This window comes from Streptomyces sp. NPDC052682, assembly GCF_040678435.1.
Classification (GTDB): domain Bacteria; phylum Actinomycetota; class Actinomycetes; order Streptomycetales; family Streptomycetaceae; genus Streptomyces.
This window is the reverse complement of sequence record NZ_JBFATS010000015.1, coordinates 132,780-189,733: the sequence shown is the minus strand read 5'-3', so window position 1 is coordinate 189,733 and position 56,954 is coordinate 132,780. Positions and strand designations below refer to the sequence as shown.

47 protein-coding genes and 3 pseudogenes (1 of these 50 only partly in view) are annotated in these 56,954 nt (G+C 72.6%); 32 read left to right on the top strand and 18 right to left on the bottom strand.

From position 1 onward, the window contains the following. Positions 1 to 39: 39 nt before the first annotated feature. The 8 genes and pseudogenes from rimO to AB0K80_RS24020 all read left to right on the top strand — a co-directional run bounded on the left by rimO (position 40) and on the right by AB0K80_RS24020 (position 6,361). Positions 40 to 1,512: a 30S ribosomal protein S12 methylthiotransferase RimO gene (gene rimO, locus AB0K80_RS24055; protein WP_365672870.1), complete on the top strand. Its 1,473-nt coding sequence runs from the start codon at positions 40 to 42 to the stop codon at positions 1,510 to 1,512. Positions 1,513 to 2,060: 548 nt separating this feature from the next. Further along, a complete protein-coding gene (gene pgsA / locus AB0K80_RS24050; RefSeq protein WP_365672868.1) occupies positions 2,061 to 2,879 on the top strand; it encodes a CDP-diacylglycerol--glycerol-3-phosphate 3-phosphatidyltransferase in 819 nt (272 codons plus the stop codon). After that, positions 2,876 to 3,421 carry a CinA family protein gene (locus AB0K80_RS24045; RefSeq protein ID WP_365672866.1) on the top strand — a complete coding sequence of 182 codons (546 nt, stop codon included), beginning with the start codon at positions 2,876 to 2,878 and terminating at the stop codon, positions 3,419 to 3,421. Before pgsA ends, AB0K80_RS24045 begins: the two co-directional genes overlap by 4 nt. A 109-nt stretch (positions 3,422 to 3,530) precedes the next feature. Next, entirely contained in the window at positions 3,531 to 3,911 is a 381-nt protein-coding gene (locus AB0K80_RS24040) for a helix-turn-helix transcriptional regulator (protein WP_167997591.1), read from the top strand. Between the two features lie 211 nt (positions 3,912 to 4,122). Then, a complete protein-coding gene (locus AB0K80_RS24035; RefSeq protein ID WP_365672864.1) occupies positions 4,123 to 4,593 on the top strand; it encodes a DNA starvation/stationary phase protection protein in 471 nt (156 codons plus the stop codon). A gap of 184 nt (positions 4,594 to 4,777) precedes the next feature. Beyond that, a pseudogene (locus AB0K80_RS24030) lies at positions 4,778 to 4,993 on the top strand (hypothetical protein); the annotation flags it as partial. Between the two features lie 511 nt (positions 4,994 to 5,504). Beyond that, positions 5,505 to 5,879, top strand: coding sequence for a metalloregulator ArsR/SmtB family transcription factor (locus AB0K80_RS24025; RefSeq protein WP_365672862.1), 375 nt, complete (start codon positions 5,505 to 5,507; stop codon positions 5,877 to 5,879). Beyond that, on the top strand, positions 5,876 to 6,361 hold the full coding sequence (locus tag AB0K80_RS24020; protein WP_365672860.1) for an SRPBCC domain-containing protein: 486 nt from the start codon (positions 5,876 to 5,878) through the stop codon (positions 6,359 to 6,361). Before AB0K80_RS24025 ends, AB0K80_RS24020 begins: the two co-directional genes overlap by 4 nt. Positions 6,362 to 6,378: 17 nt before the next feature. Here the strand turns inward: AB0K80_RS24020 and AB0K80_RS24015 are convergent, their stop codons facing one another. Both AB0K80_RS24015 and AB0K80_RS24010 read right to left on the bottom strand, forming a co-directional pair. Beyond that, entirely contained in the window at positions 6,379 to 7,200 is an 822-nt protein-coding gene (locus tag AB0K80_RS24015; protein WP_365672858.1) for a DNA-formamidopyrimidine glycosylase family protein, read from the bottom strand. Between the two features lie 70 nt (positions 7,201 to 7,270). After that, positions 7,271 to 12,235 carry an ATP-dependent helicase gene (locus AB0K80_RS24010; protein ID WP_365672856.1) on the bottom strand — a complete coding sequence of 1,655 codons (4,965 nt, stop codon included), beginning with the start codon at positions 12,233 to 12,235 and terminating at the stop codon, positions 7,271 to 7,273. 106 nt (positions 12,236 to 12,341) lie between these two features. Between AB0K80_RS24010 and AB0K80_RS24005 the strand changes: the two genes are divergently transcribed. The 3 genes and pseudogenes from AB0K80_RS24005 (at position 12,342) to AB0K80_RS23995 (ending at position 14,478) form a co-directional block, all read left to right on the top strand. Next, positions 12,342 to 13,196 carry an AraC family transcriptional regulator gene (locus AB0K80_RS24005; protein WP_365672854.1) on the top strand — a complete coding sequence of 285 codons (855 nt, stop codon included), beginning with the start codon at positions 12,342 to 12,344 and terminating at the stop codon, positions 13,194 to 13,196. 11 nt (positions 13,197 to 13,207) lie between these two features. Next, positions 13,208 to 13,906: pseudogene (locus AB0K80_RS24000) on the top strand (AzlC family ABC transporter permease); the annotation flags it as partial. A gap of 263 nt (positions 13,907 to 14,169) precedes the next feature. Beyond that, positions 14,170 to 14,478 (top strand): AzlD domain-containing protein, encoded by a 309-nt coding sequence (locus AB0K80_RS23995; RefSeq protein ID WP_365672852.1) that lies wholly within the window; start codon positions 14,170 to 14,172, stop codon positions 14,476 to 14,478. Positions 14,479 to 14,481: 3 nt separating this feature from the next. Here the strand turns inward: AB0K80_RS23995 and AB0K80_RS23990 are convergent, their stop codons facing one another. After that, entirely contained in the window at positions 14,482 to 15,426 is a 945-nt protein-coding gene (locus AB0K80_RS23990; protein WP_365672849.1) for a hypothetical protein, read from the bottom strand. 78 nt (positions 15,427 to 15,504) lie between these two features. On the opposite strand from AB0K80_RS23990, the gene AB0K80_RS23985 reads away from it, so the two are divergent. After that, positions 15,505 to 15,699, top strand: a complete 195-nt coding sequence (locus AB0K80_RS23985; RefSeq protein ID WP_365672847.1) for a DUF3046 domain-containing protein — start codon at positions 15,505 to 15,507, stop codon at positions 15,697 to 15,699. Positions 15,700 to 15,759: 60 nt separating this feature from the next. After that, positions 15,760 to 17,067 (top strand): AI-2E family transporter, encoded by a 1,308-nt coding sequence (locus tag AB0K80_RS23980; RefSeq protein WP_365672845.1) that lies wholly within the window; start codon positions 15,760 to 15,762, stop codon positions 17,065 to 17,067. Between the two features lie 237 nt (positions 17,068 to 17,304). Here the strand turns inward: AB0K80_RS23980 and AB0K80_RS23975 are convergent, their stop codons facing one another. Beyond that, positions 17,305 to 18,219 (bottom strand): aminoglycoside phosphotransferase family protein, encoded by a 915-nt coding sequence (locus AB0K80_RS23975; protein WP_365672844.1) that lies wholly within the window; start codon positions 18,217 to 18,219, stop codon positions 17,305 to 17,307. Positions 18,220 to 18,500: 281 nt separating this feature from the next. On the opposite strand from AB0K80_RS23975, the gene recA reads away from it, so the two are divergent. Continuing rightward, on the top strand, positions 18,501 to 19,628 hold the full coding sequence (gene recA, locus AB0K80_RS23970) for a recombinase RecA (RefSeq protein WP_365672842.1): 1,128 nt from the start codon (positions 18,501 to 18,503) through the stop codon (positions 19,626 to 19,628). Positions 19,629 to 19,631: 3 nt separating this feature from the next. Next, the gene (recX, locus tag AB0K80_RS23965; protein WP_365672840.1) at positions 19,632 to 20,492 is read left to right on the top strand and encodes a recombination regulator RecX; all 861 of its coding nucleotides are present in this window, start codon (positions 19,632 to 19,634) and stop codon (positions 20,490 to 20,492) included. A gap of 122 nt (positions 20,493 to 20,614) precedes the next feature. Here recX and AB0K80_RS23960 read toward each other — a convergent pair whose 3' ends face one another. The 8 genes from AB0K80_RS23960 to AB0K80_RS23925 all read right to left on the bottom strand — a co-directional run bounded on the left by AB0K80_RS23960 (position 20,615) and on the right by AB0K80_RS23925 (position 27,319). Then, complete coding sequence (locus AB0K80_RS23960; protein WP_365672896.1) at positions 20,615 to 21,019, bottom strand: rhodanese-like domain-containing protein; 405 nt, start codon at positions 21,017 to 21,019, stop codon at positions 20,615 to 20,617. Next, positions 21,010 to 21,612 carry a cysteine dioxygenase gene (locus AB0K80_RS23955; RefSeq protein WP_365672894.1) on the bottom strand — a complete coding sequence of 201 codons (603 nt, stop codon included), beginning with the start codon at positions 21,610 to 21,612 and terminating at the stop codon, positions 21,010 to 21,012. The genes AB0K80_RS23960 and AB0K80_RS23955 overlap by 10 nt, the downstream gene beginning before the upstream one ends. A gap of 143 nt (positions 21,613 to 21,755) precedes the next feature. Beyond that, positions 21,756 to 21,827, bottom strand: coding sequence for a putative leader peptide (locus AB0K80_RS23950; RefSeq protein WP_309544753.1), 72 nt, complete (start codon positions 21,825 to 21,827; stop codon positions 21,756 to 21,758). A gap of 120 nt (positions 21,828 to 21,947) precedes the next feature. Next, a complete protein-coding gene (locus tag AB0K80_RS23945) occupies positions 21,948 to 23,588 on the bottom strand; it encodes an FAD-dependent monooxygenase (protein ID WP_365672892.1) in 1,641 nt (546 codons plus the stop codon). A gap of 278 nt (positions 23,589 to 23,866) precedes the next feature. After that, positions 23,867 to 24,781, bottom strand: coding sequence for an amino acid ABC transporter permease (locus AB0K80_RS23940; RefSeq protein WP_365672838.1), 915 nt, complete (start codon positions 24,779 to 24,781; stop codon positions 23,867 to 23,869). After that, entirely contained in the window at positions 24,778 to 25,443 is a 666-nt protein-coding gene (locus tag AB0K80_RS23935; protein WP_365672835.1) for an amino acid ABC transporter permease, read from the bottom strand. Before AB0K80_RS23935 ends, AB0K80_RS23940 begins: the two co-directional genes overlap by 4 nt. A 74-nt stretch (positions 25,444 to 25,517) precedes the next feature. Then, positions 25,518 to 26,357, bottom strand: coding sequence for a glutamate ABC transporter substrate-binding protein (locus AB0K80_RS23930; RefSeq protein WP_365672834.1), 840 nt, complete (start codon positions 26,355 to 26,357; stop codon positions 25,518 to 25,520). A gap of 185 nt (positions 26,358 to 26,542) precedes the next feature. Next, a complete protein-coding gene (locus AB0K80_RS23925) occupies positions 26,543 to 27,319 on the bottom strand; it encodes an amino acid ABC transporter ATP-binding protein (RefSeq protein ID WP_365672831.1) in 777 nt (258 codons plus the stop codon). A 289-nt stretch (positions 27,320 to 27,608) separates the two neighbouring features. On the opposite strand from AB0K80_RS23925, the gene AB0K80_RS23920 reads away from it, so the two are divergent. Both AB0K80_RS23920 and AB0K80_RS23915 read left to right on the top strand, forming a co-directional pair. Continuing rightward, positions 27,609 to 28,295 carry a response regulator transcription factor gene (locus tag AB0K80_RS23920; protein ID WP_365672829.1) on the top strand — a complete coding sequence of 229 codons (687 nt, stop codon included), beginning with the start codon at positions 27,609 to 27,611 and terminating at the stop codon, positions 28,293 to 28,295. 9 nt (positions 28,296 to 28,304) lie between these two features. Then, a complete protein-coding gene (locus tag AB0K80_RS23915) occupies positions 28,305 to 29,711 on the top strand; it encodes a HAMP domain-containing sensor histidine kinase (protein ID WP_365672827.1) in 1,407 nt (468 codons plus the stop codon). Positions 29,712 to 29,787: 76 nt separating this feature from the next. Here AB0K80_RS23915 and AB0K80_RS23910 read toward each other — a convergent pair whose 3' ends face one another. Continuing rightward, positions 29,788 to 30,783: a TAXI family TRAP transporter solute-binding subunit gene (locus AB0K80_RS23910; protein WP_365672825.1), complete on the bottom strand. Its 996-nt coding sequence runs from the start codon at positions 30,781 to 30,783 to the stop codon at positions 29,788 to 29,790. A gap of 110 nt (positions 30,784 to 30,893) precedes the next feature. Here AB0K80_RS23910 and AB0K80_RS23905 point away from each other — a divergent pair, with 110 nt between their 5' ends. From AB0K80_RS23905 to AB0K80_RS23890, 4 genes are all read left to right on the top strand, one after another. Beyond that, the gene (locus AB0K80_RS23905) at positions 30,894 to 31,301 is read left to right on the top strand and encodes a MazG nucleotide pyrophosphohydrolase domain-containing protein (RefSeq protein ID WP_365672823.1); all 408 of its coding nucleotides are present in this window, start codon (positions 30,894 to 30,896) and stop codon (positions 31,299 to 31,301) included. 215 nt (positions 31,302 to 31,516) lie between these two features. Continuing rightward, positions 31,517 to 33,592 carry a hypothetical protein gene (locus AB0K80_RS23900; protein WP_365672821.1) on the top strand — a complete coding sequence of 692 codons (2,076 nt, stop codon included), beginning with the start codon at positions 31,517 to 31,519 and terminating at the stop codon, positions 33,590 to 33,592. A gap of 49 nt (positions 33,593 to 33,641) precedes the next feature. After that, the gene (miaB, locus tag AB0K80_RS23895; protein ID WP_365672819.1) at positions 33,642 to 35,159 is read left to right on the top strand and encodes a tRNA (N6-isopentenyl adenosine(37)-C2)-methylthiotransferase MiaB; all 1,518 of its coding nucleotides are present in this window, start codon (positions 33,642 to 33,644) and stop codon (positions 35,157 to 35,159) included. Between the two features lie 82 nt (positions 35,160 to 35,241). Then, positions 35,242 to 35,955: a class III extradiol dioxygenase subunit B-like domain-containing protein gene (locus tag AB0K80_RS23890; protein WP_365672817.1), complete on the top strand. Its 714-nt coding sequence runs from the start codon at positions 35,242 to 35,244 to the stop codon at positions 35,953 to 35,955. Positions 35,956 to 36,037: 82 nt separating this feature from the next. On the opposite strand, the gene AB0K80_RS23885 is transcribed toward AB0K80_RS23890, so the two are convergent. Together AB0K80_RS23885 and AB0K80_RS23880 are read right to left on the bottom strand one after the other, a co-directional pair. Continuing rightward, the gene (locus AB0K80_RS23885) at positions 36,038 to 36,445 is read right to left on the bottom strand and encodes an antitoxin (RefSeq protein ID WP_365672815.1); all 408 of its coding nucleotides are present in this window, start codon (positions 36,443 to 36,445) and stop codon (positions 36,038 to 36,040) included. Between the two features lie 25 nt (positions 36,446 to 36,470). After that, positions 36,471 to 36,743 carry a hypothetical protein gene (locus tag AB0K80_RS23880; protein ID WP_365672814.1) on the bottom strand — a complete coding sequence of 91 codons (273 nt, stop codon included), beginning with the start codon at positions 36,741 to 36,743 and terminating at the stop codon, positions 36,471 to 36,473. A 215-nt stretch (positions 36,744 to 36,958) separates the two neighbouring features. Here AB0K80_RS23880 and miaA point away from each other — a divergent pair, with 215 nt between their 5' ends. The 6 genes from miaA to hflX all read left to right on the top strand — a co-directional run bounded on the left by miaA (position 36,959) and on the right by hflX (position 45,228). Next, positions 36,959 to 37,897: a tRNA (adenosine(37)-N6)-dimethylallyltransferase MiaA gene (gene miaA, locus AB0K80_RS23875; protein ID WP_365672812.1), complete on the top strand. Its 939-nt coding sequence runs from the start codon at positions 36,959 to 36,961 to the stop codon at positions 37,895 to 37,897. A 108-nt stretch (positions 37,898 to 38,005) separates the two neighbouring features. Then, entirely contained in the window at positions 38,006 to 38,506 is a 501-nt protein-coding gene (locus AB0K80_RS23870) for a hypothetical protein (protein ID WP_365672810.1), read from the top strand. Positions 38,507 to 38,549: 43 nt separating this feature from the next. Next, the gene (gene dapF / locus AB0K80_RS23865) at positions 38,550 to 39,428 is read left to right on the top strand and encodes a diaminopimelate epimerase (protein ID WP_365672808.1); all 879 of its coding nucleotides are present in this window, start codon (positions 38,550 to 38,552) and stop codon (positions 39,426 to 39,428) included. Between the two features lie 245 nt (positions 39,429 to 39,673). Next, positions 39,674 to 41,830: an HD domain-containing protein gene (locus tag AB0K80_RS23860; protein ID WP_365672806.1), complete on the top strand. Its 2,157-nt coding sequence runs from the start codon at positions 39,674 to 39,676 to the stop codon at positions 41,828 to 41,830. A 118-nt stretch (positions 41,831 to 41,948) separates the two neighbouring features. Continuing rightward, on the top strand, positions 41,949 to 43,463 hold the full coding sequence (locus AB0K80_RS23855; protein ID WP_365672804.1) for a M1 family metallopeptidase: 1,515 nt from the start codon (positions 41,949 to 41,951) through the stop codon (positions 43,461 to 43,463). A gap of 271 nt (positions 43,464 to 43,734) precedes the next feature. Then, positions 43,735 to 45,228, top strand: coding sequence for a GTPase HflX (hflX, locus tag AB0K80_RS23850; protein WP_365672802.1), 1,494 nt, complete (start codon positions 43,735 to 43,737; stop codon positions 45,226 to 45,228). Between the two features lie 71 nt (positions 45,229 to 45,299). On the opposite strand, the pseudogene AB0K80_RS23845 reads toward hflX, so the two are convergent. Beyond that, positions 45,300 to 46,504, bottom strand: a pseudogene (locus AB0K80_RS23845) (hypothetical protein). 212 nt (positions 46,505 to 46,716) lie between these two features. Further along, positions 46,717 to 47,946, bottom strand: a complete 1,230-nt coding sequence (locus tag AB0K80_RS23840; protein ID WP_365672800.1) for a hypothetical protein — start codon at positions 47,944 to 47,946, stop codon at positions 46,717 to 46,719. Between the two features lie 529 nt (positions 47,947 to 48,475). Here AB0K80_RS23840 and AB0K80_RS23835 point away from each other — a divergent pair. The 4 genes from AB0K80_RS23835 to AB0K80_RS23820 all read left to right on the top strand — a co-directional run bounded on the left by AB0K80_RS23835 (position 48,476) and on the right by AB0K80_RS23820 (position 55,053). After that, positions 48,476 to 49,966 carry a diaminobutyrate--2-oxoglutarate transaminase family protein gene (locus tag AB0K80_RS23835; protein ID WP_365672890.1) on the top strand — a complete coding sequence of 497 codons (1,491 nt, stop codon included), beginning with the start codon at positions 48,476 to 48,478 and terminating at the stop codon, positions 49,964 to 49,966. A gap of 289 nt (positions 49,967 to 50,255) precedes the next feature. Next, entirely contained in the window at positions 50,256 to 52,163 is a 1,908-nt protein-coding gene (locus AB0K80_RS23830) for an IucA/IucC family protein (protein ID WP_365672799.1), read from the top strand. A 30-nt stretch (positions 52,164 to 52,193) separates the two neighbouring features. Beyond that, entirely contained in the window at positions 52,194 to 52,940 is a 747-nt protein-coding gene (locus AB0K80_RS23825; protein WP_365672797.1) for a GNAT family N-acetyltransferase, read from the top strand. 136 nt (positions 52,941 to 53,076) lie between these two features. After that, positions 53,077 to 55,053 carry an ATP-dependent DNA helicase gene (locus AB0K80_RS23820; RefSeq protein WP_365672795.1) on the top strand — a complete coding sequence of 659 codons (1,977 nt, stop codon included), beginning with the start codon at positions 53,077 to 53,079 and terminating at the stop codon, positions 55,051 to 55,053. Positions 55,054 to 55,206: 153 nt separating this feature from the next. Here the strand turns inward: AB0K80_RS23820 and lexA are convergent, their stop codons facing one another. After that, complete coding sequence (lexA, locus tag AB0K80_RS23815; RefSeq protein ID WP_365672793.1) at positions 55,207 to 55,986, bottom strand: transcriptional repressor LexA; 780 nt, start codon at positions 55,984 to 55,986, stop codon at positions 55,207 to 55,209. A 565-nt stretch (positions 55,987 to 56,551) separates the two neighbouring features. Between lexA and nrdR the strand changes: the two genes are divergently transcribed. After that, a protein-coding gene (nrdR, locus tag AB0K80_RS23810; protein ID WP_365672791.1) for a transcriptional regulator NrdR crosses the window boundary here: on the top strand, positions 56,552 to 56,954 show its 5' portion. Its footprint extends 158 nt past the window's final position; the window shows 403 of its 561 coding nt (coding positions 1-403); it begins with the start codon at positions 56,552 to 56,554; its stop codon lies beyond the right edge, outside the window.

Below are 56,954 nucleotides of genomic sequence, written 5' to 3'. Positions count from 1 at the left end.
CGGCATGGGCTGTCAGCGGGACGAAGTAGTCTTGAGCCCATGCCTGAACGCCGTACCGTCGCACTGGTCACCCTTGGCTGCGCCCGTAACGAGGTGGACTCGGAGGAGCTCGCAGGCCGTTTGGAGGCGGACGGCTGGCAGCTCGTGGAGGACGCCGCGGACGCGGACGTCGCCGTCGTCAACACCTGTGGCTTCGTCGAGGCCGCCAAGAAGGACTCCGTCGACGCCCTCCTTGAGGCCAACGATCTCAAGGGCCACGGGAGAACCCAGGCCGTCGTGGCGGTGGGCTGCATGGCCGAGCGGTACGGCAAGGAACTCGCCGAGGCCCTTCCCGAGGCCGACGGCGTGCTCGGCTTCGACGACTACGCCGACATCTCCGACCGGCTCCAGACCATCCTCAGCGGGGGTGTGCACGCCGCGCACACCCCGCGCGACCGGCGCAAGCTGCTGCCGATCAGCCCCGTCGAACGGCAGTCGGCCTCGGACGTGGCCCTGCCCGGGCACGGCGCCCCGGCCGACCTGCCGGAGGGTGTCGCTCCGGCCTCGGGCCCCCGTGCGCCCCTGCGGCGCCGGCTGGACGGCTCGCCGGTCGCCTCGGTGAAGCTCGCCTCCGGCTGCGACCGGCGGTGCTCCTTCTGCGCCATCCCGTCCTTCCGCGGCTCCTTCATCTCCCGCCGCCCGAGCGACGTGCTGAACGAGACGCGCTGGCTGGCCGAGCAGGGCGTCAAGGAGATCATGCTGGTCTCCGAGAACAACACCTCCTACGGCAAGGACCTCGGCGACATCCGCCTGCTCGAGGCGCTGCTGCCCGAGCTCGCCGGCATCGACGGCATCGAGCGCGTGCGGGTCAGCTACCTTCAGCCCGCCGAGATGCGTCCGGGCCTGATCGACGTGCTGACCTCGACCCCGAAGGTCGCCCCGTACTTCGACCTGTCCTTCCAGCACTCCGCGCCGGACGTGCTGCGCGCCATGCGGCGCTTCGGTGACACCGACCGCTTCCTTGAGCTGCTCGACACCATCCGGAGCAAGGCGCCCGAGGCGGGTGTGCGCTCCAACTTCATCGTCGGCTTCCCCGGCGAGTCCGAGGCCGACCTCGCCGAGCTGGAGCGGTTCCTGAACCACGCGCGGCTCGATGCGATCGGCGTCTTCGGCTACTCCGACGAGGAGGGCACCGAGGCCGCCACCTACGACAACAAGCTGGACGAGGACGTCGTCGCCGAGCGGCTGGCCCGGGTCTCCCGGCTGGCCGAGGAACTGGTCTCGCAGCGCGCCGAGGAGCGTGTCGGGGAGACCGTGCACGTGCTCGTGGAGTCCGTGGACGAGGAGGAGGGCGTCCACGGCCGTGCCGCGCACCAGGCGCCCGAGACGGACGGCCAGGTGCTGCTCACGAGCGGCGAGGGCCTGAGCGTCGGCCGTATGGTCGAGGCGAAGGTGGTCGGTACGGAAGGTGTCGACCTGGTGGCCGAGCCGCTCACGGGCTCGCTCGCGTGTAGTGAGGAGGCGGGCAGATGACCGGTGTACCGGCATCGGCGGCGGGAGGCTCCTCCGGCGCGCGCAGGGCCGTGGCGAGCTCGGCGGGGTTCGGCCCGGGCATTGCGGGGTCCGCCTCGGGCGGCGGCACGGGGGATCGTGCGGCGGCGGGCGGGGTGGCCCTGCCCGGGGCCGTGACGGCAGGCGGGTCCGGGACGTTCGGGGTGAGTGACCGTGCGGTGTCGGGTGCTGCCGTGCCGGGTGAGGGTGCTGCGTCGGGTGGAGGTTCCTTCCACGGGGCGGGGGCTCTGCCGGACGGGGGCGCTGCGGCTGGTGGTGCCGCGGTGGGCGGCGGGGCCGGGACCTTCGGGGTGAGTGACCGTGCCGGGTCGGGTGCTGCGTCGGGTGGAGGTGCCTCCCTTGGTGCCGGGGCTCTGGCGGACGGGGGTGGTGGTGCCGCGGTGGGCGGCGAGGCTGCCTCGGGCGCTGGTCCTGCGGCTGGCGGGGCCCTGCCGGGCGGGGATGCTCCCGCGGGCGATGGTGTGCCGTCGGGCGGTGGTGGTGCTGCTGCGTCTGGTGTCACGGGGGCTTTGCCGGGTGACGGGGCCGGGTCCGCTGGTGCTCCTGCGGGTGGGGGTGCTGCTTCGGCTGAGGAGGGGATCTCTTCGGCCGGGCGGGCTTCCGCGACGGGCGGTGACGGCGTGCCGGGCGGCGAGGGGGACGCGGCTTCCGGCGCGGAGGAGGCCTCCGGGGGTGGCGCCGGGGCGGGCAGCGGTGTGAAGCCCGCCCGGGGCGGAAAGCTGGCGGCCGCCGCCGTGAACCAGGCCAGCGTGTGGAATGTCGCCAATCTGCTGACCGTTCTCCGGCTGATCCTCGTGCCGGGTTTCGTGGCACTGATGCTGGCCGACGGCGGGCACGACCCCGCGTGGCGGTCGCTCGCCTGGGCGGCCTTCGCCATCGCCATGATCACCGACCTGTTCGACGGTCATCTGGCGCGCGCCTACAACCTCGTCACCGACTTCGGGAAAATCGCCGATCCCATCGCCGACAAGGCCATCATGGGAGCGGCACTGATCTGTCTGTCGGCCCTGGGCGACCTGCCGTGGTGGGTCACCGGCGTGATCCTCGGACGGGAACTCGGCATCACCCTGCTGCGTTTTCTCGTCATTCGCTACGGCGTCATCCCCGCCAGCCGGGGAGGCAAGCTCAAGACCCTCACCCAGGGCGTGGCCGTCGGCATGTACGTGCTGGCGCTGACGGGATGGCTGGCGACCCTGAGGTTCTGGGTGATGGCGGTGGCGGTCGTTTTGACCGTCGTGACCGGACTCGACTATGTGAGACAAGCCATTGTGCTGCGCAGGCGGGGAATCGCCGAGCGCAAGGCGGCGTTGGAGGAGAAGGAAGCGTGAGTTCCACGGCCACCGACGTGGTGCGACTACTGACGGTGAAGGGCGAGACGCTCGCCGTCGCCGAGTCGTTGACCGGTGGCCTCGTTGCGGCGGAGATCACATCGGTCCCCGGGGCCTCGAAGGCCTTCCGGGGCTCGGTGACCGCCTACGCCACCGAACTGAAAGCCGGACTGCTCGGTGTGGACGCCACCCTGCTGGCGGCACAGGGCGCGGTGGATCCGCAGGTCGCGGCCCAGATGGCGGTGGGTGTCCGCAAGGCGCTCGGTGCCGACTGGGGCATCGCGACCACCGGCGTGGCCGGCCCCGACCCCCAGGACGGGCAGCCCGTCGGGACGGTTTTCGTCGCCGTGGACGGGCCCTTCGGGCCGGGGTCCGGTTCCGCCGCCGGCGGAAAAGTGGCGTCCCTGCGGTTGAACGGCGACCGCGCGGAAATTCGTAGAGAGAGTGTACGGAGCGTACTCGCACTCCTGCTGAAGGAGCTTGCGGGCGAACAGACCGGGAATGAGCGGGCACAGGATACGGAACGGAACGGGGGGTTTTGATGTTTGCAGCCCTGAGTGAACACGACATCGCTCCCCGCACGGCCGCGGCGCAAGGCGGTACGGTGGGGCGAGAAGGATGCGGCTACGCGGTCCGAGGAGGGAGCCACCGATGATTCTGCTCCGTCGCCTGCTGGGTGACGTGCTGCGTCGGCAGCGCCAGCGCCAGGGCCGTACTCTGCGCGAAGTCTCCTCGTCCGCCCGAGTCTCACTCGGCTATCTCTCCGAGGTGGAGCGGGGGCAGAAGGAGGCTTCCTCCGAGCTGCTCGCCGCCATCTGCGACGCGCTGGACGTACGGATGTCCGAGCTCATGCGGGAAGTGAGCGACGAGCTCGCCCTCGCCGAGCTGGCCCAGTCTGCTGCGGCCACCCCCAGCGAGCCTGTTCCCACGCCGGTTCGTCCGATGCTGGGCTCCGTGTCGGTGACCGGTGTGCCGCCGGAGCGGGTGACCATCAAGGCGCCTGCCGAAGCGGTGGACGTCGTCGCCGCGTAGGCCCTCCGCGCGCTGGTGCGGGTGCTCCGTACGAGGCGCCGAGCCGCCGACCGAGTGTGATGAGGCCCCGGCCGGGCCTCTCCGGGGAAGATCCGGGGAGGCGTCGCCGGGGTTTTCGCATGCTCCATCCGTCCCTTTTGTGAGCGTTTGCCGGTGTGGCGTGGTGCGGTCATGGTGGAGAGACGTGGTGGGGGCAGCCGACGGAGGTGCGATGTACGTCGTGAAGAGCCCGTTGTCCGATGCCAGCCTGAAGACGGTGTCCGAGGCGCTGCAGGGCGCGCTCGTCGACCTCGTGGACCTCGCCCTGGTGGCCAAGCAGATCCACTGGAACGTGGTCGGGCCGCGTTTCCGCTCCGTGCACCTCCAGCTCGACGAGGTCGTGGCCTCCGCCCGGACGCACTCCGACACCGTGGCGGAGCGGGCCGCGGCGCTGGGCGTGCCACCCGACGGGCGCGCCGCGACGGTCGCCGTCGGCAGCGGTATCGGTGTGACACCCGAGGGCTGGGTCGACGACACGGCCGCGGTGTCGGCGCTCGTGGACGCCCTGGGTGCGGTGATCGTACGGATGCGCGAGCGGATCGGAGCGACCGCGGAGGCCGATCCCGTGACCCAGGACATCCTCATCGCCGTCACCGGTGATCTGGAGAAGCATCACTGGATGTTCCAGGCCGAGAACGGGTGACGTGCCCGCGGGGCCTCGGGGGGTTTCAAGGGGTTCCGCCGGGTTGCGCCGGGTGGTGTCCGGTCTGCGGCGGCCGGCCCCCGATGCGCGGCGGACGGTGGGGGGCGATGCGCCCGTGTGCCGTCGGTGCGCCCTGTGCCAGGGGGTCAGCGGCCGAATAGCGTCCGCCTGGAGGTGGACGGCCATGGTGGGGCGAACGGTGCGTCGGGGGGCCGTTCTCGGGGTCGTGGTGCTGTGGTGGTGGGCCGCGTGGCGGCTCGCACTGGCGCCGGACGCCGGAGCCTTGGAGGGGGCGGTCGTCGCCGGGGGGTGGGGGCTGAGCCTCCTGCCGGTGCACTGCATGCCGAAGCGGCGGGCGGCGGGGGCCGTGGCCACCGGACGGTGGCGGCAGGCCTGGCGGGCGGGCTCGGCCCCCGTGGGGGTGGTGGGTGACGACGGTTCGGGTGGGTTGGTTTCCGCCGGTGCCGGTGCCGGTGCCGGTTTTGGTGGCGGTGGCGTCGGGTCGGTCGGGGCCGACAGGGCGGCGCCTGGGGAGCGGGGTGGAGGGGCGGCGGCCGGTTCGGGCGGGGTCGGCTGCGGCGGTTCTGGTTCGGGGGGAGCGGCGGTGCGCGGTTCGGGTGGGTCGGCGGAGGCCGACTCGGGTGGGAGCGTGGGGGCCGGTCCTCTGGGAGGCGGCCGGTCGTGGTTCCGGCGGGGCGGTCTCGGAGGGCGGGGGCGCGGCCGCCGGGGGAGGCCGCGGCTCCGGCCGTGAGGCCGGGCGTGCGGCGGGTTCGATGGGTGCCGGTGTCGCCTCCAGGAGAGCGGTGGAGTGCCGCTCCGGTGGTGGGCGCCCGGAGGTTTCCGGTGCGACGCCGGCCGGAGGCGGCAGCTGCTCTTTACAGCGGGCCGGCGCGGAGCTAACGTACAACCAAATGGTTGTAGATGGAGGGGCCGACGAGGCCGCGGACCGGTTGTTCCACGCCCTGGCCGATGCCACACGGCGCGACATACTCCGCCGCTGCGTGCGGGACGAGCTGTCGGTGTCACGGCTGGCGGAGGCCTATCCGATGAGTTTCGCCGCGGTGCAGAAGCACGTCACGGTGCTGGAACGGGCCGGTCTGGTCACCAAGCAGCGACGCGGGCGGGAGCAGCTCGTGCGAACAGACCCGGGGGCCGTGGACCGGGCCCGGCAGGTTCTCGACGAGCTCGAGACGGCCTGGCGTGGAAGGGTGGAGCGGATGTCCCGCCTGCTCGCGCAGGACAGCGGCCCCGAGCGGGACGACTCGACGGAAGGACAGGACCGATGACCGTCACCAGCGTGGACAAGGACCTCGACCATCTCACGCTCACGCTCGTCGCCGACTTCACCGCACCGGTGGAGCGGGTGTGGCAGCTGTGGGCCGACCCGCGTCAGCTGGAGCGCTGGTGGGGCCCGCCGGCGTACCCGGCGACCGTGGAGGAGCACGACCTGACGCCGGGAGGGGCGGTCAGCTACTACATGACCGGCCCCGAGGGCGACAAGTACCGCGGCTGGTGGCGGGTCACGGCCGTCGACCCGCCGACCTCCCTGGAGTTCGTCGACGGGTTCGCCGACCAGGACGGCAAACCGAACGACACCATGCCCACCACCACGGCACGCGTGCGGCTCACCGCACACGACGGCGGTACGCGGATGGAGCTGCGCTCGGTCTTCGAGTCGCGGGAGGACATGGAGCGGCTGATGAAGATGGGCATGGCCGAGGGCCTGCAGCAGGCGGTCGGCCAGATCGACGCCCTGCTCGCCGCCTGAGCTGTACTCCCGCCCTGTCAGCGGGACCTGGCCCGGTGCCGGGGTACCGGTGCCGGGCCCGGCTGGCAGGTGGGACACCAGTACGTGGGGCGCTCGCGGGAGCCGTCGCCCTGGTCGGCCACCCGGATCGAGGTGCCGCACCGCGGGCACGGGCGGGGTGCCCGGCCGTACACGAACAGGTCCGGTCCCCGGCGGCCCGTCGTACTGCGGATGGCACGGTCGCGGTTGGCCTCCAGGAGCCTCTTCGCGAGTCCGGGCAGCTGGGCCGCCCGGTCGGGGGGCAGCTCACCGACGGGGAGCCACGGGGTGACGCCGAGCAGGAAGCAGAGCTCGCACTTGTAGACGTTGCCGATGCCGGCGAGATTGCGCTGGTCGAGCAGGGCCTCACCCAGGGGGCGGGCGGGATCCTTGAGGAGGTTGGCCAAAGCCTGCTCCGGGTCCCAGTCGGGGCCCAGGAGGTCGGGGCCGAGGTGGCCGACGACCCGCGGCTCGTCGGCGGTGCGCAGGAGTTCGAGGACGGGGAGGCGGTAGCCGACGGCGGTCCGGTCGGCGTTGCCGAGGATCGCGCGGATCTGGTGGCCCGGGCCGCCGGTCCAGCGCTGCCCCGGCGCGTACACCTTCCACGAGCCGTCCATCTTCAGGTGCGAGTGCAGGGTCAGGCCGCCCTCGAGGCGGGTGAGGAGGTGCTTGCCGCGCGGGGTGACGTCCAGGACGGTGCGGCCGGTGAGGTCGGCGGTGGCGTACCGGGGGACGCGGAGGTCGCTGCGGGTCAGCACCCGGCCGGCGAGGGCGCTGTGCAGCCGTCTCGCCGTCTGCCAGACCGTGTCTCCTTCGGGCATGGGTCAAGGGTGACATGAGGTGGGCGGGACGTGCGGCTGCCGTGGTCACGGCGTCCCGCCGTCGCCCGGCTCACGCGCGCAGCCTCAGTCCGCGCGGGGTCGCGACGAATCCCGCGGCTTCCAGGAGGGTGCCCAGAGGCGAGGTCAGGGCCGGGGTGCCGTTGACGCGTTCCACCGTGACCGTGCCCAGCGAGCCCGCCCGGGCGGCCGCCGCCAGCGCCTCGGCGGCCGTGCGCAGGCGGGGGTCGTCGGTGGGGCCGGCGTCGGGGTCGGCGGACCAGGCCAGCAGGGTCTTGCCGCCGCGCTCCACGTAGAGCGTCAGCTCGCCGTCGACCAGCACCACCAGGGAGCCCGCCTTGCGGCCCGGCTTGTGGCCGGCGCCGGCCGGTGGCTCGGGCCAGGGCAGGGCCGCGCCGTACGCGTTCGCCGGGTCGGCCGCGGCCAGGACCACCGCCCGGGAGGCCGGGTCGGGCAGGCCGCGACGGCCGGGGAGGCCGGTGTCGTACGAAGTGCGGCCGCCGTTTCGCCAGGGCGGGGGTGTCTGCGGGGCCAGGTCACGGGGCGAGACGTAGTCGCCGGGTGCGGGGCGGGAGGCCGGGGCGGGATCGTACGTGTCGCCGTCCAGGTCTCCGAAGCCGTGCTGCCACGGGTCGTCGGTGCCGTGAGCGGAGAACGGGTCGGAGGCGCGGAAGGCGTCGGAGGGCCGGGGGTCGTCGAGCGAGCCGAAGCCGTCGGGCGTGCTGGTGCCGGTCGCGGTGCCGTTGCCGGTGCCCGGGCCGGGCAGGGGCTCGCCGCGGTCGCGGGCGTTGGCCACCGCGCGCAGGCGGTCCACGGCGCCGTCCATCGCGAACTGCGCGGCACCGAGGCCCTCCACCACATAGCCGCGCCGGGCCTGACCACTGTCCTCGAAGGCGGACAGGACGCGGTACGTCGCCGAGAAGCCGCCTTCGACGCCCTCCGCGGCGACGGCGCCCCGGGTGACCACGCCGTGCCGGTCGAGGAGTGTGCGGGCCAGGGCATGGGCGCGCACGGTGAGGTCGGCCTCCCGGTCCGGCAGCAGCGCCCAGCGGCCGGCGACGGTCGGCGGGCCGCTGCGGGAGGCGGCGCGGGCGGCAGCCGTCAGGGAGCCGTAGCGGCCGCGCGGGACCGTGCGTTTGGCACGGTGGGCCGTGGAGCCCGCCGTACGGCCGGAGCCGAGCAACGACCGCATGGGGGCGAGGGTGTCGTTCGTCAGGTGCCCGGCCCAGGCCAGGTCCCACAGGGCGTCGGCCAGCTGCGGGTCGGTGGCGTCGGGGTGGGTGGTGGCCCGGACGTGGTCGGCGATCTGGCGGAAGAACAGGCCGTAACCGCCGGCGAGGGCCTCCAGGACGGACCGGTGCAGGGCGGTCAGCTCCAGGGGGTGCGCGGGCGGCAGGAGCAGCGGGGCCGCGTCGGCCAGGTAGAGGGAGACCCAGCCGTCCTTGCCGGGCAGGGAGCCCGCCCCGGCCCACACCACCTCTCCGGCGGAGGTCAACTCGTCCAGCATGGCGGGGGCGTAGTCGGCCACCCGGGACGGCAGGACCAGCTTCTCCAGGGCGGAGGCGGGCACGGACGCCCCCTGCAACTGCTCGATCGCGCGCACCAGCCCGTCGATGCCGCGCAGGGCATGCCCCTTGCCGATGTGCTGCCACTGGGGGAGGAACTGCGCGAGCGCGGGCGGCGGCACCGGCTCCAGTTCGTGCCGCAGGGCGGCCAGCGACCGGCGGCGCAGGCGGCGCAGGACCGCGGCGTCGCACCACTCCTGGCCGATCCCGGCCGGGTGGAACTCACCCTGGACGACCCGCCCGCTCGCGGCGAGCCGCTGGAGGGCGCCCTCGGTGACCGCCACGCCCAGGCCGAAGCGCGCCGCGGCCGTGGCCGATGTGAAGGGGCCGTGGGTGCGGGCGTAGCGCGCCAGGAGGTCGCCGAGCGGGTCCTTCACGGGCTCCGTGAAGGCCTCGGGGACGCCGACCGGCAGTGCCGTGCCGAGCGCGTCGCGCAGCCGGCCCGCGTCCTCGATCGCCGCCCAGTGGTCGGCGCCCCCGATCCGGACCTTGATCGCGCGCCGGGCGCGGGCCAGCTCCGGTGCCCACTGCGGCTCGGCGCCCCGCTCCGCCAGCTCGGCGTCCGTGAGCGGGCCGAGCACCCGGAGCACGTCGGCGACGCCCTCGACGTCCTTGACACGGCGGTCCTCGGTAAGCCACTGCAGCTCCCGCTCCAGCTCGGTCAGCACGTCGGCGTCGAGCAGTTCGCGCAGCTCCGCCTGGCCCAGCAGTTCGGCCAGCAGCCGGGAGTCCAGGGAGAGGGCGGCGGCGCGCCGCTCGGCGAGTGGGGAGTCCCCCTCGTACAGGAACTGGGCGACGTAGCCGAAGAGCAGGGAACGCGCGAAGGGGGACGGCTCCGGCGTGGTGACCTCGACCAGACGCACCTTGCGGGCCTCCAGGTCGCCCATCAGCTCCACGAGCCCGGGGACGTCGAAGACGTCCTGGAGGCATTCGCGGACCGCCTCCAGGACGATCGGGAACGAGCCGAACTCGCTCGCCACCTGGAGCAGCTGGGAGGCGCGCTGGCGCTGTTGCCACAGCGGGGTGCGTTTGCCCGGGTTGCGGCGCGGCAGCAGCAGCGCGCGTGCGGCGCACTCCCGGAACCGGGACGCGAACAGCGCCGAGCTGCCCACCTGGTCGGTGACGATCTGGTCGACCTCGCCCTTGTCGAAGACGACGTCGGCCGCGCCCACGGGGGCCTGGTCCGCGTCGTACTCCGCGCCGGCCTTCACCGGCTCCTGGTCGAGCAGGTCCAGGCCCATCAGGTCGGCGTCCGGCAGGCGCAGCACGATGCCGTCGTCGGCGTGCATGACCTGCGCGTCCATGCCGTACCGCTCGGAGAGGCGGGCGCCGAGGGCGAGGGCCCACGGGGCGTGCACCTGGGCGCCGAACGGGGAGTGCACCACCACCCGCCAGTCGCCGAGCTCGTCGCGGAAGCGCTCCACGACGATCGTGCGGTCGTCCGGGACGTGGCCGCAGGCCTGACGCTGCTCGTCCAGGTACGACAGGACGTTGTCGGCGGCCCAGGCGTCCAGGCCCGCCGTCAGCAGGCGCAGGCGGGCGTCCTCCTCGGGCAGGGAGCCCAGCTCGCGCAGGAACGCGCCCACGGCCCGGCCCAGTTCCAGCGGGCGGCCCAGCTGGTCGCCCTTCCAGAACGGCAGCCGTCCGGGTACGCCCGGCGCCGGGGAGACCAGGACGCGGTCGCGTGTGATGTCCTCGATGCGCCAGGAGCTGGTGCCGAGCGTGAAGACGTCCCCCACGCGCGACTCGTACACCATCTCCTCGTCGAGCTCGCCGACCCGGCCGCCGCCCTTCTTCGGGTCGGCGCCCGCCAGGAAGACCCCGAAGAGCCCGCGGTCGGGGATCGTGCCCCCGGAGGTGACCGCGAGGCGCTGGGCACCCGGGCGGCCGGTGATCGTGCCGGTGACGCGGTCCCACACCACGCGCGGGCGCAGCTCGGCGAACGCGTCGGACGGGTAGCGGCCGGCGAGCATGTCCAGCACCGCCGTGAACGCGGACTCGGGCAGCGAGGCGAAGGGCGCGGCCCGGCGGACGGCGGCGAGCAGGTCGTCGAACTGCCAGGTGTCCATCGCGGTCATCGCGACGAGCTGCTGGGCGAGGACGTCCAGGGGATTGGCGGGGATCCGCAGGGACTCGATGGCGCCGGTGCGCATGCGTTCGGTGACGACCGCGGCCTGGACGAGGTCGCCGCGGTACTTGGGGAAGACGACGCCGGTGGACACCGCGCCGACCTGGTGGCCCGCGCGGCCCACGCGCTGCAGCCCGGAGGCGACGGAAGGCGGGGACTCGACCTGGACGACCAGGTCGACCGCGCCCATGTCGATGCCGAGTTCGAGGCTGGAGGTGGCGACCACGGCCGGCAGGCGTCCCGCCTTGAGGTCCTCCTCGACGAGGGCGCGCTGCTCCTTGGAGACCGAGCCGTGGTGGGCGCGGGCGATCACCGGCGGGGCGCCCTGGGCCGCGCCCGAGCCGCCCATGAGCTCGGCCGGGGCGTGGTGCTCCTCCAGGGGCTCCCCGGTGGCTCGCTCGTAGGCGATCTCGTTGAGGCGGTTGCACAGGCGCTCGGCGAGGCGGCGGGAGTTCGCGAAGACGATCGTGGAGCGGTGCGACTGGACGAGGTCGGCGATCCGCTCCTCCACGTGCGGCCAGATCGACGGGCGCTCCGCCCCCTCGGAGCCGTCGCTGACCGGGGAGCCGCCCAGTTCGCCCATGTCCTCGACGGGGACCACGACCGACAGGTCGAACTCCTTGCCCGACTCCGGCTGGACGATCTCCACCTTGCGGCGGGGGGAGAGGAAACGGGCGACCTCGTCCACCGGGCGGACCGTCGCCGAGAGGCCGATGCGGCGGGCCGGCCGGGGCAGCAGTTCGTCGAGCCGCTCCAGGGAGAGCGCCAGATGCGCGCCGCGCTTGGTGCCGGCGACGGCGTGCACCTCGTCGAGGATCACCGTCTCGACGCCGGTGAGCGCGTCGCGCGTGGCCGACGTGAGCATCAGGAACAGGGACTCGGGTGTCGTGATCAGGATGTCCGGCGGGCGGGTGGACAGCGCCCGGCGCTCGGCGGCGGGGGTGTCGCCCGAGCGGATGCCGACCTTCACCTCGGGCTCGGGCAGGCCCAGACGGACGGATTCCTGCCGGATGCCGGTCAGCGGGCTGCGCAGGTTGCGCTCCACGTCCACGGCCAGCGCCTTCAGGGGCGAGACGTACAGCACGCGGCAGCGCTTCTTCGGATCGGCGGGCGGCGGTGTGGACGCCAGCTGGTCCAGCGCGGCGAGGAAGGCCGCCAGGGTCTTGCCGGAGCCGGTGGGGGCCACGACGAGCACGTCCGATCCCTCGCGGATGGCCTGCCACGCACCGGCCTGAGCGGCGGTGGGCGCGGAGAACGCCCCCGTGAACCAGCCGCGGGTCGCGGGGGAGAAGCCGTCCAGGGCTCGGTGCGCGTTGCTGACCATGCGTCCATCGTGCACCCCGGCACTGACAACGGGTGCCCCCGGCGGCGGTGCGGGGAGAAGCCGGTGCCGGGCTCCGCGCCGGCCGGCGCGGCATGACAATGGGCGTATGGCGGATGCGGGCAAGGAACGCGCTCGGCACTGGCAGTACACCGAGCTGCCCGGCGTCGATCTGCTGCGGGCCCGGTACATCCACAAGACGTTCGTGCGCCACACGCACGAGAACTTCGTGATCGCCGCCATCGCCGACGGGGTGGAGGTGTTCCACCACGGCGGAGGTGACCAGTACGCGGGGGCCGGTGCCCTCGCACTGGTCAACCCGGACACGCCGCACACCGGACGGGCGGGTGTTCCCGAGGGGTGGCGGTACGGGGCCGTGTATCCGTCGCCCGAGGTGGTGGCGCAGATCGCGGCGGAGACGACGGCTCTGCGAGGGACGCCGGGGTTCGTGAGCCCCGTGCTGGACGATCCGTACGCCGCGGGGCTGGTGCACCAGGTGCTGCGGGCCGCCGACGAGGGGAACGCGCTGGCCGCCGACACGCTGCTGCGGGTCGCCGTGACCCGGTTGCTGCGCCTGAACGGAGGGCCGCTGCCGCGGCGGGAGGTGCGCAGCGCGGGAGCGCGGATCGCGGCACGCGCGCGTGCGGTGCTTCAGGAGCGGATGGCCGGCCCGCCGACCCTTGAGGAGCTGGCGGTGGAGCTGGGGACCGGTCCGTTCGCCCTGCTGCGGGCGTTCCGCGACGTGTACGGGATGCCCCCGCACACCTGGCTCACCGACGCGCGCGTACGGCGGGCGCGGCAGCTCCTGGACACGGGCGTGACGCCCGCCGAGGCCGCCCTCGCCGTGGGCTTCGCCGACCAGCCCCATCTCAACCGGCACTTCAGCCGCATCGTCGGAGTGCCTCCCGGGGCGTACCAGCGGGAGCGCAAGAACGTACAAGACGCGCGGGGGCGGCCCTCGTAACGTCCGGAGACGTGGCAGAACAGACAGCTATCGCAGAGGTACGGGGGAAACCGGACGGTGCCGTCGTCCGGGACGCCCTCGGGGTCGGAGTCGCCGTAGGAGTGTCCGGGTTCGCCTTCGGGGTGACGTCGGCCGGCAGCGGGCTCTCCGTGACGCAGACGTGCGCGCTCAGCCTTCTGGTGTTCACCGGGGCGTCCCAGTTCGCCCTGGTGGGGGCACTCGCGGCCGGTGGCGCTCCGCTCACCGCGGCCGCGGGCGCCTTCTTCCTGGGGGTGCGCAACGCGTTCTACGGGCTGCGTCTGTCGCAGCTGCTGTCCCTCCCGCGCGCGCTGCGGCCGTTCGCGGCGCACTGGGTCATCGACGAGACGGCCGCCGTGGCGCTGGCGCAGCCCGGCCGGCGCGCCGCGCGGCTCGGGTTCGTGGTGACGGGGCTCAGCCTGTACGTGCTGTGGAACCTCACCACGCTGCTCGGCGCGCTGGGCGCCGAGGCGCTCGGGGACACCGACGCGTGGGGGCTGGACGCGGCGGGGCCCGCGGTCTTCCTGGCGCTGCTCGCGCCCATGCTGCGGACCGGGCGCGAGCGGGCGGTCGCCGCGCTCGCCGTCCTGCTGGGCCTCGGGCTGCTGCCCGTTCTCCCGGCCGGGGTGCCCGTCCTCGCGGCCGCGCTCGCGGCACCGGTCGTGCTCTGGGCGGAGGGGCGTCGCAGGGCTGGGGGAGACGGCGGGGGTGGGGGAGATCGCCGGGCCGAGATGGACCGTGGGGCCGGGGGAGATCGCCGGGCCGAGATGGACCGCGGGGCCAGCGGAGATCGCCGGGCCGAGATGGACCGCGGGGCCGGGGGAGACCACGGGGCTGAGGCGGGCCGCAGGGCGAGGCGCGACCACGGGACTGAGGCGCACCACAACGCCCGGCAAGACCACCGACCAGGGCATCACCGCAAGTCTGGGAAGAACCACAAGACGGGAGAAGACCGTTGAGCGTGTGGATCGCGGTCGGGGTGACCGCCCTGGGGTGCTACGCCGTCAAGCTGGCCGGCCTGCTGGTGCCCGCGGGCGCGCTCGAGCGGCCTCTCGTCAGGCGTCTGGCCGCCCTGCTGCCCGTCGCGCTGCTGGCCGCCCTCACGGCCCAGCAGACCTTCGCCGACGGGCAGGCGCTGGTGCTGGACGCGCGGGCGGCCGGGCTGGGCGCCGCCGCTGTGGCGCTGCTGCTGCGGGCGCCGTTCCTGCTGGTCGTGGCCGTGGCCGTGGCGGTGACCGCCGGGGTGCGGGCCCTGGGCGGATGACGGTCAGGAGAGGGAGCGGCCGTACGCGCTGAGGGTGCGCAGGGCCTCGATGGTCACCAGGGGGCGTGCCTCCAGGGCGGGGGCCTCGGCCCACTGCCGCCATCGGATCGGCCAGCCGCCGTCCTCCCGCTGTTCCGCCGCGAGGAAGTCCAGGGAGCGGGCCATCTCGTCGTCGGTGAACCACGCGCGCGCGAGAGAGTGCGGGCTTCGCGCGTAGTCGTGGGGGAAGTGGTGCTCTCCGGGGGCGTAACCGGGGGCCACCGGGTACGCGGCCAGGTCGTCCGGGTCCAGGGCCGCGAGGCGGTGCTCGCGCACCAGGCGGCCCAGCCGGTCGGCGGCCGCCTCGGCGCGTGAGCGGTCGGGGGCGGAGTCCAGGAAGGCGACGGCGGCCTCGATCTCGTACGGGTGGGACTTCTCCAGGGACTCCACCGCCTGCCAGCAGAAGTCCGTGGCCCTGAACAGCCAGGCGTGCCACACCTCGTTGCGGTGCAGCAGGCCCACCACGGGACCGGTGCTCAGCAGAGCGCCGGGCGGGTCGTCCACGACCGGGACGAAGGGCGCCGCCGGGTAGGCGCGCTGGCTGGGGTGGATCGCGGGGAGCGCGCCGTCCGCAGTGGAGACGGACGTCAGGTAGCGGCACAGGCGCTCCACCCGCTGGCCGCCGCAGCGCCCGATGGCGTCCAGGACGCGCAGGGCGTGCGCGGCGTGCAGGGGCTGGCTGACCGGACCGCGCAGATCGGGCTCGAGCGCGTGGCCGTACCCGCCGTCGTCGTTGCGGTAGGCGTCCAGCGCCGTCTCCACTGGGTCGGCGCCGCCGCCCCGGAAGTGGTGCGCGAAGAGGCGCTGCTCCAGCACGCGCGCGGTGAGCCACACGAACCGCTCCGCGCGCGCGAGCGGGGTGTGCGCCGGGGACGTCGAGGGGAGTGCGGAAGCTCCTGTATCGGCCATGCGACAGACCGTAGGGCGGAAAGCGGTCTCGAACGGGGCGCGGACCGGGGCCGCACCCGCGAGCGGGATACTGAGGTCATGCGGTTGACGGTCTTCTGGGAGCGGATGGCGGACCACTTCGGTCCCGGCTACGCCGACACCTTCGCGCGCGACCATGTGATGTCGGAGCTCGGCGGGCGCACGGTCCACCAGGCCCTGGAGGCCGGCTGGGAGGCCAAGGACGTGTGGCGCGTGGTGTGCTCGGTCATGAACGTGCCACCGGAGAAGCGCTGATGCCGCACGAAGATCGTCCCCCAACGGTTCGTTGTCGGTGGTGTGGGCGAGACTTGACCCGTGGCACCCACTGACGAGTCCGGGCAGCCTGCCCCGCACACACCCCCGTCCGGCGCGACGCCGCCCGCCGGGCCACCGCCCCCCGGGCCACCGCCCGCCGGCACCGCCGGGCCGAGTGCCCGCATGCCGCGCTGGCTGCCGCGTGCCATGGTGCTGGCCCTCGCGCTCGTTGCCGTGTTCCAGCTGGGCAGCTGGGCGTTCCACCAGCTCACCGGTCTGCTGATCAACATCCTGATCGCCTTCTTCCTGGCGCTCGCCATCGAGCCGGCGGTCAGCTGGATGGCCTCACGGGGGATGCGCCGGGGGCTGGCCACCTTCATCGTCTTCATCGGTGTGACGATCGTGGCGGCGGGGTTCGTCACGCTGCTCGGGTCCATGCTGGCGGGCCAGATCATCAAGATGGTCGAGGGTTTCCCGAACTACCTCGACTCCGTCATCAGCTGGATCAACACCCACTTCCACACCGACCTGCGGCGCGTGGACATCCAGGAGGGGCTGCTGCGCTCCGACTGGCTGCGCAACTACGTGCAGAACAGCGCCACCGGTGTCCTGGACGTGTCCGCGCAGGTCATCGGGGGTCTGTTCCAGCTGCTGACGATCGGGCTGTTCTCGTTCTACTTCGCCGCGGACGGCCCACGGCTGCGCCGCGCGCTGTGCTCCGTCCTGCCGCCCGCCCGGCAGGCCGAGGTGCTGCGCGCGTGGGAGATCGCCGTCAACAAGACCGGCGGCTACCTCTACTCGCGCGGCCTGATGGCGCTGGTCTCCGGCATCGCGCACTACATCCTGCTGGAGGTCCTGGACGTGCCGTACGCGCCCGTGCTCGCCGTGTGGGTGGGCCTGGTGTCGCAGTTCATCCCCACCATCGGCACGTATCTCGCGGGTGCCCTGCCCATGCTGATCGCGTTCACGGTCAACCCGTGGTACGCGCTGTGGGTGCTGATCTTCGTCGTGGTCTACCAGCAGTTCGAGAACTACGTCCTGCAGCCCAAGCTGACCTCGAAGACCGTCGACATCCATCCCGCGGTCGCCTTCGGGTCGGTCGTCGCGGGCACCGCTTTGCTCGGCGCCGTCGGCGCGCTGATCGCCATCCCGGCGATCGCCACGCTCCAGGCCTTCCTGGGGGCATACGTGAAGAGGTACGCCGTCACCGACGACCCCCGGGTCCACGGGCACCGCAGATCGGGCGACGGCCCGGGTCTGTTCAGGTACGTGCGGCGCCTGTGGACCCGGCGAGCGGGCGCGGCCCGGCCCGGCAGCGGGCAGGCCGGGGAGGGCTCGGCTTCCCCGGAGCCGCGGCCGCGTGACTGACGGGCTCGGACGGCTCGGGCCCGTCAGCCACCCGGGGCGAGGGGTGCCCCACCGGGCTGTCGGAGGGCTCGGTCAGCGGATCGTGGCGGTGAGGCGTCGCAGCGCGGCGTGGGCGGGCAGGCCGGGGAAGGCTCGGCTTCCCCGGAGCCGCGGCCGCGTGACTGACGGGCTCGGACGGCTCGGGCCCGTCAGCCACCCGGGGCGAGGGGTGCCCCACCGCGCTGTCGTTGGGCTCGGTCAGCGGATCGTGGCGGTGAGGCGTCGCAGCGCGGCGTGGGCGGGCGGGCCCCAGGTGGGCTTGCCGCCCGGGAGCCCGCGCAGGCCCGCATCCGCGATGAGGAGGCAGGCGAGGGCTTTCAGCACCGCCCAGCCACGGGCCCGGCGTCGGGTCGCGGTGTCCGGGGACGGCTGGTAGGCGTCATGGAAGCGGTCGGCGGCGCCGTCCGGCAGCAGCGTCCACGCGGCGGCGAGGTCGCAGGCGGGATCGCCCGCGAAGAGGTCACCGAAGTCGATCACTCCGCAGAAGGTGCCGTCCGCGGTGAGGACGTTGGCCGGATGCAGGTCGCCGTGGAGCCACAGCGCCGGGCCCGGCCACTCGGGCGCGGTCACGGCGTCCTCCCAGACCGCGCGGACGGCGTCCGGGTCGGGGACCAGCCCGCGCCCGGTGGCCGAGGCCAGCTGCCAGGCGAACCCCTCCGCGTGGTCGGCCAGCGGGCCGCCACGGTCGCGGCCGGCCGGCGCCCCCTGGGGAGCGGGCCGGTGAAGGGCCGTCAGGAAGGCGGCCAAGGCGTCGGCCGCTTCCGCGGCGCGCGTGGCGGGGGCGCGGTCGGCGGGCGTTCCCGGCACCCAGGTGGTGACGATCCAGGGGCGCGGGAACCGCTCGGTGGGCTCACCGAGGCGCTGCGGCACGGGAACCGGGAGGGGGAGCCGCGGGGCGAGAACGGGAAGCCACTCGTGCTCCTCGCGCAGCAGCGCGTCCGCGGACGGCGTCGCCCAGGGCAGCCGCACGGCCAGGTCGTCGCCGAGCCGCCACAGCTGGTTGTCCCAGCCGCGCGCGCCGAGCCTCAGTGGATGACCGGCCAGGTCGGGGTGCTGGTCGCGCAGCAGGTCCCGGACCAGTTCTGCGGTGATCTCGATCTCAGTGTGGGTCACGCGGCACCACGGTAGCCGGGCGGTGATCCCCCGGTGGGTGAGCGGTCTTCCCGCGGCCTGGGCGGCGTCGCTGTGTGCCGCGTGGTGCGCTTGACACGAAAATCGAACATCCGTTCATATAGAGGCTCCGGCGAGCCGCTCGGGTAGGTGATTCACCCTGGTTTCGGTGGAGACGTACCCGAGTTATCCACAGGCCGGACGGGCGTCAAGGCGCATTGTCAGTGGCAGGCGTTAGCGTCATTGACGTGAAGCGATCGACTCAAGCAAACCGGGTGGAACCCATGGCAGGAACCGACCGCGAGAAGGCCCTGGATGCCGCACTCGCACAGATTGAACGGCAATTCGGCAAGGGCGCGGTCATGCGCATGGGCGAGCGCTCGAAGGAGCCCATCGAGGTCATCCCGACCGGGTCGACCGCGCTCGACGTGGCCCTCGGCGTCGGCGGCCTTCCCCGTGGCCGTGTCGTGGAGGTGTACGGTCCCGAGTCCTCCGGTAAGACCACACTGACCCTGCACGCCGTGGCCAACGCCCAGAAGGCCGGCGGCACCGTCGCCTTCGTGGACGCCGAGCACGCCCTCGACCCCGAGTACGCCAAGAAGCTCGGCGTCGACATCGACCAGCTGATCCTCTCCCAGCCGGACAACGGCGAGCAGGCGCTGGAGATCGTCGACATGCTGGTGCGCTCCGGCGCCCTCGACCTCATCGTCATCGACTCCGTCGCGGCACTCGTCCCGCGCGCGGAGATCGAGGGCGAGATGGGCGACAGTCATGTGGGTCTGCAGGCCCGCCTGATGAGCCAGGCCCTCCGCAAGATCACCGGTGCGCTCAACCAGTCCAAGACCACCGCGATCTTCATCAACCAGCTCCGCGAGAAGGTCGGCGTGATGTTCGGCTCGCCGGAGACCACGACCGGTGGCCGCGCGCTGAAGTTCTACGCCTCGGTGCGCCTCGACATCCGGCGCATCGAGACCCTGAAGGACGGCACGGAGGCGGTCGGCAACCGCACCCGCGTCAAGGTCGTCAAGAACAAGGTCGCCCCGCCCTTCAAGCAGGCGGAGTTCGACATCCTCTACGGCCAGGGCATCAGCCGCGAGGGCGGCCTGATCGACATGGGCGTGGAGCACGGCTTCGTCCGCAAGGCCGGCGCCTGGTACACGTACGAGGGCGACCAGCTCGGCCAGGGCAAGGAGAACGCGCGCAACTTCCTGAAGGACAACCCCGACCTGGCCAACGAGATCGAGAGGAAGATCAAGGAGAAGCTGGGCGTGGGCGTGCGGCCCGAGGAGCCGGTCGCCGAGCCGGGCGCGGACACCGCCGTCCCCGCCGCCCCGGCCGACACCGCGGCCGCGGTACCCGCCCCGGCAGCGGCGAAGGCCACCAAGTCCAAGGCCGCGGCAGCCAAGAGCTGACCCGTGACCCGACGAACCGACTGGGCCGAGTACGAGGACGCCGCCTTCGGTACCCCGCGGGGGAGGGGCACCGAAGGCGACCCGGCCGCGACCGCGGCCGGTGACGACGCCTACAGGGACGACGCCTACGGGGACGACGGGCTGCACGACACCTTCGGCGCGGCCGGTGCCGAAGGCGAGGACTCCGGTGGCAGCCGGGGCCGTGGGGTACGCCGGGCAGCCGGCGGCTCCCGCCGAGGCCGCTCGCGTGACGGCGAGTTGCGCGGTGGGCGCCGCGGGCGCGGCCGGGCCGCGTCCGGTGAGACGGCCGCACAGGACGGAGGCGCCTCCTCCTTGTCGAGGGCCGAGCAGGAGGAACCTCCAGGGGACCCGGTGGAGCGGGCACGGGCGATCTGCCTGCGCCTGCTCACCGGGACCCCGCGCACGCGGAAGCAGCTCGCCGACGCCCTGCGCAAGCGGGAGATCCCGGACGACGTCGCCGAGCAGGTGCTCTCCCGGTTCGAGGAGGTGGGGCTGATCAACGACCGGGCGTTCGCCGACGCCTGGGTGGAGTCACGGCACCACGGCCGCGGCCTCGCCCGGCGCGCCCTCGCCCAGGAGCTGCGCACCAAGGGCGTGGACTCCACGCTGATCGACGAGGCCGTCTCCCAGCTCGACTCCGAGCAGGAGGAGGCCACCGCACGCGAACTGGTCGACCGCAAACTGCGCGCCACCCGTGGCCTCGACCGCGACAAGCGTCTCCGCCGGCTCGCCGGGATGCTCGCCCGCAAGGGGTACCCCCAGGGCCTGGCCCTGCGCGTGGTACGCCGGGCGCTGGAGGAGGAGGGGGAGGACACCGAGTTCCTCGGGGAGGACGGTTTCTGAGGGGGACGACGGTTGCTGGACGCGGTGCGGCCCCGCCGGGCAGGCCACCGGCGGCGGGAAGACAGTCCGTCAGGCCCCGTACGGTCACTCCGCCTGCGCGGTCACCGCGCCGGGGACGGCGGTCACCGCGCCGGGGACGTCGGCAACCCGGCCGCCCGCCACGCCTGGAACCCTCCGACCAGGTCGGTGGCCCGGCGCAGCCCGAGGCGGTGCAGGGACTCCGCCGCCAGGCTCGAGGCATAGCCCTCGTTGCAGATCACGACGACGCGCAGGGCGTGGCTGGTGGCCTCGGGGAGGCGGTGGCTGCCCTGCGGATCGAGCCGCCACTCCAGCTCGTTGCGCTCCACGACGAGAGCACCGGGGATCAGCCCGTCCCGTTCCCGCAGCGCCGCGTACCGGATGTCCACCAGCAGCGCCTCGCCGGCCCGGGCCGCTTCGTACGCCTCCCGTGCCTCGATGCGCCGGTAGCCCGCGCGTACCCGCTCCAGCAACGCGTCGATACCGACCGGCTGTTCGCTCACTGCCAGTCCTCCGGGCGCTCGACCTGCTCCAGTCGCAGGATCTGTCCGCTGCGGCTGTAGCGGCGGATCCGCGGCAGGGGCGGATAGTAGGCGTGCACGGAGATCGCGTGCCGGTCGGGTGACTCGTTGAGCACCTCGTGGACGTGTTGGCGGCCGAAGGCGCGGCCCTGCCCTGCCGGCAGCAGGCGTTCACGGTCCACGCCGTCGGTGAGCTCCAGTGTCTTCCAGCCGTCGGTGGGCAGCCGCGCGGCGAGCGAGTTCTCCCGGAGCTCACCCGCCGCTGTCACGAAGGCGCCGACGGAGTCGGCGTGGTCGTGCCAGCCGGTCCCCGTACCGGGCGGCCAGCCGATCAGCCACGCCTCGCTCCCGCGCGGTCCCTCGAGCCGCACCCAGGTGCGGCCCTCCGGGTCGAGCGGCAACGAGGCGATCAGCTCGGCATCGGCGGCCGCACGCCGTGCGAACTCCAGGAGCTCGGCCTGGGTGGGGGCCCCGGAGGCAGCGGGACCAGCGGAGGACACGGCGGGCGCCGACGACGCGGACGCGGAAGGCGACGAGGAGGAGACCGAAGGGGATCCAGTAGAGGATCCAGTAGGGAACACAGAAGGGGACACAGACACAGGGCACCGTCCTGAAGGGTGTTCGCGCGGAAGAGCGTGCGGCAGCGCGGACGCGGCGCACGCGGGAAGAGCCGGGGGAACCGCTGTATGGGAACCGCGGAATGCGGAGCGGAAAGGCCGCGAGATCAGCAGGACGGGCGACACACGCAGCCCGCATAGCGGACGAGGTCCATATGGACCCTCCGCCACAGGCGCACACAGGTGTCGGTCACGATCCGGAGTACACCATGCCGGTGTGAACCGGTCAACTCACTGTCACTATGCGGACGCACAGTGACAGTGAGCAGGACAGGCAGGGTAAGCCCAGGTACGGGCGGTCACGGCGAGCCGGTGGCGGCACCCGCGCCGGCCTGCGCCTGCGCCTGCGCCTGCGCCCCGGGCCCCGCCTCCGCATGCGCCGGGCCGCCCAGCGCCGCCTCCGCCGCCGTGTACAGCTCGGCCGGGCGCACCCCGCTCAGCGCGGTGACCAGATGCCCGTCGGGGCGCACCAGCAGCACGGTGTGCGCGGCGGCCCCCGGATAGCTCTCGGCGACCAGCAGCTCGGCGTGGTGCGGCAGCGCGCTCACCGCCGCCGCGAGCCGGGGCATGATCCCGGCGGACGCCCAGTGCCGTCGCTCCCACACGCCCGTGCCCGGCGCGATCAGCACCACGAGCAGCGCGCCACGCCCCAGCCGGTCCCGCAGCTGGACGAAGGAGCCGTCCTCCGCGGTGACCCGTACGTCGGCGATCTGCGCTCCGCGCGGCGTGTCCACGGGCACCTCGCCCTCGAGCGGCCCGGGTGCCAGCGGCGAGTCGGCGTACGCCCCCGGCGCGCCGAGCGGCCCCTGCCCCAGGTGGCCGTCGGCGAGCAGGGCGTCGTGGTTGCGGGCCGCGCCGGGCACGTAGGCCCGCAGACTTCCGCCACCGCGCAGCAGCGGAAGCACCTGGTCGGCGGCGCGCAGCCGGGCGGCGACGACCGCGCGCCGCTCCGTCTGGTAGCTGTCGAGCAGCGCCTCGTGCGGGCCGTCGTGCCAGGCCAGCGCCAGTTTCCAGGCGAGGTTGTCGGCGTCCCGCAGCCCCTCGTCGAGCCCGTGCGTGCCCAGCGCGCCGAGCAGGTGCGCCGCGTCGCCGGCGAGGAACACCCGCCCGACCCGCCAGCGCCGGGCCAGCCGGTGGTGCACGGTGTGGACTCCGGTGTCCAGGAGCTCGTACGACGGTGTCGCGCCGCCCGACCAGCCGGCCAGGGTCTCCCGGATCCGGGCCAGCAGCAGCTCGGGCGTGACCAGGTCCTTGCCCGGCGGCAGCAGCCAGTCCAGGCGCCACACACCGTCGGGCAGGGGGCGGGCGGTGATCTCCCCGGCGGAGGGGCCGGACATCCGCCACGGCGGCATCCGATGGAGCAACGCCTCGTCCACCCACGGGAGTTCCACGCGCAGCGCGGCCACGGCGTGACGTTCCACTGCCGTCCGCCCCGGGAAGCGGATGTCCTGGAGCTTGCGGACGGTCGAGCGGGGGCCGTCGCAGCCGACCAGGTAACTGCCCCGCCACCACGTGCCCCGCGGGCCACGGGTGTGGGCGGTGACGCCCGAGTCCTCCTGCTCTATGGCGTCCAGCCGGCTGTCGGCGGCCACCTCGATAAGCGGCTGGTCCGCGAGGGCGGCGCGCAGCGCGCCGGTCAGCACGTGCTGGGCGATGTGCAGCGGCCCCGGCTCGTCGTCGAAGACGACCTCGCGCATCACCTGCTTGCGCCGCATCGACCGCCATCCGGCCCAACGGGAACCGGCCCGGTCCAGCGGCACGCCGGTGAGGCGCTCCATGAGGGCGGCGGTCTCCTCGTGCAGCACGACCGTGCGCGCCGGACGGGGTTCGTCCTTGCCCGGCCCCTCGTCCAGAAGGACGCACGGCACCTCCTGACGCGCCAGCGCCAGGGCGAGCGTGAGCCCGACAGGCCCCGCTCCGACGATGATCACCGGGTCCACGGCGCGGCGCCCCCTGCTCGTGGTGACGTGGTGAGGAACGCGGCTGAACAGGAAGGTGGAGCAGGGTGCACGATCACACAACGTATGCAACCTATTGCGGGTGCTTGCGTCAAGCGACGTCGGTACCTGCGTCGCTGTGTCAGTGACTCCAGCGAAGGTGTTGCTGTACTCGGCTTGGATGAGAAAGACGATGAAGGAGAAACGGACACGGTGCAGACGACGCAGGGGCAGTGGCGGTCGCGCCACTGCCCCTCGCACCGTGTTCGCTCACATCGCCGTCAGGTGAGACGGTCGGCACCAGCCCGGTGCGTACCGGTGGCTTCAGCCGCGTTGAGGTCCTCGACGTCCTCCGTGCCCAGGACTGCGCCTGTGCTGCGCTTGCTGCGGCGCAGCCTGCGCTCCAGCCAGCTTGCGAAGGTGGTGAGGGCGAAGTTGAGGGCGATGAAGATCAGGGCCACGACCGTGAAGCTGGCGATGACGTTCGCACCGTAGTAGCCGCTCATCGTGTTGGCCGAAGACAGCAGCTCGGGGAAGGTGAGCACGGCGCCGCCGAGGGCTGTGTCCTTCACGATCACCACGAGCTGGCTGACGATGGCCGGCAGCATCGCCGTGACGGCCTGCGGCAGCAGGATCAGTCGCATGGTCTGGTTCTTGCGCAGACCGATCGCCATGGCCGCCTCGGCCTGTCCCCTGGGCAGTGCCAGGATGCCCGCCCGGACGATCTCCGCGAGCACCGATGCGTTGTACAAGACCAGGCCGGTGACGACCGCGTACAGCGGACGGTCGTCCGAGGGGACGTTGCTGTACTCGGCGTACACGGCGTTTGCGAAGATCATCAGAACCAGCACGGGGATGGCCCGGAAGAACTCGACCACGACCGTGGCCGGCACCCTGACCCATACATGGTCCGACAGCCGGGCGATACCGAACACGGCACCGAGCGGCAGTGCGATGATCATGGCAAGTGCCGCTGCCTTCAGGGTGTTCTGCAACCCCGGCCAGATGTACGTGGACCAGGCCTCGGTGCCCGTGAAGAACGGCTCCCACAGCGCCCACTCGAGCTGACCCTTGTCCTTGAGGGTGCCGATCACCCACCAGCACAGCGCCACGAACGCGACCAAGAAGACCACGGTCAACAGGACGTTGCGCCGCTTGGCGCGGGGACCCTGCGCGTCATAGAGGACCGAGCTCATCGCTTCACCGCCACCTTCTTGCCCACCCAGCCGAGGATCAGACCGGTCGGCAACGTCAGGCACACGAAACCGAACGCGATGATCGCGGAAATCAGCAGCAGTTGCGCCTCGTTCTCGATCATTTCCTTCATCAGGAATGCCGCTTCCGCGACACCGATGGCCGCGGCCACCGTGGTGTTCTTCGTCAACGCGATCAACACGTTCGTCAGCGGACCGACCACCGACCGGAAGGCCTGCGGCAGCACGACGAGAGTAAGTACCTGGGTGAAGTTGAGGCCGATGGCCCTGGCCGCCTCGGCCTGCCCGACGGGGACCGTGTTGATGCCGGAGCGCAGCGCTTCACACACGAAGGCGGAGGTGTAGACGATCAGGCCGAGGACGGCGAGGCGGAAGTTGATCGTCTCGGTCCTGTCCGCGCCGAGGTTGACGCCCAGGGTCTGATAAAGCCCGAGCGAGGTGAAGAGGATGATCACCGTCAGCGGGATGTTCCGCACGATATTGACGTAGGCGGTACCGAACCCGCGCATCAGCGGCACCGGTCCCACCCGCATGGCGGCCAGCAGGGTGCCCCAGATCAGAGAGCCGACGGCGGAGAGCAGAGTCAGCTGCACCGTCGTCCAGAAGGCTCCCAGAATGTCGTATTTGTCGAGAAAGTCGAACACGGTGTTCCGCGCTTCCGCGTGTAGGGATGCCCCGGGTGTGCCGCCCTCCAGGCGGCACACCCGACAGGCGCGGGTCAGCTCTTGATGTCGCCGATCTTCGGCGCCTGCTCGTACTGGTAGTTGGCCGGGCCGAAGTTCTTCTTCACGGCCTTCTCCCAGGAGCCGTCGGCGACCATGTCCCCTAGGGCCTTGTTGATCTTGTCCTTGAGGTCGCTGCCCTTCTTGACGCCGATGCCGTAGTTCTCGTTGGTCATCTTGAAGCCGCCGAGCTTGAACTTGCCCTTGAACTGAGACTGGGCGGCATAACCGGCGAGGATCGAGTCGTCCGTGGTCAGCGCGTCGATGGCCTTGTTCTGCAGACCGCTCAGGCAAGCCGAGTACGTCGGGTACGTCTGCAGGTCGGCCTTGGGCGCCAGCTTGTCCTTGACGTTCTGCGCCGAGGTGGAGCCCGCCACCGAGCACAGCTTCTTGTTGTTGAGGTCGGCCGGCGACTTGATGGAAGTGTCGTCGGCGCGGATCAGCACGTCCTGATGGGCCAGCAGGTAGGGGCCGGCGAAGTCGACCTTCTGCTGACGCTCCGGGGTGATCGAGTAGGTCGCGGCGATGAAATCGACGTCACCGCGCTGGAGCATGGTCTCGCGGTCGGCGCTCTTCGACTCCTTCCACTCGATCTGATCCGCGTCGTAACCGAGCTTCTTGGCGACGTACGTGGCGACGTCGACGTCGAAGCCGGAGTAGCCCTGCGGCGTCTTCTGGCCGAGGCCGGGCTGGTCGAACTTGATGCCGACGGTGATCTTCTTGCCGCCGCCGGAGCCCGACCCGCCGTCCCCGCCGTCGTCGCCGCCACACGCGGTAGCGGTCAGGGCGAGGGCGAGAACGGTGGCGGACGCCGCGGTGACCTTGCGGAGCTTCATGGTGAACATCCTTTGCCGATGAAGAGAAAGCCGTTGGTGCACGTCGTCGAAGCAATGTGCCGATCCGATGCGTCGATGCGATGCGATGCGTCGCTGCGATGCGTCGGGGCAATGCGTCGATGAAATGCGCCGATGATTGCCGTCTGTGCGGGTGACGCGGGTCGTCGCGGGGCGCGACGTGCGCCTCAGTGGTGCAGGATCTTGGACAGGAAGTCCTTGGCGCGGTCGCTGCGCGGGTTGCTGAAGAACTGGTCGGGCGCAGCCTCCTCGACGATGCGGCCGTCCGCCATGAACACCACGCGGTTTGCGGCCGATCGTGCGAACCCCATCTCGTGGGTGACGACGATCATGGTCATGCCGTCGCGGGCCAGCTGCTGCATGACCTCCAGAACCTCGTTGATCATCTCCGGGTCGAGCGCCGAGGTCGGCTCGTCGAAGAGCATGACCTTCGGCTCCATGGCCAGGGCACGCGCGATGGCGACCCGCTGCTGCTGACCGCCCGAGAGCTGCGCCGGGTACTTGTCGGCCTGCGCGGCGACGCCGACCCGGTCGAGGAGGGCGCGGGCCCGCTCCTCTGCCTGCTGCTTGTCCTTCTTGCGGACCTTGATCTGGCCCAGCATGACGTTCTCGAGCACGGTCTTGTGCGCGAAGAGGTTGAACGACTGGAAGACCATCCCGACGTCGGCCCGCAGCCGCGCCAGCTCTCTGCCCTCGGCGGGCAGCGGCTTGCCGTCGATCGTGATCGTCCCGGAGTCGATCGTCTCCAGACGGTTGATGGTGCGGCACAGGGTGGACTTGCCGGACCCGGAGGGCCCGATGACGACGACGACTTCACCGCGGGCGATCGTCAGATCGATGTCCTGGAGAACGTGCAACGCGCCGAAGTGCTTGTTGACGCTCTTCAGGACGACCAGCTCGCCGGTCGCGGCCACATCTTCCTTGGCCACCGATACTTCGGTCATCGCTCTTAAGGCTCCGTCCTCCTCGGTTTCGGAGGACAGTAGTAACCCTCTACGACCTGCGTCATTACTCTTGAGGGGAATCTGAGCATCACGATCCGATAGCAATCGGACACGTGTCGTAGCACTTGTGATCTGGGCTCATATCGGCCGGGTAACGGAAGCGGCGCGCAACCGGAACCCTCTTGACGCCGTCCTCATCCATCAGCGTGACTGCAAGGTGCACGCGCGCGCGTGCACACGTTTTTGTACACATCCAGATCGTACGGCCGATGAACCGAAGGGGGCCCGGATGAGGCTGCTGCTCGTCGAGGACGACAACCACGTCGCGGCAGCGCTGTCGGCGGTCCTGGCGCGGCACGGCTTCGACGTCACCCACGCGCGCAGCGGAGAGGAAGCCCTCCAGGCCCTCGTCCCCGAGGGCAACGGCTTCGGTGTCGTCCTGCTCGATCTGGGCCTGCCCGACCAGGACGGCTACGAGGTGTGCGGAAAGATACGCAAGCGCACCAGCGTCCCGGTGATCATGGTCACGGCCCGCTCCGACGTGCGCTCCCGCATCCACGGCCTCAACCTGGGCGCCGACGACTACGTGGTGAAGCCGTACGACACCGGCGAACTGCTCGCCCGGATCCACGCCGTCAGCCGGCGCAGCGTCCCCGAGGACCCGCACAGCGGCGGGGAGACCGCGCTGGTCCTCGGCCCCGTGCGCATCGAGCTGCCCACCCGGCAGGTCAGCGTCGAGGGCTCGGTCGTCCAGCTCACCCGCAAGGAGTTCGACCTGCTCGCCCTGCTCGCCCAGCGCCCCGGCGTGGTCTTCCGCCGTGAGCAGATCATCAGCGAGGTGTGGCGCACCAGCTGGGAGGGGACCGGGCGCACCCTGGAGGTGCACGTCGCCTCCCTGCGCGCCAAGCTGCGCATGCCCGCCCTCATCGAGACCGTGCGCGGCGTCGGCTACCGGCTCGTCGCCCCCACTGCGTAGCGGGGCAGGGTGCGCACCCGTCTGCTCCCGCTGCTCATCGTCCTGCTGGCGGCCGTCCTGCTCGCGCTCGGCTTCCCGCTCGCCGTCAGCCTGGCGGGCGCCCAGCAGCAGAGGGTCGTCGTCGACCGGATCGACGACACGGCGCGCTTCGCGGCCCTCGCCCAGTTCGTCACCGAGTCGCCCGCGGTGTCCTCCGCCGAGGACACCGACGAGCGCAAGGAGACGCTGCAGAGCGAACTCGAGAGCTACAACAAGGTCTACGGCATCCGGGCCGGCGTGTTCTACCGCACCCGAAAACCCATGGCCAACGCCCCGGCCACCTGGCGCCTCCCCGAGACCGGCGAGGTGCGCGCGGCCTTCGACGAGGCGCTGCTCAGCCGGCGCAGCCACGACCCGGAGCAGGTGTGGCCCTGGCAGCGCCGCAGCCTGGTCGTGGCCTCACCGGTGATCCGGGACGGTGACGTCGTCGCGGTCGTCGTCACCGACTCGCCCACCGGGCAGATGCGTTCCCGCACCCTGCGGGGCTGGCTGCTGATCGGGGCCGGGGAGAGCGCCGCGATGCTGCTCGCCGTCGGCGCCGCGCTGCGGCTGACCGGCTGGGTCCTCAAACCCGTACGGATCCTGGACGCCACCACCCACGACATCGCCACCGGGCGCCTGAAGTCCCGGGTCGCGGTGGCGAGCGGGCCGCCGGAACTCAGGAGGCTGGCCCGGTCGTTCAACGAGATGGCGGACAACGTCGAGAACGTGCTGGAGCAGCAGCGCGCCTTCGTCGCCGACGCCTCGCACCAGCTGCGCAACCCGCTGTCCGCGCTGCTGCTGCGCATCGAACTGCTCGGGTACGAACTGCCGGAGGGCAACAAGGAGATCGCCTCGGTGCAGGCCGAGGGCAAGCGCCTCGCCCAGGTCCTGGACGACCTGCTCGACCTGGCGCTCGCCGAGCACACCCAGGCCGACCTGAAGACCACCGACATCGGAGCGCTCACCGCCGAGCGGGTCGCGGCCTGGTCCCCGACCGCCGAGGCCAAGGGCGTACGACTGGTGGGGAACTGCCCGGCCACCACCGCCTGGGCCGACCCGGTCGCCGTGTCCAGCGCGCTGGACGCGGTGATCGACAACGCGGTGAAGTTCACTCCGCGGGACGGCACCGTCGAGGTCACCGTCGCCCCCAACGGCTCCACCGCCACCGTCGTCGTCACCGACACCGGCCCCGGCCTGACCGACGAGGAGCTGGCTCGCGTCGGCGACCGCTTCTGGCGCAGCGGCCGGCACCAGAACATCAAGGGCTCCGGCCTCGGCCTGTCCATCTGCCGGGCCCTGCTCACGGCGGGCGGCGGCTCGATCACGTACGACCACCACGAGCCGCACGGATTGAAGGTGACGGTGACGGTACCGAGGTCGGCGCCTACGGCGTGAACCGCGGGCTGTGGGTGTGGAGCGGGCGCTTCGGTGGGGTGCTCGCTGCGGGGCGGCTGTCGCCGTGGGCGGTTCGCTACGGCTTGACCGAGCGGTAGTAGCGCCGGGCGCCCTCGTGGAGTTCGAGAGGGTCGGTGTAGATGGCCGTGCGGACGTCGACCAGCTGGGCGGAGTGGACCCGGTCGCCGATGCGGTCGCGGCTCTTGATCACGGTCCGGGTCACCCACTCGGTGAGCCGGGGATCCATGTCCGCGCGGGTCACCAGCAGGTTGGACACGGCCAGCGTCGGCACCGGATGGCCGTGCTGGATGGTGGGGTAGGCGGTCTCCGGCATGCTGGTCGCCCGGTAGTACCGCGTGGCACCGCCCTTCTCGTGCAGTTTGGCGACGAGGGAGGGCGGGATCGGCACGAACCGGAAGGCGGACTTCTCGGCGAGGCCCGCCAGCCCGCCCGTGGGCAGCCCGCCCGACCAGAAGAAGGCGTCCAGGCCGCGCCCCAGCCGCTTGGGCCCGGTGTCGATGCCGTCCGACGAGGGCGTGATGTCCTTCTCGGGGTCGATGTGGACCGCCTCGAGCACCGCGTTCGCGATCAGCCGCACACCCGAGTCGGGCAGCCCGATGGCCACCCGCTTGCCCCGCAGGTCCGCGACGGAGCGGATGTCCGAGTCCGGCGGCACGACGAGCTGTACGTAGTCGTCGTAGAGACGGGCGACCCCGCGCAGCTGCTCGGCGCCGGTGCCGTCGCCGAGCTTGTACGTCTCCACCGCGTCGGCCGCGGCGATCGTGAAGTCGGTCTGCCCGGTGGCCACCCGCCTGACGTTCTCCTGCGAGCCCGGGCTGTCCTGCAGTCGCACCTTCAGGCCTGGCATGTCCTTGGCGAGTTCGCCCCGCAGCAGGTCGCCGTACTTCTGGTACACCCCTGAGGGCGTGCCCGTGCTGAACCTGATCGACCCGACCGGCGGCTCCTCCTGCCAGGGCCGCAGCCACCACAGCAGCAGCCCGAGCACCACGACGCCGACGGCCGCGCCCTGGAGGGCCCGGCGCCTGCCGATACGGGGCAACACCTTGGACATGCGCGTGATCCTGCCAGCCGGGCGCTGCGCTGACCAGGGCGGGGGCGGGTATCCCGGGCCGCGGGAGCCGGGCAAGGGGGACTGCCGGAGGCGGCGGCTACAGTCGCGGCATGAGTTCCTCGCCCGCCCACCTGGTCCGCGCATTCCACCTCGCCTTCGGGCTGGACGCCCGCGACACACCGGCCGAGGTCTCTCCCGAGCTGGCCGCCCACCGTGCCGAACTGCTCGCGGAGGAGGCGGCGGAGGTCGCCGAGGTGGCGGTCGAGGGCCCGCTGGACCGGCTCGCGCACGAACTGGCCGACGTGGTCTACGTCGCGTACGGCACCGCCCTCGTGCACGGCATCGACCTGGACGCGGTGATCGCCGAGATCCACCGCTCCAACATGACCAAGCTGGGCCCCGACGGCCAGGTCACCCGCCGCCCCGACGGCAAGGTCCTCAAGGGCGAGCACTACGAGGCCCCGGATGTGGCGGGGGTGCTGCGGCGGCAGGGGTGGGTGCCGGGCGGGGGTGCCTGAGGGGCCGCGCCGAGGGGGAGCTACGGCGGGGGCCAGGTGTACGTGACGCCCTGCGGCGCAGGGGCGTCGTCGAAGGACCGCAGGATGCCGGTGAGAGTGCGTCCGCAGCGGAGTTCGTCCTGCGGGCCGGCCGGTGCGGGCGTCCGGGTCCGCGCGCGGCCCTCCTGCCCGCCGGAGCGGAGACCAGGGGCGGCACCGGGCGCACCGTGCTGCGGGTGCGCACCGTGGACACCCATCGGGGCGGGTTGCTGCTGGGCCACGGCGACTACACGATGACCTACCCGGCGGGCCCGGACGCCGGGCAGTACCGGCGCGGACAGGCCGTCGTCCTGCACCGTTCGAACCATCTGTCCCGCTATGACGCCCGCCGCGGCGTGACCGCGGGCGACACCGCGCTGCTCGGCTGGTTCAACGGCGGGCTCCACCTCCACGGCCTGCCTGGCCGGCGGGTGCGTCCGGCCCGCCTGGACGGCCACTACTGGCCCGGGGCCGACTGGCTGCACGACGCCCTCACCGGACCCGCGCCGGACGAGGCCGTCGGTGCCCTCGGCGGGGCTCTGCCCGTGACGGTGGAGGAGCCCGACGAGGACGGCACCCTCGTGGTGTCCCGACGGCTGCAACCCACCAGCGCCCTGTCCCGCGGCGGACTGCTGCGCACGGAGGCGGTGGCCGCGCTGGGACCGGCGCTGGTCCTCAGGTCGGGGCCGGCGCTCCACCTCCTGCCGGTGCAGGACGTGGTCCCGGGGATCCCCGAAGGACACCGTGCGCAGGCGGCGGCCCTCATCGCCCGGAGCCGTCACCTGGTGTGGCTGCGGATCAGCGGTACGCCAGGGCGCCGGCTCCGTGTCGAAGCCCGCCTCGACGTCCCCGAACCCCGCCCGTACGCGGACGAGTACGACGCCGTGCCGTTCGCCGTGGTCGGGCCGGAGGACCACCCGGCCGGGCTGCTGGTGCGCACCCCGCACGACGAGGGTCTTCGCTGGCTGCCGGTCGGGCTGCTCTCCTGGGCGGAGGCGCTGACCACCGCTGAGATCCGCGCCGCGTTCCCTGCGGAGAAGTGCGCCCTGCACGTGCGCAGCCAACACGACGGCACTGTCTCGGCTGCCGGGGTACGGCGGGTGTACCGGGCCCGCCGAGACCTGACGCTCGGGGCGAGGCTGCGTGCCGAACCGCTCGATGTCCCAGGGCCCGAGTCGGCCGGGGGCGGCCTCGCCCTGGCCCAGCCGCACGGGATGCTCGTCCGCCTCGGCAAGAACCCGGTCCCCGGAACGAACGGTGAGGCGATCCTGGTCGAGGTGGCGGCCCTCGGCACGCAGGACACCACAGGCGTGCGAGTCGTCCCCCTCGGCAGTCGCCTGCTCACCCTCGACCTGCCCGGTGCGCTGGTGTGCGGAAGCCGGGCCGCCGCCGCGGCACACATCGCCGGCCTCGCCGAACGCCACCGGCAGTGGCTGCTGGAGGGTCTGGACGCCGGCGGGCTGCCCGAGACGGGCCGGGACCCGGCCGAGAGCGTCGACGCGGCCGTCCTGCGGGCGTGGTCACACGCGGCGCGCGCCACCGGCGGGGCGGCGGGCACGGACGACGGCCTGGCCCTCGACCGGCGCGGCATCGACCACGCCCTGCGGCAGTGGGTGACCACCCACGGGGAGGACGCCTTCGGCCTGCGGCAGGAGGCCGAGCTCGGACTGGCCGAGACGCTCGCGGCATGCCTGCTCATGCGTCACGTGGGCGAAGCCGACCCGCTGCTCGCGCGGGGTGCGGTCCTCCTCGCCCACCAGACCGGCCTGCGCGCCGGGCGCTCGCTCCACGTCGAACCCGTGGTGCGCCTGTGGGCCACGGCCGACGGACAGGGAACCGGTCAGGCCGGCAGCCCCCTGGAGGCCCGCCTCGCCGACCTCGACCTGCCCGGGACGGTGGACCGGGTCGGGCTGGAGGAGATCCTCCGATTCGGCCACGGCGTGCTGGGCCGGGTCGACGCGGACGGCCCGGCACACCGGCTCACCGCGGCCGCCCGAGCGGTGCTCGTGTCGGTCGGGCAGCTGTCCGCGGACATGGACCTGAGGGCGGGCGCACCCGTCCTGTCCCTGGTGGCTGATCTGGGCCGGGCCCTGCACCCGCCGCAGGACGAGGCGGTGGCCCAGCCGGCCCTGAGCGCAGCACAGACGTACCTGCTGCGCGCGCTCCTCACCAGGGTCGTGGGGAAGGGGCCGCTGTTCCTGCTGCCGGTGCCCGCCCGGCTCCCGGGCGTGGCCGAACGTCTGGCCCGGGAGGTGATCGCATGGGGAGGCTGACGCGGCATCCGTGAGATGGGGTCCCCCGCGGACCGCCTACCCTTGTCCCATGAGCAGCATCGACCGGAGCCAGTCAGTGGGCGGCACACGCACGTATGAAGTACGCACCTACGGGTGCCAGATGAACGTCCACGACTCCGAGCGGCTGGCCGGGCTGCTGGAGGAGGCGGGCTACGTGCGCGCCCCCGAGGGCTCGGACGGCGAGGCGGACGTCGTCGTCTTCAACACCTGCGCGGTCCGCGAGAACGCCGACAACAAGCTGTACGGCAACCTCGGCCACCTCGCCCCCAAGAAGGCCGGCCGCCCCGGGATGCAGATCGCGGTCGGCGGCTGCCTGGCGCAGAAGGACCGCGACACCATCGTGAAGCGGGCGCCCTGGGTGGACGTCGTCTTCGGCACCCACAACATCGGCAAGCTGCCGGTCCTGCTGGAACGCGCGCGCGTGCAGCGGGAGGCACAGGTCGAGATCGCCGAGTCGCTGGAGGCGTTCCCCTCCACCCTGCCGACCCGGCGCGAGAGCGCGTACGCGGCCTGGGTGTCCATCTCCGTCGGCTGCAACAACACCTGCACCTTCTGCATCGTCCCGGCCCTGCGCGGCAAGGAGAAGGACCGCCGCCCGGGCGACATCCTCGCCGAGATCGAGGCCCTGGTCGCCGAGGGCGTCAGCGAGATCACCCTGCTCGGGCAGAACGTCAACGCCTACGGCTCCGACATCGGCGACCGGGAGGCCTTCAGCAAGCTGCTGCGGGCCTGCGGGACCATCGACGGCCTGGAGCGCGTCCGCTTCACCTCCCCGCACCCGCGCGACTTCACCGACGACGTCATCGCCGCCATGGCCGAGACGCCGAACGTGATGCCGCAGCTGCACATGCCGCTCCAGTCCGGCTCGGACACGGTGCTCAAGGCGATGCGCCGCTCCTACCGCCAGGAGCGGTACCTGAACATCATCCGCAAGGTGCGCGAGGCGATCCCGCACGCGGCGATCACCACCGACATCATCGTGGGCTTCCCCGGCGAGACCGAGGAGGATTTCGAGCAGACCCTGCACGTGGTGCGCGAGGCCCGCTTCGCGCAGGCGTTCACCTTCCAGTACTCCAAGCGCCCCGGCACCCCGGCCGCCGAGATGGACGGCCAGATCCCCAAGGAGGTCGTCCAGCGGCGCTACGAGCGTCTGGTCGCCCTCCAGGAGGAGATCTCCTGGGAGGAGAACAAGAAGCAGGTCGGCCGCACCCTGGAGCTGATGGTCGCCGAGGGCGAGGGCCGCAAGGACGACACCACCCACCGCCTCTCCGGCCGTGCCCCCGACAACCGCCTGGTGCACTTCACCAAGCCGGAGCAGCAGGTGCGACCCGGCGACGTGGTGACGGTCGAGGTCACCTACGCCGCCCCGCACCACCTCCTCGCCGAGGGCCCCGTGCTGCACCTGCGCCGCACGCGCGCGGGCGACGCCTGGGAGAAGCGCAACGCCGCCGAGCAGGCCAAGCCGGCGGGTGTGATGCTGGGCCTGCCGAAGATCGGCGCGCCCGAGCCGCTGCCGGTCGCGGCGAGCGGCTGCGGCTGCGACTGAGCCGGACGGCGGGACCCTGCGGGACGGCGCCCACGGCACCGCCCCGCAGGAACCGTCCGGACCCCGGGTTACGCTGCCGATCATGCTTGTCGCCGCCGCTATCTGCCCCTGCCCGCCCCTGCTCGTCCCCGAGGTCGCCGCGGGCGCCGCGCCCGAGCTGGACGCCGCGCGCGCCGCGTGCACGGACGCGCTCGGCGTGCTCGCCGCCGCCCGGCCCGACCGGCTGGTGGTCGTGGGGCCCACGCCCAGCGCTGAGCGCGAGGAGTACCCACAAGGCACCCGGGGAACGTTCCAGGGCTTCGGCATCGACCTGGACGTACGCCTCGGCGCGGACAACGGCGTGGGCGGCGAGAAGCGGCTTCCGTACTCCCTGAGCGTGGCCGCCTGGCTGCTGGAGCGGACCGGGTGGGCCGACGCCCCCGTCGAGGGGCTGGGCGTGGGAGAGCTTCTCCCGCCCGAGCAGTGCGTCCGCACCGGCAGGGAGCTCGGCGCACGGGCCGGGCGGGTGGCGCTGCTGGTGATGGGCGACGCCAGCGCCTGCCGCACGCTCAAGGCGCCCGGGTACCTCGACGAGCGCGCCGAGCCCTTCGACGCGGCGGTCACGCGGGCGCTGGGCACGGCGGATGTGGCCGCCCTGAAAGCGCTGGACACGCGGCTGGCCCGCGAGCTGAAGGTGTCCGGGCGAGCCCCCTGGCAGGTCCTCGCGGGCGCCGCCGAGGGGACCGACCTCGCCGGGGCGCTGCTGTACGAGGACGCGCCGTACGGGGTGGGGTACGTCGTGGCCACCTGGTCGTAGCGGTACGCCGGGGAAGGCTTGCGCGAACAACGGCGGACGGCCGGGAGCCGTTGTGCTCCGCGGCCGTCCGTCGGTACGCCCTTCAGGAACCCGGCGGGGGTGCGGCCGGCGGCGGGGTGCCGCCCGCCTCCGGCGTGGCCGTGTCCGTGTCCCGTTGCGGTGTGGTGTGGGGCGGTGTGCCGCCCGTGTCCGGTTGCGGTGTGGTGTACGGCGGTGTGCCGCCCGCGTCCGGTGGCGGTGCCGCCTGCGCCGGTGTGCCGCCCGCGTCCGGGCCGCCCTCGCCCTTGTGCGCGAGTCGGTCCATGGCCTCCTTGGCCTTGCCCGTCCCCTTGTGGATCCTGTCGCTGTACTTGCCCTTGGTCCTCTTGTCGACGACCTGGGCGGCCCTGTCCAGACCGTGCTGGAGCTTGTCCTCGTGCCGCAGCGCGAGGTCGGAGACCTTGCCCTTGGCGGGGCCCAGCTTGGCCTTCACGTTGTCCAGGAGACCCATGGTTCACCTTCCCTCGCGGGGACAGTTACGTGCGGGCGCCCTCGCCGGCCTCGTTGTCCGCCGCCTCCTCGGTGGACTGCTGCTTGGGGATCTCGACGGCCTCGGTGCCGGCTGCCTCGGCGGACTGCGCCGCCGGCTTCGCCGCCTGGGGAGCCTCGGACGATCCCTTCGCCTCCGCGGACCCGGGCTTCTCACCGGTCTCGGCCCCGGCGGCGTCCGGCGCGTCGGCCCGAGCCTGCGCCGCCGGCGCCTCCTCCGTGGCCTTCGACCTCCGGAGAAGCCATGCAAAAACGCCCATTTCCACTCCAACGTTACTCGTGCGGGTGACATCCCGCGTCGCCATGGGTCCCCCTGCCGGCGCGCACCCGAGAGCTCGGGGAGCGTCCGTTCGCGCCGGCCGGGCACCACCTCTGCGATCCGGCGGCAGGAACCTCGCAACGGGCAACGACCCCGGGCACACGCCGTCACGTAACTCGTTCGAGGTCACCGTGCGAGGTTTGGGAGACTGTGCCGGTGAGCAGCGCACCCCCCGCCCCCCGCGTCATCGCCGTCGTCGGACCGACCGCGGCCGGAAAGTCCGATCTGAGCGTTTTCCTGGCCCAGCAGCTCGGCGGCGAGGTCGTCAACGCCGACTCCATGCAGCTCTACCGAGGGATGGACATCGGCACCGCCAAGCTGACGCCCGAGGAGCGCGGTGGCGTCCCGCACCATCTCCTCGACGTCTGGGACGTGACCGTCACGGCGTCCGTCGCCGAGTACCAGCGCCTCGCCCGGGCGCGGATCGACGCCCTGCTCGCGCAGGGCCGTTGGCCGATCCTGGTCGGCGGTTCCGGGCTGTACGTCCGCGGTGCCGTCGACAACCTCGAGTTCCCCGGCACCGACCCGGAAGTCCGGGCCCGCCTGGAGGAGGAGCTGGCCCTGCGCGGCTCCGGAGCGCTGCACGCCCGGCTGGCCGCCGCCGATCCGGAGGCCGCCCGCGCCATCCTGCCGAGCAACGGCCGCCGTATCGTCCGGGCCCTGGAGGTGATCGAGATCACCGGCAAGCCCTTCACCGCCAACCTCCCCGGCCACGACTCCGTCTACGACACCCTCCAGATCGGCGTCGACGTGGCGCGTCCCGAGCTGGACGAGCGCATCGCGCGCCGGGTGGACCGGATGTGGGAGGCCGGCCTCGTCGACGAGGTGCGCGCACTGGAGGCGCGGGGACTGCGCCAGGGGCGTACGGCGTCGCGCGCGCTCGGCTACCAGCAGGTGCTCGCGGCGCTCGCCGGTGAGTGCACGCTGGAGGAAGCGCGGGCGGCGACCGTCCGTGCCACCAAACGCTTCGCGCGCCGCCAGGATTCGTGGTTCAGGCGCGATCCGCGGGTGCACTGGTTGAGTGGGGCCGCGGCGGACCGGGCCGAGTTGCCGCAGCTCGCGCTGTCGTTGGTCGAACGACCGGTTACAGCCTGATCACGTGATGGCATCGGGACGCCCAGGCCGCCATCAAGGCCCGTCCTGCCATGCCATCATCGAGCTTCGATCGACCAAGTGGAGTCCTAGTTGGGAGGGCGCGTGGCGATGGAGGCCGGCCCTCGCGACACGGCACAAGACACCGAGTACCTCACCGCCGACCAGGGTGAACCGGAGCAGGACGGGGAGCGGCTGAGCCCCGACGGGCCCGACGACACCCAGGGCGGTGTCACCGCCGACGGCCCCGAGCCCGAGGAGATGTTCGCGGGCGAGGTGGAGGTGGAGCTGCGGCCGCAGCGGCGGCTGCGCCTGTGGCAGCTCGCGCCCATCGTGGGCCTGGCGGCGGTCGGATCGTTGATGTTCGCCTTCCCCCTCGCCTTCGACTTCGGCGACAGCGGGGCCGTGATCGCGATGCTGGGGCTGCTGATCTGCTCCTGTGCGGCCGGCTGGGGCATGATGGCCGCCCGCCGGGTGGGCCACACCTGGCCGGGCCTGCCGCCCCGGGGTTCCGGGCGCAGAGCCGACTGGCGCATCGTCGGCGCCTACGTGGTGACGGTCGTCGCGGTGGTCGTCCTGGCGGTGTGGAGAGTGGCCCGGCTGCGCGGCTGACGCCCGCGTCCGCACTGTCGTACGCACCCCGTACGATCGAGGAATGAGCACGCGGATCGCCTTCCTCAAGGGGCACGGCACCGAGAACGACTTCGTGATCGTCCCGGACCCCGAGAACGTCATCGACCTGCCCCCGGCCGCCGTCGCCGCGCTGTGCGACCGCCGAGCGGGCATCGGCGGTGACGGGCTGCTGCACGTGGTGCGGTCCGCCGCGCATCCCGAGGCCCGGCACCTGGCGGCCGAGGCGGAATGGTTCATGGACTACCGCAACGGCGACGGCTCGATCGCCGAGATGTGCGGCAACGGGGTGCGGGTGTTCGCGCGCTACCTCCAGCACGCCGGGCACGTCACCGAGGGCGACCTCGCGGTGGCCACACGCGGGGGCGTGAAGACCGTGCACCTCGCCAAGGACGGTGACGTCACCGTCGGCATGGGCAGGGCCCGTCTCCCCGAGGGCGACGTCACGGTCAGCGTCGGCGAGCGCAGCTGGCCCGCGCGGAACGTGAACATGGGCAACCCGCACGCGGTGGCCTTCGTGGACGACCTGGCGCACGCGGGCGACCTGTACGCCCCGCCGCCCTTCAGCCCGGCCGCCGCCTACCCGGACGGTGTGAACGTCGAGTTCGTGGTCGACCGCGGTCCGCGACACGTGGCGATGCGCGTGCACGAGCGCGGCGCCGGCGAGACCCGCTCCTGCGGCACGGGCGCGTGCGCCGTCGCGGTCGCCGCGGCCCGCAGGGACGGCGCCGACCCCGCCGTGACGGGAGCCCCGGTCACGTACACCGTGGACCTGCCCGGCGGCACCCTGGTCATCACCGAACGGCCCGACGGCGAGATCGAGATGACCGGCCCCGCGGTGATCGTCGCGGAGGGCGAGATCGACGCGGAGTGGCTGCACAGCGCGGCACGCGACAAGGCCTGAGACCGGCGGGACCTGACGGTCCGCCACCCACCGGTCGCCCCATGTCACCAGGCGCGCAACCACAAACCTCTCCTACGTCGCTCGAATGGGTGATCCGTTTCACGCTCGGCGAGAGGCGGTCAGCCGGGCGTGCTGGGCTCGGTAGCATCAAGCACCGGCCCGGACGGGGGATCCGGTCGCCCTACCCCTGAGCCGCGTACGCCCGGGGGCACCCCGTCCGCCGGTCCACGCAGCCGGAGGTGCCCATGAGTGCGGATGCCACGAACCCCGCGACCCCAGGCCCGGTGGTGCCGACCGCGCCCCGCAGAAAGGCCCGCCCCCGGCTCGACCTGCGCCGCCTGGGCCGCGCCGCGCTGCTCGGCCCGGCCGCGCGCGACCGGCTGCCGGACGCCATCAGCCATGTCGCCGAGGCCCACCGCGCCCATCACCCCGACGCCGACCTCGAACCCCTGCGCCGCGCCTACGTCCTGGCCGAGTCCTCGCACCGCGGCCAGATGCGCAAGAGCGGCGAGCCGTACATCACACATCCGCTCGCCGTGACCCTGATCCTCGCCGAACTCGGCGCGGAGACCACCACGTTGACGGCCTCCCTGCTCCACGACACCGTCGAGGACACCGACGTGACGCTCGATCAGGTCGGCGAGCAGTTCGGCGAGGAGGTCCGCTACCTCGTCGACGGCGTCACCAAACTGGAGAAGGTCGACTACGGCGCCGCCGCCGAGCCCGAGACCTTCCGCAAGATGCTCGTCGCCACCGGCAACGACGTGCGCGTGATGTCGATCAAACTCGCCGACCGGCTGCACAACATGCGCACCCTCGGCGTGATGCGCCCCGAGAAACAGGAACGCATCGCCAAGGTCACCCGGGACGTGCTCATCCCGCTCGCCGAACGGCTGGGCGTCCAGGCGCTCAAGACCGAACTGGAAGACCTGGTCTTCGCGATCCTGCACCCCGAGGAGTACGAGCACACCCGGCAGTTGATCGTCGAGAACGCCTCCCGCGCGGACGACCCGCTCGCCGAGGTCGCCGACGAGGTGCGCGGTGTCCTCAAGGAGGCCGACATCCCGGCCGAAGTCCTCATCCGGCCCCGGCACTTCGTCTCCGTGCACCGCGTCTCCCGCAAACGCGGCCGGCTGCGCGGTGCCGACTTCGGCCGTCTGCTGGTGCTCGTCCACGAGGACGCCGACTGCTACGCCGTCCTCGGTGAACTGCACACCTGCATGACCCCGGTCGTCTCGGAGTTCAAGGACTTCATCGCCGTACCGAAGTTCAACCTGTACCAGTCGCTGCACACGGCCGTCGCCCGCGAGGACGGCCAGGTCGTCGAGGTGCTCATCCGCACCCACCAGATGCACAAGGTCGCCGAGGCCGGTGTCGTCGCCCTCGGCAACCCCTATGCCCCCGCCCCCGACGACCCGGCCGACGGCGAACGCGCCGACCCCACCCGGCCCGGCTGGCTCTCCCGGCTCCTCGAGTGGCAGCGGGCCGCACCCGACTCCGACACGTTCTGGTCCACCCTGCGCGAGGACCTCGCCCAGGACCGCGAGATCACCGTCTTCCGGCCCGACGGCGGCACCCTTGGCCTTCCCGAGGGGGCGACCTGCGTGGACGCCGCCTACGCGCAGTACGGCGAGGACGCGCACGCCTGCATCGGCGCCCGCGTCAACGGCCGCCTGGCGACCCTGAGCACCGTGCTCGAGGACGGTGACACCGTGCAGCTCCTCATGGGGCAGGACCCGGCCGCCGGGCCGTCCCGGGAGTGGCTGGAGCACGCCCACACCCCCGCCGCGCGGATCGCCATCCAGCGCTGGCTCACCGCGCACCCGGAGCAGGACGCCTCCGCCGGGCCCGAGGAGTCCCTGACGCCCTTCCGTTCCCTCACCGCGGACGCGCCCGCCGGGCCGGGCGCCGCAGGCGACGGGCCGGCAGGCCGCCCGGCCCCCGGGCCGGTCGCCGCCGGCGTGCTCGTCGACCCGCCGGGCACGACCGTACGGCTGGCCGGGTGCTGTACGCCCGTACCGCCCGACGAGGTCACCGGTTTCGTCGTCCGCGGAGGAGTGGTCACCGTGCACCGCGTGGAGTGCCCCGCGGTGGCGCGCATGAAGAACGCGGGGCGCCCGGAGGCCGGCGTGCGCTGGGGAGACACGACCGAGTGCCGGGTCACCCTGGTCGCCGAATCGTTCGTGCGCCCCCATCTGCTCGCCGACCTCACCGAGGCGATGGCCCTGGCCGGCGCCGAGATCGTCTCCGCGACCGTGGAGCCGCCGACGCAGCAGCGTGTCCGCCACACGTACACCGTGCAGCTGCCCGACGCCGCCCGCCTGCCCGCCCTGATGCGGGCGATGCGGAACGTGGCCGGGGTCTACGACGTGAGCCGGGCCCGGCAGCAGCCGGAGCCGTAGATCCGGTCGGCGTACACGCCGCCGACGGGCGGCACCCGGCGCAGACGGGGTCCCCGTTTCGGGTGGGCCGGGCGCGCGCCGTCGCGGTGGTGTCCACGCGGGCTGGTAGCCGTGGGGCATGCTGCTCACCCCCCACCTCCCCGCGCCACGCCCCCGCCGCCGGAAGGCGGCCGCGGCGCTGCTGGCCTCCGCCGTGTCCGTCTGTCTGGTCGCCGCGAGCGCGCCCGCCGTCCCGCTCGGGGTCGGTGACCGCCTCTTCCCGTACCTGGGCAACCCCGGATACGACGTGGCCGCGTACGACCTCGCCTTCCGCTACCCGGGCACCAACAGCAAGCCCCTGCAGGCGGTCACCACGATCGACGCCCGGGCCACCGCCGACCTGGAGCACGTCAACCTCGACTTCGCGCACGGCACGGTCAGCTCCGTGGAGGTGGACGGCGACCCCGCGGCGTTCCGCACCGCCGGCGAGGACCTCGTGATCACGCCCGGGGACGCGGTCTCCGCGGGCGACTTCATGCGGATCACCGTGCGGCACACCAGCGACCCCGTGGCCCCGGACGGCCGGGAGGGCGGCTGGGTGCGCACCGCCGACGGCCTCGCCATGGCCAACCAGGCCGACGCCGCGCATCTGGTGTTCCCCTGCAACGACCACCCCTCCGACAAGGCGCTGTTCACCATCCGGGTCACCGCGCCCGACGGCCACACCGCCGTCGCCAACGGCCTTCCGGCCGGCGTGGACCGGTCCGGGACCACGACCACCTGGACCTACCGGACCCGGCATCCCATGGCCACCGAACTCGCCCAGGTCTCCATCGGCCGCTCCACGGTCCTGCACCGCAGCGGCCCCCACGGCCTGCCCGTCAGGGACGTCGTCCCCACCCGGCACCGCGCCGCGCTCGAACCCTGGCTGAAGAAGACGCCCGGCCAGATCGCCTGGATGGAGGGGAAGGCCGGCCGCTACCCGTTCGAGACGTACGGCCTGCTCGTGGCCGACGCCACCACCGGCTTCGAACTGGAGACGCAGACGCTCTCCCTCTTCGAACGGCAGCTGTTCACCGACCCCGCCTACCCGGCGTGGTACGTCGAGTCGATCATGGTGCATGAGCTGGCCCACCAGTGGTTCGGCGACAGCGTCAGCCCCCGCACCTGGTCCGACCTGTGGCTCAACGAGGGACACGCCACCTGGTACGAGGCGCTGTACGCGGAGGAGAAGGCGGGCGAGCCGATTCAGGCGCGCATGAAGGCCGCGTACGGCGCCTCGGACGGCTGGCGCGCCTCCGGCGGACCGCCGGCGGCCCCCAAGGCGCCCGAGCGGGGGGAGAAAATCGGCATCTTCCGGCCGAACGTCTACGACGGTGCCGCACTGGTCCTGTACGCCCTGCGCCAGGAGATCGGCCGCCCGGCCTTCGAGCGTCTGGAGCGCGCCTGGGTCGGCCATCACCGGGACGGCACCGCCACCACCGCCGACTTCATCCGGCTCGCCTCCGAGGTCGCCGGCCGTGACCTGGGCGGATTCCTGCACGGGTGGCTCTACGGAGAGAAGACGCCGCCGATGCCGGGGCATCCGGACTGGAAGTCGGGTGGGGCGGCGGTGAAGGCGGCTGGGGACGGCACGGGGGGCCGGGGCCGGTGAGGTACTGGGCCGAACGGGCCGCCGAGGGGGAAAGGCCGGGTGGCCGGCCAGGCAGGCGGGCGATAACACGGTGACGAGACGGGGCGTGCCGTGCGACCATCGTCAGGTCCGCGCGGCACGGGACGCACACCGGGAATCTCCCGGGGTACTCGCGCGTTGTGGACAGTGACGGAACAGCTCCGACCCCTCCGGGGCCACTGGAGGCCCGCTCGAGGCACCCGAAGCTCCGCTCCGTCGCCGCAGAACGGTTTCCCATCGACGTAAGGACCCAATGACCTCCTCTTCTTCCCCTTCCCAGGACACCAAGCGCCTCGCGCACACCTACCCCGAGGGCCTTCGGGCCGATGCCCTGATGGAAGAGGACGTCGCCTGGAGCCACGAGATCGACGGAGAGCGGGACGGCGACCAGCTCGACCGCTTCGAGCGCGCGGCTCTGCGCCGCGTGGCGGGCCTCTCCACCGAGCTCGAGGACGTCACCGAGGTCGAGTACCGCCAGCTCCGCCTGGAGCGGGTCGTGCTCGTCGGCGTGTGGACCTCGGGAACCGTGCAGGACGCGGAGAACTCCCTCGCGGAGCTCGCCGCCCTCGCGGAGACCGCGGGTGCCCTCGTCCTCGACGGTGTCATCCAGCGCCGGGACAAGCCCGACGCTGCCACCTACATCGGTTCCGGCAAGGCCGAGGAGCTGCGCGACATCGTCCTCGAGACGGGCGCGGACACCGTCATCTGCGACGGTGAGCTCAGCCCGGGCCAGCTCATCCACCTCGAAGACGTCGTCAAGGTCAAGGTCATCGACCGTACGGCCCTGATCCTGGACATCTTCGCCCAGCACGCCAAGTCCCGCGAGGGCAAGGCGCAGGTCGCGCTCGCGCAGATGCAGTACATGCTGCCGAGGCTGCGAGGCTGGGGTCAGTCGCTGTCCCGGCAGATGGGCGGCGGCAAGGGCGGCGGCCTGGCCACGCGTGGCCCCGGTGAGACCAAGATCGAGACGGACCGGCGCCGGATCCGCGAGAAGATGGCGAAGATGCGCCGGGAGATCGCGGAGATGAAGACCGGCCGCGAGATCAAGCGCCAGGAGCGCAAGCGCCACAAGGTGCCGTCGGTCGCCATCGCGGGCTACACCAACGCCGGCAAGTCCTCGCTCCTCAACCGCCTCACCGGCGCGGGCGTGCTCGTCGAGAACGCCCTGTTCGCGACCCTCGACCCGACCGTGCGCCGGGCCGAGACCCCGAGCGGACGGCTGTACACCCTGGCCGACACGGTCGGGTTCGTCCGCCACCTGCCCCACCACCTGGTCGAGGCGTTCCGCTCCACGATGGAGGAGGTCGGCGAGTCCGACCTGATCCTGCACGTGGTGGACGGTTCGCACCCGACCCCGGAGGAGCAGCTGGCCGCCGTACGCGAGGTGATCAGGGACGTCGGCGCCACCGACGTACCCGAGATCGTCGTGATCAACAAGGCCGACGCGGCCGATCCGCTGACGCTCCAGCGGCTGCTGCGTGTCGAGAAGCGCTCGATCGCGGTGTCGGCCCGTACCGGCCAGGGCATCGACGAGCTGCTCGCGCTCATCGACGCCGAGCTGCCGCGGCCGTCGGTGGAGATCGAGGCGCTCGTGCCGTACACGCTCGGCAAGCTGGTCGCCCGGGCCCACGACGAGGGCGAGGTGATCTCCGAGGAGCACACCGCGGAGGGCACCCTGCTCAAGGTGCGGGTGCACGAGGAACTGGCGGCGGAACTCACGCCGTACGTGCCTGCCCCGGCGCTCTGACACGCGGCAAGGCCCGCCCCCCTGCTCATCGCGGGGAGCGGGCCTTCGGCATGTCCGGGGCCGCGCCCGGGTCAGCGGCCGCCGTACGTCTTGCTCATGTTCTGGTACAGCGCCTCGGCCTGACGGCCCAGCTGGGGGCCCGCCAGCCAGGTGTGGTCGGCCGGGCCGATCGAGGTGTTCGACACCAGCACGGTCTTGCCGTTTCGCACCCGGAACCAGCCGCCGCCGGAGGAGCCGCCCGTCATGGTGCAGCCGATGCGGTACATCGTCGGCAGGGTCGGGCTCAGCGAGAGCCGGCCGGGCGCGTCGATGCACTTGAACATCTTCAGGCCGTTGTAGGGCGGCGCGGCCGGGTAACCCCAGGCGCCCATCTTGCCCGCCCCGGCCGCGGACGGGGCGGAGAAGTCCACGTCCAGGGCCGCGCCGACCGTCTCCTCCAGGGACTTGGCGCCCTGCTCGGGCTTCACGTGCAGCACGGCGTAGTCGTACGGGGCGCCGGCGCCGCCCGTCTCCGAGCCGCCCTTGATCCACTGGTGGGAGGTGGAGGCCCAGTCCGCCCACCAGTTGCCGTACGGGGCCATCTCCTGGGCGGTGGCGTTGCCCAGCTGCGCCTCGGTCCTGCCGAGGTCGTTGTAGGCCGGGACGAAGACGATGTTGCGGTACCAGCCGCCCGCACCGCCTGCGTGCACACAGTGCCGGCCGTCCAGACGAGGTTCGACTTGCCCGGGTGGTTGACGTCCTTGATCACCGTGCCGGAGCAGACCGCCGGGCCGCCGGGGGTGTCGAAGAAGACCTTGCCGACCGGGGCGGCGTTCTCGTGGTAGGGCGTCTTCTCGGCCCTGGCCTCGACCGGCGCAGGTGCCGGGTCGCTGACGCCCTGGCCGTCGGCCGCCGCGTCCTTCGTCGAGACGGTCTTGTCGGCCTCCTTCGCGGACTGCATCCGCTCCGGCTTCCACAGGCCCTCGATCACCGGGTTGACGAAGTCCCTGGCCTCACTGAGCCACTTGTCCTTGTCCCAGTCCTTCCAGCCGCCGTTCCTCCACCGGTCGACATCGATGCCGTGCTTCTTGAGCCGGTCGGCGATATCGGCCGGGAGGTGGGCCTTGCCGCCGCCGGTGGCCTCGGAGGTGGCGGCGGCCGGCTCTCCGGCGCCCTTGTCGTTCGTGTCACCGCCGCAGGCGGTCGCGGTCAGTGCCAGGGCGGCGACGAGCCCGGTGGCGGCGAGGACGGAGCGCCGCCCGCGCCGTGGCGCGGCGGACGTACGTGCGGAACGCATGGTGCGATGACCCCCGTTGAAGCGTACGAATGCGTGCTGAGTGGTGCTGTCTGTGCTGGTCACGCCGAGCGCCGGTGCGGCCGCTCGCGCGCGACACCCCACTGTGCCCGTGGGGTGGGGAGTGAACGGCGGTGAGGTGGTGAAGGTTGCGCGTGGCGGTTCGCCACATCACCGCCATGTGGTGCAGCCGGCTGCCGGAGCCCGGCCGCGTGTCACTGTCCGGCGAACTTCTTGCTGACCGAGTCGTACACGCCCTTGGCCTCCGTGCCCAGCCGCGGGCCCGCCAGCCAGCCGGAGCGGACCGGGCCGATGGAGGTGTTGGAGATCAGCGCGGGCTTGCCGTCCGAGCCGGCCCCGACCCAGCCGCCGCCGGACGAACCAGCGGTCATGGAGCAGCCGATGCGGTACATCGTCGGGTCGGAGGCGCTCAGCGACAGCCGTCCCGGCTTGTCCTGGCAGCGGTACAGCGTCTGCCCGTCGTACGGCGGCGCGGCCGGGTAACCGATCGCGGTGACGCTTCGGACCTGCGGCACGGCCGGGGCGCTGAAGTTGACCGGAAGCGCCGAACCGACCGTCTCCTCCAGCGACTTGCCGCCGCTGCCCTTCTCCGGTGTCACGTGGATCACGGCGAAGTCGTACGAGGCGCCGTCCCCGCCCGTCGCACCGCCCTGCTCGATCCACTGGTCCGAGGTCTGCGCCCAGTCACCCCACCAGACGCCGTACGGAGCGACCTGCTCCCGCGTGGCGTCCTTCAACTGCGCGGCGGACATGCCCTGGTCGTTGTACGACGGCACGAACGCGATGTTGCGGTACCAGCCGCCCTTCTTGCCCGCGTGCACACAGTGGCCCGCCGTCCAGACCAGGTTGGACTTGCCGGGGTGCGCCGGGTCCTTCACGACCGTCGCCGAGCAGACCATCGTGCCCTCGGGGGAGTCGAAGAACACCTTGCCCGCCGTGGCGGCGTTGACGTGGTACGAGGGCGGCACGGCCTGCGCCTTCACCGGCTGCGGCTCCGGGTCGGTCACGCCCTGGTCACCGGAGAGGTCGCTGTCGTCGACGGCCTGCTCGTCCGGCTCCTCGGCCTTCCGCATACGGTCCGGGTCCCACAGCCCCTCGATGATGGGGTTGATGAACTCGTTGGCCTCGCGCAGCCAGTCGTCCTTGTCCCAGTTCTTCCAGGCGCCGTTCTTCCACTTGTCGATGTCGATCCCGTGCTCCTTGAGCCGGTCCCTGATGTCGTCCGGGATCTTCAGCTTGCCGTCGTCGGACGTGGCGGTGGCCGACGCCGAGGTCTCGCCGCCCGCCTTCGCGTCCCCCGACTCGCAGGCGGTGGCGGTGAGCGCGAGCGCCGAGGTGAGCGCCAGGGCGGTCAGCACCGGGGAGGGGCTCCGGCGCGCCGCCCTCTTTCGGCGGGCGATGGACGACGGCCGTGTGGATCGCATGATGGGACTCCCCCTGCTGTGAACGTACATGGGTGCTTCAGCCGTGCACCGGCCTTGCTCTCACACCGAGTTGGGGCCGACCGCACAGCTGTCCGGGACGGCACCACACCTTATGCGCTCGCTGTGGGGGAGTTCCGACGGAACGGCAACGGTTCGGATACAAGCCGTCTGACCTGGCACTTCGCCCTGGGACGTCCCAGATCTTCCGTCCCGGGAGGAAGCAGGGACGGGTCGGTCGCGGCCTGCGCCGGCCGGACCGGCAGGCGTTCCCGCGCGGCAAGGATCTTCACGCAACCCGTAACCCGGTGAGCTGTCCGGGGTTGGTAGCGGTGGGGAGCCTGCTGTCCGTGAGCGGTTCCCCCGTACCCGTAGCCGTGCGAGAGGCCGAGCCGACGCGCCTCTGGGGACAGCGGGGAGGACCGTGGGAGGACGGGGAGTTGTGGGGCGTACGTCTGTGCCGTCTGGGAAGGCCGTCCCCGAGTGCGCCGTTGACGAGGTACCCCCGGCCCGGGGAGCCGCGCACGAGGGCATCCTGCGGCGCCAGTCCGCACGGGAGTCCGCGGCCCGTACCTACGCCCGTGCCCTGCCGATCGTGCCCGTGCGGGCACGCGGGCTGACCATCGAGGGCGCCGACGGCCGCCGCTACCTGGACTGTCTCTCGGGCGCGGGAACACTCGCACTCGGCCACAACCACCCCGTGGTCCTGGAGGCCATCCGCAAGGTCATCGACTCCGGCGCACCCCTGCACGTCCTGGACCTGGCCACCCCGGTCAAGGACGCCTTCATCACCGAGCTGTTCCGCACCCTGCCGCCCGGGCTCGCCGACCACGCGCGCGTGCAGTTCTGCGGGCCGGCCGGAACGGACGCCGTGGAGGCCGCCTTCACCCTCGTCCGGGCCGCGACCGGCCGGACCGGGATGATCGCCTTCACCGGCGCCTACCACGGGATGACCGCAGGGGCGCTCGAGGCGTCCGGCCACGCCCACGACGTACGCGTGGCCCGCCTGCCCTACCCGCAGGACTACCGTTGCCCGTTCGGCGTCGGCGGGGAGCGCGGAGCCGAACTCGCCGCCCGCTGGACCGAGTCCGTCCTCGACGATCCCAAGTCGGGCGTGCCGCTGCCGGCCGGGATGATCGTGGAACCGGTTCAGGGGGAGGGGGGCGTGATTCCCGCCCCGGACGCCTGGCTGCGCCGCATGCGGCAGATCACGGCCGCGCGTTCCATCCCGCTGATCGCCGACGAGATCCAGACCGGAGTCGGGCGCACCGGCGCCTTCTGGGCCGTGGAGCACAGCGGCGTCATCCCCGACGTGATGGTGCTGTCCAAGGCCATCGGCGGCAGCCTGCCGCTGGCCGTCGTCGTCTACCGCGAGGACCTGGACGTGTGGGAACCCGGCGCCCACGCCGGGACGTTCCGCGGCAACCAGCTCGCCATGGCCGCGGGTACGGCGACGCTCGCCTACGTCCGCGAGAACCGCCTCTCCGAACGCGCGGCCACCCTGGGAGCCGCCATGCTCACCCGACTCCGCGCCCTGGCGGAGGAGTTCCCCTGCGTCGGTGACGTCCGGGGAAGAGGGCTGATGATCGGGGTGGAGTTGGTGGATCCGGAAGGGGACCAGGCGGGCGCGGAGCCGGCCAGTGGCTCAGGCGACGGCCATCCGGACACGCCCGGGGCTGCCGCCGGCCCGTCGGTGGCTCCCGGCGACACCCGCGCTCACCTGCCGGCCGGGCCGGACACCGTATCCGGACCCCGCCCGGCCGCCCCCCAGCTCGCCGCCGCCGTCCAGCGGGAGTGCCTGCGGCGCGGGCTGATCGTCGAACTCGGCGGCCGGCACGCGAGCGTGGTCCGGCTGCTCCCACCCCTGACGATCACCGACGAGCAGGCTGCCGCCGTGCTCGACCGACTGGCCGACGCGGTCCAGGCCGTGGCCCGCACGCACGCGGGAGACCCGCACGCCTACCCGGCGCGTCACCCGCGCCACTCCCGCCCGGCGCCGAGCGGACGGAACGACCGGCGCTGAGCGCACAGCCGTACCAGCCGCCTCCCAGCCACGGAACACGCCTGCCGGCCGGACACAGCCGCCACCAGCGCGACGCACGAGCACGTCCGCTGACCCGGCCCGGCACCACGCCTGGCCCGGCACCACGCCCGGCCCGGACCGCAGGCCCGGAACGACCCCGCGAGGAACCGCCTTGAACACCATCCCCCCACCCCATGACCGGGCCCGCCCGTCAGCAGGCACACAGGCCCCTGCTCAGCCGGCCGGGCGGTCGGTCCCCCACCCGAGACAAGCGGCGCGGGCGGGGCTGATGTCTGACGCCGGTGACCTGCTGGAGCACCCCGACCCGCACCTCGCGGCGCAGGCGGCGACCGTGGAGAACCTGCTGCGCTGCTGGGTACGGGAGACCGGCCTGTGCGCCCCTGACGACGGTGTCCTGCGCATCCCCCTGCCCACCAGCGGCACGGCTCTGCTCGCCCCCGTCTCCTACTGGTCCCCCACGGGCTGGCACCGCTTCGGCCCGCCCCGCCTGGCCGACGCCCCCGACCACGCCCCACCGGCCGACGCGGTCACGATCGCCGCGCTGCTCGCCAGGGAGGCACTGGGCAGGCAGAGCGGCACAGGGGCCGGGGAGACGACGATGGGCAGTCAGAACGGCACGCGCCACGCGCGCGTGACGGAGCGCGGGGAGCGGGCGGTGTCGGCGGGCGGCGACCAGGCCTGCACGCCCGCCACCGACCTCAGCGGCAGCGCCGACCTCGTCGTCCGGGTCGCCGACTCCACCCGGCGCGTCGCCCTCTTCCTCCGCGACCGCCGCGACCACCCCGCCGACGGCCCCGACCTCTTCCTCGCCGCGGAACAGGCACTACTCCTCGGGCACCCGCTGCACCCCACCCCGAAAAGCCGCGAAGGCGTCCGCGCGTCCGAGGCCCGCCGGTACTCACCGGAGACCCGCGGTTCCTTCCCCCTGCACTGGATGGCTGTCGCCCCCGGCGTCCTGGCCACCGACTCGGCCTGGACCGAACGCGGCCGCCCCGTCGCCGCCGCCCACCTCACCGCACGCCTCGCCGGCGGCCCACTGCCCCTCCCGGAGGGACACGCGGCCCTGCCGCTGCACCCCTGGCAACTCCGCGAGATCCACAACCGCCCCGACACCGCAGCCCTGCTGAACGCCGGGCTGCTCCGCGACCTCGGCCCCCACGGCGCCCCCTGGCACCCCACCTCCTCCGTACGAACCGTGTACCGGACCGGCGCACCGGCCATGCTCAAGCTGTCGCTCGGCCTGCGCATCACCAACTCCCGCCGGGAGAACCTCCGCAAGGAACTCCACCGGGGCGTCGAGGTCCACCGCCTGCTGCGCACCGGCCTGTCCCAGCGGTGGCGGGCCGCGCACCCGGGATTCGACATCGTCCGGGACCCCGCCTGGATCGCCGTCGACGCACCCGGCGGACGGCCCGTTCCCGGAGTCGACGTGGTCATCCGGCACAACCCCTTCGCCCCCACGGACGACGTCTCCTGCCTGGCCGGATTCGTCGCGCCGCGCCCCCGCACACGACCGGGCACCGGGACAGCCCGCGCGCGAACGTGCGGTCCCGCCATGCGGTCCCGGCTCGCCGAGGTCATCACCCGCCTCGCCGCCCGCACCGGCCGGCCACGCGGGGCCGTCGCCGTGGAATGGTTCCTGCGGTACCTGGAGCAGGTGGTACGTCCCGTGCTGTGGCTGGACGCGGAGGCCGGCGTGGCCCTGGAGGCGCACCAGCAGAACACCCTGCTCCTGCTGGACGCCGACGGCTGGCCCGCGGGCGGCCGCTACCGCGACAACCAGGGCTACTACTTCCGTGCCTCACGGCGGGCCGAACTCGACGCCCGGCTGCCGGGCATCGGGGAGCACAGCGACACGTTCGTCTCCGACGACGTCACCGACGAGCGCTTCGTCTACTACCTGGCGGTCAACAACGTGTTCGGCCTCATCGGGGCGTTCGGTTCACAGCGCCTGGCGGACGAACGCCTGCTCCTCGCCGCCTTCCGGCGCTTCCTCGGCGACGTGGCCTCAGGTCCGGCCCGGCTGCGCACCTCCCTGCCCGCCCACCTGCTGGACTCACCCGTCCTGCGGTGCAAGGCCAACCTGCTGACCCGGCTGCACGGCCTGGACGAACTCGTCGGCCCGGTCGAGGCCCAGTCCGTCTACGTCACCCTCGCCAACCCCCTGCACGCGTGACCGTCCCGGCCATCTGAGAGGAGCGTCGCCGTGCCTCCCCGCGAAACGAGCGCCGACACCGCCTGCGCAGCCCGCAGCACCGAAGTCGGCACCGCCGCCGGATCCGGCCCCGGCACGGGCGGCGAGGACACGCTCGACCTGCGTCTGCCGGACGGGTTCGCCGCCCTGCTCAGGGAGGAACGGCCACGCCCGCTCCTCCCGGCCGACGACCTGCTCGACGGCGTCGCCGACTGGGGCCCCGTCGACACCCCCGCGGGCGTGTTCCACCTGGTCCCGGTCCGCCCGGAACGGGACCTCGCGCTCATCGCCCGCTGGATGAACGACCCGGCCGTCGCGGCGTTCTGGGAGCTGTCCGGGCCGCCGAGCGTCACCGAGGAGCACGTGCGGGCCCAGCTCGCCGGGGACGGACGCAGCGTCCCCTGCATCGGAGTGCTGAACGGCACCCCGATGAGCTACTGGGAGATCTACCGGGCGGACCTCGACCCCCTGGCCCGCCACTGTCCCGTCCGCCCTCATGACACCGGGATCCACCTCCTCATCGGCGCGGTCGCCGACCGCGGGCGCGGACTCGGCGGCACCCTGCTCAGATCCGTCGCCGATCTCGTCCTCGACACAAGACCCGCCTGCACACGCGTCCTCGCCGAACCCGACCTGCGCAACACCGCCTCCGTGGCCGCCTTCCTGAGCGCCGGATTCCGGTTCTCCGCCGAGGCCGACCTGCCCGCCAAGCGGGCCGCGCTGATGGTCCGGGACCGGTCCTTGCGCCACCTGCTGTAGCGCCGTGCCCCCCGCCATTCACTGCCCCTCGCCATTCACTGCCCCTCGCCTTCCAGGAGCCCTCCGCCTTGATCGCACTGGTCGTCCCCGCCTTGATCACCCGTTTGTCAGTGCCGGGTCGTAGGGTGGTCGCGCTATGACAAAGCCCTCACTCCCCGAACTCCTGCACGCTGCCGTCGCTGCCGTCGGCGGCACGGAGCGCCCCGGCCAGGTGGCCATGGCCGAAGCCGTCGCCGAAGCGATCGACGACGGTTCCCATCTGCTGGTCCAGGCCGGCACCGGCACCGGAAAGTCGCTCGGCTACCTGGTGCCCGCGCTCGCGCACGGGGAGCGTGTGATCGTCGCGACCGCCACGCTCGCGCTCCAGCGCCAGCTCGTGGAACGCGACCTGCCGCGCACGGTGGAGGCCCTGCATCCGCTGCTGCGCCGCCGCCCGGAGTTCGCGATGCTCAAGGGCCGCTCGAACTACCTGTGCCTGCACCGGCTCCACGAGGGCGTCCCCCAGGACGAGGAGGAGGGGCTCTTCGACCAGTTCGAGGCGGCCGCTCCCACCAGCAGGCTCGGCCAGGACCTGCTGCGGCTGCGCGACTGGGCGGACGAGACGGAGACCGGCGACCGCGACGACCTCACCCCCGGCGTCTCGGACCGCGCCTGGGCCCAGGTGTCGGTGTCCTCCCGGGAATGCCTGGGCGCCTCGAAGTGCGCGTACGGAGCCGAGTGCTTCGCCGAGGCGGCCCGTGAGCACGCCAAGCTCGCGGACGTCGTCGTCACCAACCACGCGCTGCTCGCGATCGACGCCATCGAGGGAGCCCCGGTCCTCCCGCAGCACGAGGTGCTGATCGTCGACGAGGCCCACGAACTGGTCTCCCGGGTCACCGGCGTCGCCACCGGTGAACTCACCCCCGGCCAGGTCAACCGCGCGGTGCGCCGTGCCGCGAAGCTGGTCAACGAGAAGGCCGCCGACCAGCTCCAGACCGCCGCCGAGGGCTTCGGACGGCTGATGGAGCTGGCCCTGCCCGGCCGCCTCGAGGAGATCCCGGAGGACCTCGGCTACGCCCTCATGGCCCTGCGCGACGCCTGCCGTACGGTGATCTCCGCGATCGGCGCCACCCGTGACAAGTCCGTGCAGGACGAGGACGCGGTCCGCAAGCAGGCGCTGGCCTCCGTGGAGACCATCCACGACGTCGCGGAGCGGATCACCAACGGCTCCGAGTGGGACGTCGTCTGGTACGAGCGCCACGACCGCTTCGGCGCCTCCCTGCGGGTGGCCCCGATGTCCGTGTCGGGCCTGCTGCGGGAGAAGCTCTTCGCGGACCGCTCCGTCATCCTGACCTCCGCGACCCTGAAGCTGGGCGGGGACTTCAACGGCGTCGGCGCGTCCCTGGGCCTGGCCCCGGAAGGCACCGAGGGCGACGACCTGCCCCGGTGGAGGGGCGTCGACGTCGGCTCCCCGTTCGACTACCGCAAGCAGGGCATCCTCTACGTCGCCAAACACCTGGCGCGCCCCGCGCGGGACGGAGACCGCGCGGACATGCTCGACGAGCTCACCGAGCTGATCCAGTCCGCCGGTGGCCGCACCCTCGGCCTGTTCTCCTCGATGCGGGCGGCCCAGCTGGCCGCCGAGGAGCTGCGCTCCCGTATCCCCGAGTTCCCCATCCTCCTCCAGGGTGAGGAGACCCTCGGCGAGCTGATCAAGAACTTCGCCGCCGACCCGGAGACCTGTCTCTTCGGCACGCTCTCGCTCTGGCAGGGGGTCGACGTGCCCGGCCCCAGCTGCCAGCTGGTCGTCATGGACAAGATCCCCTTCCCGCGTCCGGACGATCCCCTGATGAGCGCCCGCCAGAAGGCCGTGGAGGACGCCGGCGGCAACGGCTTCATGGCGGTCGCCGCCACCCATGCCGCGCTGCTCATGGCCCAGGGCGCCGGCCGGCTCGTGCGGGCGTCGGGGGACCGGGGTGTGGTCGCCGTACTGGACCCCCGGCTGGCGACGGCCCGGTACGGGAGCTATCTCAAGGCCTCACTGCCCGACTTCTGGTACACCACGGACCGTAACCAGGTGAGGAAGTCGCTGGCGGCGATCGACGCGGCGGCCAAGCAGGCGGAAGCAGGGTGAGGAGGGCTCGGCCCGGCGCGATACCGCGCCGGGCCGAGCCCTGAGGATGTCCGTCCGCCACCGGGCCTGGACAGCGCAGGGCCCCGGAACCGGCGCAGAGGTTCCGGGGCCCGGTCAGGGGGCGGAGCGGGCGAGCCGCGCCCCGCACGGTGCTCAGACGCGGCGCAGCACGGCGACGACCTTGCCGAGGATGGTCGCGTCGTCACCGGGGATCGGCTCGTACGCCGAGTTGTGCGGGAGGAGCCAGACGTGCCCGTCCTCGCGCTTGAAGCGCTTGACGGTGGCCTCGCCGTCGAGCATCGCCGCGACGATGTCCCCGTTCTCGGCGACGGGCTGGCGGCGCACCGTCACCCAGTCGCCGTCGCAGATCGCGGCCTCGATCATCGAGTCGCCGACGACCTTCAGGACGAACAGCTCACCGTCGCCGACGAGCTGGCGGGGGAGCGGGAAGACGTCCTCGACGGACTCCTCCGCGAGGATCGGGCCACCGGCGGCGATCCGGCCGACCAGCGGGACGTACGACGCGGCCGGCTTGCCCGTGGTGTCCGTGGGCTGCACGGAGGCGGCCTGGTCGGATCCGCGTACCTCGTACGCGCGCGGGCGGTGCGGGTCGCGGCGCAGGAAACCCTTGCGCTCCAGTGCCATCAGCTGGTGGGCGACGGAGGAGGTGCTGGAGAGGCCGACCGCCTGGCCGATCTCGCGCATCGACGGCGGGTAGCCGCGTCGCTGCACGGAGTCCCTGATGACCTCGATCACCCGGCGCTGGCGATCGGTGAGTCCGGAGCTGTCGGCCCGGATGCCTGGAGGTCGGCCCGGCAGGGAGCGCTTGTGCCCCTCGGGATTCGTGGCTTCGTTCATCGCATGCACCGGCTCGAGTCGGCCCTGGGAGCGGTCCTGGGCAGTGATGGTGGCACTGTCTGCGGTGGTGGTCACGTCGGCCCCTCTCGATGGTCTCCCTGCAGCACAACGGTAGTTGCTTTCGAAAGGTTGCGCCAAACACACGTTCGAGTGAAAAATCGCGAATCCGCGTGACGGGGCGCTGTTTCCAGGTGTATTGGCTGCTGCGGTCCGCGGCGGACAAAAAGACCTATTGCGGTACTCTTCACCGCCGGGACGGTGACCTTGTGGGCTGTGGCCTCAGTGTGCCATCCAGGGGCCCGTTCCCCGTGGACCGGCCCCCGTCTGCGCGGGAGTCGCACGTCCCCTCCCCGGGGTTCGCACGCCGTCTCCGCACCCGCCGCGCGGCACACGGGCGCGTGCCGTGGCCCGTGCGGGCGCCGTGGTGCCGCGTCACCTGCGGCTATGCCTGCGACACGCGTGGACCGCGTGCATGTATGAGCCAATCCCCACATCTAGTGGTTGGATTGCGGCAGCAGCCCAGAAGTTGTGGTCCCCCGGGTCTTCCCGCCCGCCGAGATCGCCTATGCTTGGGGCTGCTTCGTGGGGCCCAAGAGGTCCAGCGAGGCTATTGAGTCTGCTGTGAGGAGGGTTGGAGTTCATGCACTGCCCCTTCTGCAGGCACCCCGACAGCCGTGTCGTCGACAGTCGTACGACCGACGACGGCACGTCGATCCGCAGGCGCCGCCAGTGCCCCGACTGCTCCCGTCGTTTCACGACCGTGGAGACCTGCTCGCTCATGGTGGTCAAGCGGTCCGGCGTCACCGAGCCTTTCAGCCGCACCAAGATCATCAACGGTGTGCGGAAGGCGTGCCAGGGGCGGCCCGTCACGGAGGACGCGCTCGCCCAGCTCGGCCAGCGGGTCGAGGAGGCGGTGCGGGCCACCGGCAGCGCCGAGCTGACCACACACGACGTGGGGCTGGCCATACTCGGCCCGTTGCAGGAGCTCGATCTCGTCGCCTATCTGCGCTTCGCCTCCGTCTACCGGGCGTTCGACTCGCTCG

Excerpts from the sequence above, each read along its gene's own strand:
- rimO (WP_365672870.1), top strand. The coding sequence starts at position 40 with ATGCCTGAACGCCGTACCGTCGCACTGGTCACCCTTGGCTGCGCCCGT.
- AB0K80_RS24040 (WP_167997591.1), top strand. The coding sequence starts at position 3,531 with ATGATTCTGCTCCGTCGCCTGCTGGGTGACGTGCTGCGTCGGCAGCGC.
- AB0K80_RS24035 (WP_365672864.1), top strand. The coding sequence starts at position 4,123 with ATGTACGTCGTGAAGAGCCCGTTGTCCGATGCCAGCCTGAAGACGGTG.
- AB0K80_RS24025 (WP_365672862.1), top strand. The coding sequence starts at position 5,505 with ATGGTTGTAGATGGAGGGGCCGACGAGGCCGCGGACCGGTTGTTCCAC.
- AB0K80_RS24020 (WP_365672860.1), top strand. The coding sequence starts at position 5,876 with ATGACCGTCACCAGCGTGGACAAGGACCTCGACCATCTCACGCTCACG.
- AB0K80_RS24015 (WP_365672858.1), bottom strand. The coding sequence starts at position 7,200 with ATGCCCGAAGGAGACACGGTCTGGCAGACGGCGAGACGGCTGCACAGC.
- AB0K80_RS24010 (WP_365672856.1), bottom strand. The coding sequence starts at position 12,235 with ATGGTCAGCAACGCGCACCGAGCCCTGGACGGCTTCTCCCCCGCGACC.
- AB0K80_RS24005 (WP_365672854.1), top strand. The coding sequence starts at position 12,342 with ATGGCGGATGCGGGCAAGGAACGCGCTCGGCACTGGCAGTACACCGAG.
- AB0K80_RS23990 (WP_365672849.1), bottom strand. The coding sequence starts at position 15,426 with ATGGCCGATACAGGAGCTTCCGCACTCCCCTCGACGTCCCCGGCGCAC.
- AB0K80_RS23985 (WP_365672847.1), top strand. The coding sequence starts at position 15,505 with ATGCGGTTGACGGTCTTCTGGGAGCGGATGGCGGACCACTTCGGTCCC.
- recA (WP_365672842.1), top strand. The coding sequence starts at position 18,501 with ATGGCAGGAACCGACCGCGAGAAGGCCCTGGATGCCGCACTCGCACAG.
- AB0K80_RS23940 (WP_365672838.1), bottom strand. The coding sequence starts at position 24,781 with ATGAGCTCGGTCCTCTATGACGCGCAGGGTCCCCGCGCCAAGCGGCGC.
- AB0K80_RS23930 (WP_365672834.1), bottom strand. The coding sequence starts at position 26,357 with ATGAAGCTCCGCAAGGTCACCGCGGCGTCCGCCACCGTTCTCGCCCTC.
- AB0K80_RS23925 (WP_365672831.1), bottom strand. The coding sequence starts at position 27,319 with ATGACCGAAGTATCGGTGGCCAAGGAAGATGTGGCCGCGACCGGCGAG.
- AB0K80_RS23920 (WP_365672829.1), top strand. The coding sequence starts at position 27,609 with ATGAGGCTGCTGCTCGTCGAGGACGACAACCACGTCGCGGCAGCGCTG.
- AB0K80_RS23910 (WP_365672825.1), bottom strand. The coding sequence starts at position 30,783 with ATGTCCAAGGTGTTGCCCCGTATCGGCAGGCGCCGGGCCCTCCAGGGC.
- AB0K80_RS23905 (WP_365672823.1), top strand. The coding sequence starts at position 30,894 with ATGAGTTCCTCGCCCGCCCACCTGGTCCGCGCATTCCACCTCGCCTTC.
- miaB (WP_365672819.1), top strand. The coding sequence starts at position 33,642 with ATGAGCAGCATCGACCGGAGCCAGTCAGTGGGCGGCACACGCACGTAT.
- AB0K80_RS23890 (WP_365672817.1), top strand. The coding sequence starts at position 35,242 with ATGCTTGTCGCCGCCGCTATCTGCCCCTGCCCGCCCCTGCTCGTCCCC.
- AB0K80_RS23885 (WP_365672815.1), bottom strand. The coding sequence starts at position 36,445 with ATGGGTCTCCTGGACAACGTGAAGGCCAAGCTGGGCCCCGCCAAGGGC.
- AB0K80_RS23880 (WP_365672814.1), bottom strand. The coding sequence starts at position 36,743 with ATGGGCGTTTTTGCATGGCTTCTCCGGAGGTCGAAGGCCACGGAGGAG.
- AB0K80_RS23870 (WP_365672810.1), top strand. The coding sequence starts at position 38,006 with ATGGAGGCCGGCCCTCGCGACACGGCACAAGACACCGAGTACCTCACC.
- dapF (WP_365672808.1), top strand. The coding sequence starts at position 38,550 with ATGAGCACGCGGATCGCCTTCCTCAAGGGGCACGGCACCGAGAACGAC.
- AB0K80_RS23860 (WP_365672806.1), top strand. The coding sequence starts at position 39,674 with ATGAGTGCGGATGCCACGAACCCCGCGACCCCAGGCCCGGTGGTGCCG.
- AB0K80_RS23855 (WP_365672804.1), top strand. The coding sequence starts at position 41,949 with ATGCTGCTCACCCCCCACCTCCCCGCGCCACGCCCCCGCCGCCGGAAG.
- hflX (WP_365672802.1), top strand. The coding sequence starts at position 43,735 with ATGACCTCCTCTTCTTCCCCTTCCCAGGACACCAAGCGCCTCGCGCAC.
- AB0K80_RS23840 (WP_365672800.1), bottom strand. The coding sequence starts at position 47,946 with ATGCGATCCACACGGCCGTCGTCCATCGCCCGCCGAAAGAGGGCGGCG.
- AB0K80_RS23830 (WP_365672799.1), top strand. The coding sequence starts at position 50,256 with ATGTCTGACGCCGGTGACCTGCTGGAGCACCCCGACCCGCACCTCGCG.
- AB0K80_RS23820 (WP_365672795.1), top strand. The coding sequence starts at position 53,077 with ATGACAAAGCCCTCACTCCCCGAACTCCTGCACGCTGCCGTCGCTGCC.